We start from the raw sequence: 57,671 nt of genomic DNA, 5'->3' as shown, positions 1-57,671 counted from the left end.
TCTCACCCACACGATTTCGTGTAGTTTTTGAGTTTTTAAATCTGGGGAAGTTAATACGGTACTTGATATAATGGTGGGTCGTGCGGGATTCGAACCTGCGACCAATTGATTAAAAGTCAACTGCTCTACCAACTGAGCTAACGACCCATTATATAGATTTATTCGACATTTTTAACACGAGTCATGCGGGATTACTCATCCTGCGGATTCGCCCTTCGGGTCAACGCTTACGCGTTGCTGTCTCGCTTCGCTCGGCTCGAACCTTTAACCAATTGATTAAAAGTAACTATTCTGCCAACTGAGCTAACGACCCATTATATGGTAATACGAAGTAAAAGAAGTGGTGGGCGATACCAGATTCGAACTGATGACCCCCTCCGTGTAAAGGAGATGCTCTACCAACTGAGCTAATCGCCCACTTCTACTACCTTGAATCTTAATACTTTTAACAATGAGTGATGAGTGGTGGGCGATACCAGATTCGAACTGATGACCCCCTCCGTGTAAAGGAGATGCTCTACCAACTGAGCTAATCGCCCTCATCTATCTCATTTATTGCATAACACGTCGAGTTTGGTGGGCGATACCAGATTCGAACTGATGACCCCCTCCGTGTAAAGGAGATGCTCTACCAACTGAGCTAATCGCCCCGCCGTGTTGTTGGAGTCGCATTATAGGGATAGTTCGAAGTGAGTCAACGGTTTTTAAAACGAAAACAATCGTTCGCCGCAAATTTAAACAGGATGCGATATTTATCGCCGCTATGAACCTTTATTAAATGATCCCCAAAATATTTCAAGGTGCAGGACGGCGGCAAACAAATGAACCCGATGAGCTTACCCAAGGATGTGATTCGGGTGAGTGAGTGCGGCCAACACACCTGCAATTTGAAAGATGACAGGGATATCATCAATTGCATACCGGTAACATCGTTGAGGAATTACTACAGGGTGGTAGAATGTCGCCTACTTTTTCAAATTTCGAGCAACTGTCAGCTTTTGCTGACCGGCGTAGCGTAATAAGGCATCGATTCCAATGAAGATCAAAACCCGTTTTGCACCCAGTCCTACCGGCTATCTCCATGTAGGTGGCGCACGCACCGCATTGTATTCCTGGCTGTTCACCCGTCATTTAGGTGGTGAATTTGTTCTGCGCATTGAAGATACCGATCTTGAGCGCTCAACTCAGGAAGCCATCGACGCTATTATGGACGGTATGAACTGGTTGAATCTGGATTGGGATGAAGGCCCGTATTTTCAAACCAAACGGTTCGATCGCTACAATGCGGTGATTGACCAAATGTTGGAAAAGGGCACCGCTTATCGCTGCTATTGTTCTAAAGAGCGCCTGGAAGAGTTGCGTGAAACCCAAATGGCCAATGGCGAGAAACCTCGCTACGATGGTCGTTGCCGCGATAGCCAGTGCACTCATGGCGCTGATGAGCCATCAGTGGTACGTTTTCGCAACCCGCAGGAAGGTTCAGTCATTTTCGACGACAAAATCCGTGGCCCTATTGAATTCAGCAATCAGGAACTGGATGACTTAATCATCCGCCGTACCGATGGTTCACCAACCTATAACTTCTGTGTCGTCATCGATGACTGGGATATGGAAATCACCCATGTTATCCGTGGTGAAGACCATATCAACAATACACCGCGCCAGATTAATATTCTGAAAGCATTAGGCGCGCCAGTGCCTGAGTATGCTCATGTATCAATGATTCTGGGTGATGACGGTAAAAAACTGTCGAAACGCCACGGGGCTGTTGGTGTTATGCAATACCGCGATGACGGCTATCTGCCAGAGGCACTACTGAACTATTTGGTGCGTTTGGGTTGGTCTCATGGTGATCAGGAGATTTTCTCTGTGGCCGAGATGACCGAGCTGTTTACCCTCGATGCAGTCAGTAAGTCAGCCAGTGCATTCAATACTGAAAAATTACAGTGGTTGAATCATCACTATATCAATAGCCTGCCACCAGAGCATGTTGCTGTTCACCTGTCATGGCATGTTGAACAACTGGGGCTTGATACCCGTAATGGCCCTGAGTTAGTTGAAATCGTAAAACTGCTAGGTGAGCGCTGCAAAACGCTGAAAGAGATGGCCGAGTCCTGCCGTTACTTTTACGAAGAGTTTGACGAGTTCGATGCTGATGCGGCTAAAAAACATTTGCGCCCAGTGGCCCGCCAGCCACTTGAAGCAGTTAAAGCCAAACTCGCCGCCATCAACGCCTGGACCACTGAAAACGTTCACAACGCGATTCAGGGCACGGCTGATGAGTTAGGTGTAGGTATGGGTAAAGTGGGGATGCCGCTGCGTGTCGCAGTCACTGGTGCGGGTCAATCGCCAGGAATGGATGTCACTGTCCATGCTATCGGTCAGGCACGCTCACTGGCACGTATTGATAAAGCATTAGCCTTTATCAGCGAGCGCGAAGCACAACAATAATACGGTTATTGTGCGTTCAATCAGGCGGCTATTCAGGCCGCCTTTTTATTATTATTCGTTAGATAGTGTGAGCGACATTTAATATTTAATGCTATTTACCCGCTGATTTGGCGGCTTTTTCAGCGCTTAACGCGAGAAATCGAATTAGCCGTTGACACTGTTTCAGTGGTTTCATATCATGCGCCCCGTTCACACGATTTATTATGTGCACATTGGGGCTATAGCTCAGCTGGGAGAGCGCTTGCATGGCATGCAAGAGGTCGACGGTTCGATCCCGTCTAGCTCCACCAAATTTTCTTGTTTGATTGCATCATCAGGCCAGAAAAGGGTGGCATCATAGATAAGTCAGTACGAACAACCACATTTGTGGGGCTATAGCTCAGCTGGGAGAGCGCTTGCATGGCATGCAAGAGGTCGACGGTTCGATCCCGTCTAGCTCCACCACTCTTTAAAAAACCGGCTTATGGCCGGTTTTTTGCTTTCTCGCGCAAGCCTCCCTCACTCTTTGTCATTTATCTCTGTTATCCTGCGAACTAATCAAAGGTATTGATTACGGTGGAAATAGGCATGAATCAGCAGCAACAAATCATTCAATGGCTACAGGCTGACCCTCATCGTATGCAGGCTTTGTCGATTGCCCGAGAGCTCGGGTTAAAGCAGTGGTGTCTGGCGGCAGGATTTGTGCGTAATCTGGTGTGGGATCAATTGCACGGGTACCCGTTAGCGACCGCGCTCAATGATATCGATTTAGTCTATTTCGATAAGCAACATGCCCACGAGCAGCATGACTTACAGCGAGAAGCGCAGCTACAGCAAAAGAGTGCGGCTCAGCATCTCTCCTTCCCCTGGTCAGTAAAAAATCAAGCCAGAATGCACCTGTATAGGGGTCGCCAACCTTATACCAGTACCGACGATGCTATTAGCTACTGGGTTGAAGTAGAAACAGCAATCGGTGCCAGGCTCAATGCGAGCGGCGATATTGAGCTGGTGGCTCCACTGGGTTTGGGCGCACTGTTTACCCGAACGATCACCTTGAACCCGAAAAACGGTGAGGTCGATACCTACTACCAACGGGTAAATAGCAAAGGTTGGCTGCAACATTGGCCTGAACTACGTTTGGTAATTTAACGTTTCAGAACCGTGTGGTAGCGTTTAAAAAAACAACCAAGTGATAAGCAAGTGATAAGATTGTGTAAAGCAGCCCTCAAAAGTTAAAGGTTAATATCCTCCCGTCGATAAGCATTACTCCATCCAGGTTTTACTAAGGAATAATGATGTCGAATACTATCTCTGCAGCATCCGTGTCAGTGAGCAGCAGTAGCTCTTCTGACAGCAGTGCGGCGGCACAAATTAAATCCATTAATCAGCAGATCCAAAAACTGACCGAAAAATTAAGTACCTTAAAAGATTCCGGTTTGACTGCAGATGAATTACAAAAGCAGCAGCAACAGATTCAGAGTCAAATTGCAGCGCTGCAAGCTGAGCTTGCCCGTATTCAGGCCAAGGAAGCGGATAAAACCAAAGAAGGTGACAACAATGCGGCAACTGCGCCCGCCGGTGATGGAGTAAACCGCCCTTCCGCACAGAACCAGATTGACGTTTATATTTAATAACATTGATATTCGGTTAAACAGTGATAGGGCGATGGCAACATAACGGCTATCGCCCTGTTTTAGAAAGTAAAATCAACCACGCTTGAGGGGTTTTACCAAACCATCCAATCCCTCGATTTTAATGGTCAGCGTCAGCTCCATCAACATACCTAACTTGCCTGGTGGGAATTCCCCTTTGCGGGCGAACCAGAGCAGGTACTCTTCAGGTAAGTCGATTAATACCCGCCCTTGGTATTTACCAAACGGCATCCGGGTATTGGCAATCTCAATCAAATTCTCTTTTTCCATACAGCCCTCTGGCGTTACCACTATTCACCCAGCAGACGAATCATTTCCGCTTCATCAATGACTGTAATCCCAAGCTCCTGCGCTTTCGCCAGTTTTGAGCCAGCCGCCTCACCAGCAATAACCAGATCCGTTTTTTTGGAAACACTGCCACTCACTTTGGCACCTAAAGCAGCCAGACGATCTTTCGCTTCGTCCCGTGAGAGAATGGTCAGTGAACCCGTCAACACCACTGTTTTCCCAGCAAAGGGGCTATCAATCTCTTCAGCAACAATTTGCTGTGGCTCAGGCCAACTGATCACTTGCTCTAGCGCCTCGATCACTTTCTGATTGTGTTCTTCACCGAGGAAATTCCGCACATGCCTGGCCACCACTTCCCCTACATCCGGCACACTTTTTAATGCTTCGATATCTGCCGCGCGCAGATTCTCCAGATTACAGAAGTGAGCCGCTAAATTAGCCGCAGTCGCCTCGCCGACTTCACGAATACCCAAGGCATAGAGGAAGCGGGCGAAGGTTGTTTGTTTCGCTTTCTCTAACGCCGCAATCAGATTTTGTGCCGACTTTGGCCCCATCCGATCTAAACCGGTCAGTTTGCCAGCGGTCAACTCAAATAAATCAGCCGGGTTCTCGACATACTGTTTCTCTACCAGTTGCTCGATAATCTTGTCACCCATTCCGTCCACATCCAACGCCCGGCGGGAAACAAAATGCTTCAACGCCTCTTTACGCTGCGCTGCGCAGAACAGACCACCGGTGCAGCGGGCAACCGCCTCACCTTCTACCCGCTCGATATCAGAACCACATACCGGGCAGTGCTCCGGGAAAACTATCTCTTTGGCATCCTGCGGGCGTTGTTCCATCACCACACCAACCACTTGCGGGATCACATCTCCAGCGCGGCGAATAATAACGGTATCACCAATGCGTATACCAAGACGCTCAATTTCATCGGCGTTATGCAGTGTCGCATTACTGACAACCACGCCAGCCACCTGCACCGGTTCCAGACGTGCGACCGGGGTGATAGCACCGGTGCGCCCCACCTGAAACTCCACGTCGCGAACTTGAGTTATCTGTTCCTGCGCCTGAAATTTAAACGCCGTAGCCCAACGGGGAGCGCGTGCTACAAACCCCAATCTTTCTTGCAAGTCGAGTGAATCAACCTTGATAACCACGCCATCAATATCAAACCCCAAACTGGCACGGTCCTGTTCTACCTGACGATAGAAGGCAATGACCTCATCACTACCGGTGCATAACTTCACTCGATTACTGACCGGCAGACCCCAGGCTTTAAATTGCATCAGGCGCTGAATATGACTGCGCGCAAGCTCACCGCCATCGAGTAAACCCACACCATAACAGAAGAACATTAATGGCCGTTTGGCGGTGATGCGGGGGTCGAGCTGACGTAACGATCCGGCAGCAGCATTGCGTGGATTGGCAAAAATTTTACCGCCTTTGCGACGCGCCTCTTCGTTAAGTTGCTCAAAACCCGCTTGTGGCATAAAGACTTCACCGCGAACTTCCACCCGCTGTGGGATATTCTCCCCATGCAGGCGCAGTGGAATGGCACGGATGGTACGCACATTCGCGGTAATATTTTCACCCGTGGTACCGTCACCACGGGTAGCAGCTCTAACTAACTCACCATTCTCATACAATAGGCTGACCGCCAGGCCATCGAGCTTCAGCTCACAGCAGAAGGTCAACGGTTCAGCGGTTTTCAGCCGGTCATGCACCCGTTTGTCAAAAGCCAGGTAGCTCTCTTCATCGAAAACGTTATCAAGAGATAACATCGGCACTTCGTGTCTAACCTGTTCAAATGCATCAAGCGGCGCAGCACCAACCCGCTGTGTCGGTGAATCATGAGTAATCAATTCAGGATGTTGTGCTTCCAGGGAACGTAATTGCTGCATCAAACGGTCATATTCAGCATCAGGGATCTCAGGGGCATCCAACACATGATAAAGATGTTCGTGATGGCGCAATGAGGTTCTTAGTTGATTAATTTGCTGAATTATCGATTCCATGGCTCACCATCAAAGATAAAAAACCCCCGGCATGCGGGGGTTCGGGTTAATTCGATTCATTGCGAGGTAACGTTATCAGGCGCTAGCGTTTGCATCCAGCACTTCACGGATACGCGCCTTATACGTTTCCAGCTTCTGCGGGGTCATCATGCGGCGATCATCATCCAACACTACACCACCGACATCATCAGCAATGCGTTGGGCTGATTGCAGCATTAATTTAAAGTTCTGATTGGCATCACCATAAGACGGCACCATCATAAACATTGAGACACCCGGCGTTGAAAAATCAGACATGGTATCAGGGTCGAAAGAACCCGGTTTTACCATATTCGCCAAACTGAATAATACTGGGCCACTGCCTGCCGGGCTAAGATGACGATGGAAAATACCCATCTCACCAAACTGGAAACCAGACTGAAGAACACTCTGTAGCAGCAACTCGCCGCCAAGAGCGCCACCATGATGCGCAGCAACATGCAGCACCAAAACGGTCTCTTTCAGTTTCTGTGGTTTCACCTCTGCTGCCGGAGCGACAGGCTCTGGTTGTGATTCCACATGTTGTGGTGCCACACGAGGTGCAGGTTCTGCCACATGCTGTGGCTCTGCGTGTCGCGGTTGCGAATACGACTCTTCAACCGATCCAAGCAAAGGATCACGCTGTGATGCATGCGGTGGTTGCTCAGCCGATAGCCCACCCAAAAGAGGGTCGTCATAGTCTGTTGGCACTGAAGCAAAAGGCTTGTGACGAGGTTCCGTCTTGACCTGAGCCGGTTTGGTATCAGTATGCTGAATAACCGGCATGTCTTCGTCGTCGTCATCAATATGACTAAACGAAGGCTTCTCCTGTGGATGAGCAGTGCGGACGCGCACTTCTCCTACCCCTTCATCGAGACTCTCGATCGGGGTTTCAACACGTTCTTGTTTCGGACGTTTAACTGGGCGATCGCGAAAAAGTGAAGAGCGTTCTTTACGGCTGGTCCATAAACCATGCAATAACAACGCTATTATGGCGATCGCGCCAACAACGATTAATATCAGACGCAAATCCTGCATCATTACTATCTCTGTTGTTCCAATACATTGCCACCGCGGCAAACATTCACCCTTTAACTCTATTTGCCAACGAACACAAGTGCAAGTCCGTGCTCAATTTTCTTCGAAGAAAGATGATTATGCTAGATGTTTCGCTCGTTTTTTGCACAATATGTGACTATGCAGTGGGAAATCATACCGATATGATACGTGGGTCAATAGACTTACAGAGAACTGAATGGCATGGCGTATACGCAAAAAGCGGTAAAAAAGGTGAGTGGTGTCCATTATTTCGCCCAAGGATGGCAATTAATTTCCCGTCCGGGTATCCGGCGATTTGTTATTTTGCCCTTACTGGTAAATATTCTGCTGATGGGGGGCGCTTTCTGGTGGTTATTCAACCGTATAGGTGATTGGGTTCCACAATTGATGAACCATGTTCCCGACTGGTTACAGTGGCTGAGTTATTTGTTGTGGCCAGTAATGGTTATCTCGGTGCTACTGGTATTCAGTTACCTGTTCAGTACCCTGGCCAATATTATTGCAGCCCCCTTTAGCGGCTTGCTGGCTGAGCAACTGGAGGCCAGTCTGACGGGTAAACCACTGCCAGACACCGGTATATGGGGAATAGTTAAAGATTTGCCGCGCATCATGGCGCGCGAGTGGCAAAAACTGGCTTACTACCTGCCCCGGGCATTAGGGCTACTGCTGCTCTACTTTATCCCTGGCATTGGTCAGACCGTTGCGCCGGTATTGTGGTTCTTATTCAGTGCCTGGATGCTATCAATTCAATATTGCGATTATCCCTTTGATAACCATAAAGTGAGTTTCCAGCAGATGCGCAGTGCATTGCGACAAAATAAAGTCGATAACTTGCAATTTGGTGCACTGGTGAGCTTGTTTACTATGATCCCATTCCTTAATCTGGTGATTCTGCCGGTTGCCGTTTGCGGAGCCACCGCAATGTGGGTAGATCGTTACCGCGACCAGTTTACTCAACCACCTCGTTAATCTCCTTTGGGCGTGCCAGCCACGCCCTTAAAGCTATTGGGATTAAAACTTATTTCCTAATAACATATCGATATACTAATTACTTACTTCCATAGCCATACTGTTAGCGTATGCTTTGAACGTTTCCTACATTTTCATAGAGTTAAAGGACGGGCTATGAGCAAGATATATGAAGACAACTCTTTAACAATCGGCCATACGCCGCTGGTTCGTCTGAACCGTATCGGTAACGGGCGCATTTTGGCGAAGGTTGAATCACGCAATCCAAGTTTCAGCGTTAAATGCCGTATCGGTTCCAATATGATTTGGGATGCCGAAAAGCGCGGCATTCTGACCGCAGGCAAAGAGCTGGTAGAACCTACCAGCGGTAATACCGGCATTGCTTTGGCATTTGTTGCCGCCGCTCGCGGTTATAAATTAACCCTTACCATGCCAGAAACCATGAGCATTGAGCGCCGTAAGCTACTAAAAGCGCTCGGCGCTAATCTGGTCCTGACCGAAGGGGCCAAAGGGATGAAAGGAGCCATTGCTAAAGCGGAAGAGATTCAAGCAACTGACCCTGACCGTTACCTGATTTTGCAGCAATTCAGTAATCCAGCGAATCCGGAAATTCATGAGCAAACCACCGGCCCGGAAATTTGGGAAGATACCGATGGTGAAGTGGACGTCTTTATCGCAGGTGTCGGTACCGGTGGTACCCTGACCGGTGTTAGCCGCTACATTAAAAATACCAAAGGCAAAGCGATTATCACTGTGGCGGTTGAACCGACTGACTCCCCGGTTATCACGCAAGCGTTGGCTGGACAGGAAATCAAACCCGGCCCACATAAAATCCAAGGTATCGGTGCTGGCTTTATTCCCGGCAACCTCGATCTGAGTTTGGTTGACCGCGTAGCGTTGGTAACCAATGATGAAGCTATCTCAATGGCTCGCCGTTTGATGGACGAAGAAGGTATTTTGGCCGGTATTTCTTCCGGTGCAGCAGTTGCGGCAGCAGTCAAACTTTCCGAAGAAGATGGCTTTACTGACAAAACAATTGTGGTTATTCTTCCCTCCTCGGGTGAGCGTTATTTAAGCACAGCATTGTTTGCAGATTTGTTCACTGAGCAAGAGCTGCAACAGTAGTCAGGCTGTCGCACTAAATGCTAAAAAAGCACCCTCATGGGTGCTTTTTTTGTGGCGCACTTCAAAGTTTTTACTACATAAAGATTGATTTTACCCTCTGGGTTTAGTATTTAACCGGTCAATTATTTTGATACGCGAAATTAATCGTATCTTGAGTGAATCTCTGGCTGAATCGATTTAACAATTATGCAATGCGACAAAAAATGTCATCACCGAACGTGGATTGAAGACATAACGCAAAGAGAGCATTATTCTTAGATACGACAGTGTCGATTTTAGACCTGAATTCAGGTTGCATCAGAAACTGTCTTTGTGACTTGCCGGTGGTTGAGGCATAGTCATGCGCAAGTCAGATGGTCTTGTTATACGCGCACCAATACAGGCTAAAGTTTGGGTTCTACACTAAACTTTAGCTCCACAACATAAATCCAATAAGTTGGGGAAATACAATGTTCCAGCAAGAAGTTACTATTACTGCACCAAATGGTCTGCATACCCGCCCGGCTGCCCAGTTCGTAAAAGAAGCAAAAGGCTTTGCGTCTGAAATTACTGTGATCTCTAACGGTAAAAGCGCCAGCGCCAAGAGCCTGTTTAAACTACAAACTCTGGGCCTGACCCAAGGTACTGTTGTTACGATCTCGGCTGTTGGTGAAGATGAGAAGAAAGCTGTTGAGCATCTGGTAAAACTGATGGCTGAGCTTGAGTAATCACGCACGCTTTTTTAGTTAACACCAGTCAAGAGTAAGGTAGGGTTATGATTTCAGGCATTTTAGTATCACCGGGTATCGCTTTTGGTAAAGCACTTTTGCTGAAAGAAGATGAGATTGTCATCAACCGGAAAAAGATCTCTGCTGACCAAGTGGAGCAGGAAGTCGAACGTTTCAAATCTGGGCGGGCCAAAGCGTCTGAGCAGTTAGAAGCGATTAAGACCAAAGCTGAAGCAAGCCTCGGCGAAGAGAAAGCTGCCATCTTCGAAGGGCATATCATGCTGTTGGAAGACGAAGAGCTTGAGCAGGAAATCATAGCCCTCATCAAAGATGAGCATGCCTCTGCTGATGCAGCCGCTTATTCAGTGATTGAGGGGCAGGCAAAAGCCCTGGAAGAACTGGATGACGAATACCTGAAAGAACGTGCGGCTGACGTGCGTGATATCGGTAAACGCCTGCTGAAGAACATTCTCGGTCTGACCATTGTTGATCTGAGTGCCATTCAGGATGAAGTTATTCTGGTTGCCACCGATTTGACGCCATCAGAAACCGCACAGCTTAATCTGGATAAAGTGTTAGGGTTTATCACCGATTTAGGTGGCCGTACCTCTCACACTTCGATTATGGCTCGTTCGTTGGAACTCCCTGCTATCGTCGGCACCTCCGATGTGACCAAACAAGTCCAGAATGGCGACTATTTGATCCTTGATGCAGTAAACAACAAAGTCTATTTAAACCCAACTGCCGATATTATTGAGCAGTTGAAAGCGGTGAATACTCAATACATCACCGAGAAAAATGATCTGGCCAAATTAAAAGACCTGCCTGCTATCACCCTTGATGGCCATCAGGTTGAAGTGGTTGCCAACATCGGTACTGTGCGTGATATCGCCGGTGCTGAACGTAATGGCGCTGAAGGTGTTGGTCTGTATCGTACCGAATTCCTGTTTATGGACCGCGATTCTTTGCCTACAGAAGAAGAGCAGTTCCAGGCATATAAAGCCGTTGCTGAAGCGATGGGCTCTCAGGCTGTTATCGTCCGTACCATGGACATCGGCGGCGATAAAGATTTGCCGTATATGAACCTGCCGAAAGAAGAGAACCCATTCCTGGGCTGGCGCGCTATCCGTATTGCTATGGATCGCAAAGAAATTCTGCACGCACAGCTGCGTGCAATCTTGCGAGCCTCAGCATTTGGCAAATTACGTATTATGTTCCCGATGATTATTTCGGTTGAAGAAGTACGTGAACTGAAAGCAGAACTTGAACTGCTGAAAGGCCAATTACGTGTAGAAAACAAGGCCTTCGATGAAACTATCGAGGTCGGTGTAATGGTTGAAACACCTGCGGCGGCGGTTATCGCTCGCCATTTAGCTAAGGAAGTTGACTTCTTTAGTATTGGGACAAACGATCTAACTCAGTATACTCTGGCAGTAGATCGTGGCAATGAGCTGATTTCTCATCTCTATAATCCAATGTCGCCATCGGTATTGGGCCTGATCAAACAGGTTATTGATGCATCTCACGCTGAAGGTAAGTGGACCGGTATGTGCGGTGAACTTGCTGGTGATGAACGTGCTACACTGTTGCTATTGGGCATGGGGCTGGATGAGTTCAGCATGAGTGCGATTTCGATCCCACGCATCAAGAAAATTATCCGTAATACGAATTTCGAAGATGTGAAGGTGTTGGCAGAGCAGGCATTAGCTCAACCAACAGCGAAGGAATTGATGGATTTGATTACCACATTCATCGAAGAAAAAACACTCTGCTAATTCCACGATACTGGAACGCTGCCCGATATAAATACTTAGGAGAAGATCATGGGTTTGTTCGATAAACTGAAATCACTGGTTTCAGATGACAAAAAAGACAGTGGTACTATTGAAATCGTTGCGCCATTGTCTGGTGAAATCGTCAACATTGAAGATGTTCCTGATGTTGTTTTTGCAGAGAAAATCGTTGGTGATGGTATTGCTATCAAGCCTTCAGGCAATAAAATGGTTGCTCCTGTTGATGGCACCATCGGTAAAATTTTCGAGACTAACCATGCTTTTTCTATCGAATCAGACAGCGGCATTGAGCTGTTCGTCCACTTCGGTATTGACACTGTTGAACTGAAAGGCGAAGGCTTCAAACGCATCGCTGAAGAAGGCCAGCGCGTCAAGAAAGGTGATGTGGTTATTGAGTTCAATCTGGCCCTGCTGGAAGAGAAAGCCAAGTCTACATTGACGCCGGTTGTTATCTCCAACATGGACGAGATCAAAGAACTGATTAAGTTGTCCGGTAGTGTCACCGTTGGTGAAACACCAATTATTCGTATCAAGAAGTAATCTCATACGAATAAAAAAACGGCGCCTAAGGGTGCCGTTTTTGTTTTCTGCTATTACCGTTACTGTCAAACTACTCCACTGCAAGCCAACGTGGAATCCGTAGTGTAATCACCAATCCCCCCTGCTCACCATTGCGTGCTTCAACCTGCCCGCCATGGGCCTGAATCACCTTACGCGTAATGGCCAATCCCAAACCATAACCTTTGCCAGACATCGCCGACTTAACGCGCACAAAGGGGTCAAAAATACTGGATAACTTGCTCTCTTCAACGCCTGGCCCTTGGTCAGCAACCTGAATCTGATAACTCTTATCCACCAATGAAAGTGTCACTTTTACCTGTTGCCCATGAACGGAGAAACGCAGCGCATTGCGGACAATGTTATCAATAGCCCGTCGCATCAATTCAGCATTACCTCTGACGGTGTACTCGATAGGGGGCAACACCTGTAGCAAGATCTCAACGCCCGGCACCTGCGCCTCAAAGCGCGCATCATTTACCACCACTTTGACCAGCTCATGCAAATCGAAATACTCGTCATCGTCAGCAAGATCGTGGTTTTCAGCTCGTGAAAGTGCCAGCAACTCACCAATCATCTTATCCAACCGTTCCGATTCATGCTCAATACGCTGTAATGAGCTTTCAACATTGCCAGGATTCTGGTGCGCTAAGCCAATCGCCAGTTGCAAACGCGCCAGCGGGGAACGCAACTCATGGGACACATCATGCAGTAGTTGTTCCCGCGCACTGACTAGAGCTTCGAGCCGTTCGGCCATTGAGTCAAAGTCACGCGCAACTTCAGTCAGCTCATCATGACGCCGCCGCATTACCGGCAGCAATCGTACCGACAAATCCCCCTGTGCCACCCGTTCAAAACCGGCACGCAACTGGCGCATCGGCCGCGTTAGATTCCAGGCTAATAACGCGCTAAAGAACAAACCGCCTAATACGCCCATCCAAATCATAGGGATAGGAATATTCAGTATTTCATGGCGCTTTTCATCGGGGCCACCCTGCTGATTAACGGGGCGCAAGCCATCGATGTCGTAACTGACACGATAGTTTTGTCCATCAGGGCCTTGGGCCCAAGTGGTAACCTCACGACGATAAAACTCAGGTTCACCGCCTTGGGGAATCGATTTCCCGGTAAGCGCCTCTTCAGTCAGCGGTGGCAGCGCCGCCACCGGTAATACAGAAAAATGGGCTTTATCAGCCTCCGACCAGTTAGCTGTCATGGTACTTAGCGCAGGCAAACCACCGGAATGTAATACCGACGCCGCCGAGGCAACCTGTAATTTGGCAATTTGCCGCACCATTTCACGCTCAGGGGGTTCATGGCGATTGCCATAAAAGGAGAACACCAGCCACAGCATCTGGGTCATTAAAATAAAGGTAAACCAAAAACCCAGCAGGATTTTCCAAAACAACCGTCCGCGCATAAGCAATCTCACTCCACCCAAGGCTATTATCTGATGCGATAACCAATACTACGTACCGTTTCAATATTCAGATTGTTCCCCGGCAGGGCTGCAAGTTTTTGACGTATATTGCTGATATGCACATCAACACTGCGGTCATAGGCTTCCCGTGGTCGGCCTAATCCTTTATCGGATAACTCATCTTTGGTAACCACCCGCTCTGGTGAACGCAACAGCAGTTCCAACAAGTTAAATTCCGATGCAGTCAGATCAAACGGTTTACCCTGCCATTCACTGCTGCGCGTTGACGGGTTGAGTGTGAGGTCGCCATGGCTGATGATACTGTCATCGGCTGACGGCACCTCAGGATGTTCATCAAAGCGGCGCAATACTGCGCGCAAGCGGGCGACTAGCTCGCGGGGATAACAGGGTTTAGGCATATAGTCATCTGCCCCCATTTCCAGACCGATAACCCGGTCAATATTATCCCCTTTAGCGGTTAACATAATGATCGGTAAGCGACTTTTTTTACGCACTTGCCGCAAAACATCAATACCACTCATATCAGGCAACATAATATCGAGGATCAAGGCGGTATAGTCTCCAGATAAGGCTGCGGCAATACCCGCTTTACCGGTTAATACCAATTCGGCATTAAAGCCCTCACCGCTCAGGTATTCTCTCAGCATAGTGCCCAGTTCCACATCATCATCGACTAACAAAATCTTCATTTTTAACTCTCCTGCCTGATTTCGGCTATTTTCATGCCTATTTGACTCGCGCGCAGCCGGTTTTACTCAATCCTTACATATTCTTGAATCTCACTTAACTCACACTCATCGGTGTTGGCGGTAAATTATCCCCCTGCATTTGGTTTCACCGTTCTCTTCATTGTGGTTCAAGGATCTTTGATTGATTATGCAACAGGTTACAAGGTCGAAACGACGCTTTATCGGGCTGGCTGTACTGCTGCTGATAGCGGGCGGCGTGCTGCTATTCAGATTGATTTCACCGGCGGATAAACCCGCTTACATCACCGCCGCCGCCGAAACTCGCACTCTGGAACAAACTGTCTTGGCTGATGGCACCATCAAGGCACAAAAACAAGTCACTGTTGGGGCTCAGGTTTCAGGGCAAATCAAAGCGCTCCATGTCACCCTAGGACAGCAGGTTGAGAAAGGCCAGTTAGTGGCTGAAATTGATGACCTGACTCAGCAAAATACCCTGAAAGATGCCGAAGAAGCGCTGAAAAATGTGCTCGCCCAACGAGCGGCGAAAGTGGCAACACAGAAAAACAACCTATTGACCTACCAACGGCAGCAGCAAATTTTGGCCAAAGGTCTCGGCGTACGCGCTGATTTTGATAGCGCCAAAGCCACATTAGAAAGCACTCAGGCGGAAATTACTGCGCTCGATGCCCAGATTGCACAGGCGGAAATTGCCGTCAGTACCGCCAAACTCAATCTTGGGTACACTAAAATCAGCTCACCCATCACAGGTACAGTGGTGGCAATCCCGGTTGAAGAGGGGCAAACCGTCAACGCAGTACAAAGTGCGCCAACGATTATCAAAGTCGCTCAGCTCGACACCATGACGATAGAAGCACAAATTTCTGAGGCTGACGTGGTGAAAGTTAAAGCCGGTATGCCGGTTTACTTCACTATTTTAGGTGAGCCGGAAGAACGATTCAGTGCCACGCTGCGGGCAATAGAACCGGCGCCTGATTCGATCAACGATGAAACCACCACCACCTCATCCAGCTCAAGTAGCAGCTCCAGCTCCAGTAGCACTGCCATTTATTATAACGGCCTGTTTGATGTTGCTAACCCAAATGGCGCGTTACGAATTTCAATGACCGCGCAGGTCTACATCGTGCTCAACAAAGCCGAGAACGCCATCGTTATCCCCGCAACCGCATTAAACAACGTAAAAGGAAAGTATCAGGTCCAAGTGGTGAGCAACAACGGCAACATCGGTTGGCGTGAAGTGACCGTTGGGCTAAATAACAATGTTGATGCACAGATCCTCTCAGGCCTGCAAGCCGGAGAACAGGTGATCGTCAGCCAAGGCAGCAGTACCACCGCCAACAATAAGGCCCAACGTATGGGGCCACCGATGGGGATGTAACTGATGCCAGACCTCAACCACAGTAAGATCTTACTTCAGCTTGATAATGTCAGCCGTGAATTTATTAATGGCGAACAGACGGTTCAAGTGCTGAAAAATATCAATCTAACTATTTACAGCGGAGAAATGGTGGCGATTGTTGGCGCATCAGGCTCCGGTAAATCAACGCTAATGAATATTCTCGGTTGTCTGGATAAACCCAGCGCAGGCGAATATCTGGTCGCTGGCCGGATCCCACAACATTTGGACCGTGATGCGCTCGCCGAACTGCGCCGTGAACATTTTGGCTTTATCTTTCAGCGCTACCATCTGCTAAATGATTTGAGTGCGCGGGAGAATGTGGAAATTCCGGCAATTTACGCCGGTATCAATCGCGAGGAACGTCAAAAGCGAGCCGCCAGCCTGTTGTCTCGCCTCGGTCTGGCCGAGCGGCTGGATTATCGCCCAAGCCAGCTTTCCGGGGGGCAGCAGCAGCGGGTCAGTATTGCCAGAGCACTAATGAACGGCGGGGAAGTTATTCTGGCCGACGAGCCCACCGGAGCACTTGATACTCACAGTGGTAATGAAGTCTTAAATATCCTGAAAGACTTACACCAGCAAGGCCACACCGTGGTAATTGTCACCCACGATATGTCGATTGCAGAACATGCGCAGCGAATTATTGAATTGAGAGATGGCGAGGTCATTGCTGACCGACAAATGCAGTCGACAAAATCAGTAAGTACAGCAACCGTCGAACAAGAACCAGACATTGCCAGTAAACCACTACTCACCTCGTGGAAAGCGCAGCGCGACCGCCTACAAGAAGCGTTTAAAATGGCAATACTGGCGATGGCCGCACAGCGTTTGCGCACCGTACTGACCATGCTGGGGATTATTATTGGCATTGCCTCGGTGGTATCGGTGGTGGCACTAGGAAAAGGTTCGCAACAACAGGTTTTGGCGAATATCAACGCGATGGGGACCAGCACGCTGGAGATTTTCCCTGGCAAGGATTTTGGTGATATGCGCTCAGCGGCAATCCATACTCTACGGGCGACCGATGCGGATGCCCTGGCACAACAAGGTTATATTCACAGCGTGACACCAACGGTTTCGACCAGCACCACGCTACGTTATGGTAATAAATCGGTCAGTGGCACCGTCAATGGGGTCGGTGAGCAATATTTTCTGGTGCGTGGCTACAATATCAACCAGGGAATGGCCTTTAACCGCGCTAGCGTCGATGGCCTGATGCAAGAGGCAGTCATTGATGAAAACACCCGCGATAAGCTGTTTGCCCAAGGCGAAAACCCCATCGGAAAAGTTATCTTACTTGGCGCTCTGCCCTGCCGCGTGATTGGTGTGGCGGCCAAGAAACAAAGTGGTTTTGGTAGCGACGAGAACCTCAATGTGTGGATCCCCTATACGACGGCGATGAAACGTATGCTCGGCCAATCTTATCTAAAGAGTATTACCGTGCGGGTGAACGATGATATTGACCTGGCGAATGCTGAACAGGGTGTAACAAAATTGCTCACTCAACGTCACGGGACACAGGATTTCTTCGTGATGAATACCGACAGTATCCGTCAAACCATTAAGAAGACCACCTCAACCATGACATTGCTGGTATCAATGATTGCGGTTATTTCCTTGATCGTTGGTGGTATTGGAGTGATGAATATTATGTTGGTATCGGTCACCGAACGTACTAAAGAAATAGGTGTGCGGATGGCGGTTGGTGCCCGTGCCAGCGATATTATGCAGCAGTTTTTGATAGAGGCGGTATTAGTGTGCTTATTGGGCGGTGGCCTTGGCGTAATATTATCGCTAGCAATCGGCCTGATATTCAGTCAGTTCAGTAGTAACTTTTCAATGGTTTATTCAACAACATCCATCATGATGGCCTTTATATGTTCTAGTTTGATTGGGATTATTTTTGGTTTTTTCCCTGCCAAACGGGCAGCCGAGATGGACCCTATCAGGGCTTTAGAGCGGGAGTGAAGATGATTGGGGATATTAGAATCATCATCTATATCCCCTTCAATAGACTAACAATCAATACAATCTCGATATTATTTATCGATAAAATAGAGAAACATAAAAATAACAGCAGCCTATATCAACAACAAAGTAAATCATGACCAACCAGAGCATCAGATATAATTCAATCATAACCGCCATATTATTATAAGACAATTCCCGCAAAACAAGATTGTTCTTAATAATAGCAAATTAACTTTATTAAATTTAAGCTAACAGCCTGAAGAACCTTTACACCTCTAATTACCTACGGTAATGTGTGGCTATACATATTAAAATACCAGACCATGTTTGGCCTAGTATTATCTATTTTTTATAATACACGTATAAATATCTCTATCCTTTTGGCGTAGTTATTTTCGTCATATTGGTATTCCACAATCTATTTTTGCTTTCAGCATACTGGGTGCTGTAAATCAGGGGCGGTAGCGTGGACAAACCAGATTAAATTTTTGGACAACAACAGATGGCTCGTAGTGGTTTCGAAGTACAAAAAGCTGCCGTTAACGCTTTGTTTCTAAGGGAAATTAAAACTAGATTTGGCAAGTATCGGCTGGGTTATCTTTGGGCGGCGCTAGAGCCTATGGCTCACATGCTCATGCTACTAGGCATTTTCGGCTACATTATGCAGCGTACCATGCCAGATATTTCCTTCCCGGTTTTTCTGATTAATGGGATTGTTCCCTACTTCGTATTCATTAATATCAGTAACCGGTCGATTGGTGCTATAGAAGCCAACCAAGGCTTATTTAACTATCGTCCGGTAAGGCCGATAGACACCATCATTGCCCGCGCTGTTTTAGAATCATTAATTTATGCGGTAGTTTACATCTTACTGATGGCGATCGTCGGCCTGCTTGGCGAGGAGTTTGAAGTCATTAACCTTATTTCGCTGGTTCTAGTCTGGTTAATGCTAATCATTTTCTCCTGCGGCGTCGGTCTGAGTTTTATGGTGATAGGAAAAACCTTCCCCGAAACCGAGAAGTTTCTACCCATTCTGTTAAAACCGCTCTACTTTATTTCCTGCATTATGTTTCCGCTCCATTCAATTCCAAAGGATTACTGGCCGTACTTACTGTGGAATCCGTTAGTCCATGTCGTTGAGCTATGCCGTGAAGCCGTCGTTCCGGGTTATGTCAGTGAAGGTGCCAACTTATACTATCTGGCCTTCTGTACGTTGGTCAGTCTGTTTGTTGGGCTTGTGTTGTACCGTAACGGTGAAGAGGCGATGCTAACCTCATGATCAGAATTGAAAATCTAACCAAATCTTATCGTACCCCTGCTGGGCGCCATTATGTTTTTAAAAATCTGCATGTCGAGTTTCCTGCTAATAAAAGTGTGGCCTTAATTGGTCGCAATGGTTCAGGTAAATCAACGTTATTACGTGTCATCGGTGGTATCGACCGGCCTGATAGCGGCAAAGTTATTACCGATAAAACGATCTCCTGGCCAGTAGGACTAGCAGGTGGATTCCAAGGGAGTTTGACCGGGCGTGAAAACGTTAAGTTTGTCGCCCGCCTGTATGCAACAGACCGTGAATTACGAGAGAAAGTAGCCTTTGTTGAAGAGTTCGCCGAACTCGGCAAATACTTTGATATGCCAATCAAAACCTACTCTTCCGGCATGAAATCCCGCCTGGGTTTTGGCCTGAGCATGGCATTTAAGTTTGATTACTATCTGGTGGACGAAGTCACCGCTGTAGGGGATGCGCGCTTTAAACAAAAATGTGCAGACCTGTTCAAATCCCGCCACCAGGAATCAAGCTTTCTTATGGTTTCCCATAGCCTCGGTTCACTGAAAGAGTTCTGCGATGCCGCGCTATTTATTGGCCGAGATAATCAGGTGAAATATTTCGAGTCAGTAGATGAAGCGATTGCGGTTTATAAAGTGGATGAAGGGATATAGTTTTGTTGCTTTAGTTTTAAGCAAATAAGATAAATTAAAACAACCTGTAAATTTAGCCTCAGGGTTTTGACTATACTCCCCATTCAGGATACAACTCATAAATGTCATCCGCATGACAATCACGATTTTTAATCGTAGATAATAAAATGAAAAAAATTAAAAAATTCCTTAAAAGTCCTGGGGTATTCTTTCGTGACTATTTTAATAAAAAATACCCTATAATTAGAAATGAAGTTTTTTGTCCAGAAATTGAAGAAGAAATTCTTATCCGTCATGATCTGTCAATGGAAAAATTAATTCATATCGATTTTCCTATAGATGTCGTTTTTACATGGGTCGATGATTCTGACATCGAGTGGCAACAGCGCTATCAAAAATATAAAAGCCTTACTGACTCAAATACTCTTGGTAAACACGCAACAGATAAGGCCAGATTTAGTAATCATGATGAATTACGATACTCTATTAAAAGTGTAGAACTATACCTACCTTGGGTTCGGCACATTTATATTGTCACAGATAACCAACGCCCTCAATGGCTACAAACTGACGAACGCATAAAAATAGTTGACCATGGCGAAATAATTGAAAGCCACTATCTACCAACCTTTAACTCACATGTCATAGAGGCGTATTTACATAAAATTCCAGGGTTAGCTGAGCATTTTATTTACTTCAACGATGATGTGTTTGTTGCAAGACCATTGCCTGCTGGGCATTTTTTTAAAGGTAATGGTCTTGCCTCATTATTTCTCTCCCAAAAAAGCTTAACCAACATGCAAGCTAGGGGAACTGATACTCCCACACTATCAGCCTCGCATAATGCAGTAGAAATTTTTGACAAAGATTTTCAGATAGCAATTGATACACCGCTAGTTCATACCTATGTCCCACTCAGGAAGAGTATTTTCGAAAAAAGTTGGAAGCTTTATGAATATGAAATAAGAAAATTTTTACCCAATAAATTCAGAACAAATAATGATATGAATCTCGCGACTTTCTTCGTCCCTTGGATGTCCTATATTCAAGGTGAGGCCACTCCAGTACGGGATATTTGCTACTATTTTAATATTAGGTCTACCGCTGCAAGAAGTAGTTTTAAGGCATTGAAGATTGCTAAAAAAGAGGGGTGTATGCCTCATTCATTTTGTGCTAATGATTTTAATACTCAGAAAGCACCGTTTGCAAACTATAAGTCATTATTAAATACCGAACTTAAATATCATTTTGAATCAGAGAAATAAAATGCTTACCAGAAAGTTTAAAAAATTAATACGCAATCCAAAATTATTCTTCTCGGACATGTTAGTAAAGCGAGAAAATAAAATAAAAAAAATAATGCTAAAAAAATATAATGGCACCCATCAATATACTATAATCTCAGCAGTATATAATGTCGGAAGATATCTAGATGAATACTTTAAAAGTATTATTAATCAACACATGGATTTCAAAAAAAGCATTCACATAATTTTAGTCGATGATGGTTCAACTGATAGCTCAGCACAAATAATAAAATCCTGGCAAAAAAAATACCCATTAAATATAACTTATATATATAAGGAAAATGGTGGGCAAGCATCTGCACGAAACCTTGGTTTAGATCATGCTAATACAGAATGGGTAACGTTCATTGACCCTGATGATATAATTGATCAAAATTATTTTTCGTCAATTGATATTTTCATTAATAAAAATATCAATAAAAAATTAGATTTAATAGGTTGTAATCTAATATTTTACTTTGATGCTACAAATCAATATAAAGACACTCACCCATTAAAATATAGATTTGCAAAAGAGGAAACGTTAGTTCCAATAAATAACTTAGGAAAACAAATTCAGTTATCTGCAAGTTCTGCTATTTTTAGACTGTCTAATATCAAGGATAACAATATATCGTTTGATGTAGATATAAAACCTAACTATGAAGATGCTCACTTTATAACAAAATATCTTTTTCCTCTAGATTATGGTAATGCAGCATTTTTAAAGAAAGCCAAATACTATTATCGAAAAAGAAGTGATGGTACATCCACTTTAGATAGCTCATGGGAAAAACCAGGGTTATACGATATAGTTTTACGAAAAGGCTGTATCGAGTCAATGCAGCGCTACCTTCAATCAGGTAGACCTATTCCAGAATCACTACAGCTTCAGGTTTTATATCATATTTTTTGGTATCTAAGAAGATTTATAAACCATGAGTATAAACTTTCATTTTTAGATAATGAAAAAATTGAAGAGTTTGAAAAAAATATATATGATATTTTCTCAATGATCGATGATAAGATCATTATGCAGTTCGGACTTGCAGGGTGTTGGTTCTATCATAAGGTTGGTATGTTATCATGCTTTAAAAAAAGTGAACCTCCATTTCAAATAGTATATATAGAGTCATATGACAAAAATAAAGGTCTTGCTCAATTACGCTATTTTACAGATAAACATGAACTTGAACATGTAACCATCAATGATGTTGATACCATCCCAGTTTTTATAAAAAATATAAAACATAAATTTCTCTCTAACGATTTCGTCAACGAAAGAAGGTTATGGGTTAAATTTGAGTCAAAGTCAGTTATAAAAATAAGTATTTGTGGTAAACCTGCACGAATATCTCTTTCTGGGAAACAGGAGAAAGATGGCGTCCGTGGCGATGCGATTATTAAACATTTTAACGCAATAATACCAAAATATAAAACATCAGAAAAATATAAAAATTCATGGATACTAATGGATCGTGATACCCATGCTGATGATAATGCTGAACACTTATATCGCCATATTAAAATTAATCATCCCGAAATTAAAATGTTCTATGTACTAAGGTCTAGTTCTCATGACTGGACACGCCTAGAACAGGAAAATTTTTCTTTACTTGATTTCGGTAGTGAGGAACATAAATCTGCACTAGAAAGTTGCTCAAAAGTAATTAGTTCTCATGCGGATTATTGTGTGACTAATTTCCTTGGACCAAAAATGTTATCCGGTAGGCACTTTATTTTCTTACAACACGGAGTAACTAAAGATGACCTTTCTGGATGGCTAAATCAAAAAGAGAATATAGACTGTTTTATCACAGCATCGAAACCTGAGTTTGACTCTATTACCTCTAACAACTCGCAGTACAAGTTTGGTAAAAAAGAGGTTGTTCTTACCGGTTTTCCAAGGCATGATAAATTATTAAAATCAGTCTGGAATAGTAATAAGAAAATATTGATCATGCCTACATGGAGATCCTCTATTGTCGGAAAAGCAAATAAAGAAGGCTCAGAGAGGGAGCTTAATCCTCTTTTCATGAGTTCTTGTTATGCAAAGCATTGGTACAACCTACTCCATTCACCTGATTTATATCGGATCTATTTGAAATATGGCTATGAGGTAATTTTCTATCCTCATGTGAATATCTTGCCTTATCTGAGTAAATTTAATATCCCTGAATTTATAAAAGTTGGTAATCAAGACAATAAAGGAATGCAAGAGTTGTTCAATGAGGCTTCATTGTTAGTTACAGACTATTCTTCCGTTGCTTTTGATATGGCTGTGCAATCTAAACCAACAATTTATTATCAGTTTGACGAAGATACTGTTTTCCAAGGCTCCCATACGTATGCCAAAGGATATTATGATTATCGCAAGGATGGATTTGGCCCAGTAGTCACTAACAAGAATGATTTTTTCTTAGAGTTAAATATTCTTCTTAAAAATTCAGCAAAACCCTCGAAACAAATTAAGAAACGTATCAATGATACATTCCAAAATCGCGATGGGAATAACTGCGAGCGTGTTTTCAACGCTATTGAAGCGCTGGATAAGCCTTTGCCAACTGATTTTATAGATGTGGATATATTATTTGAATATGCTACTCATGCAAGTAATAGCAAAAACTGGAATCTTGCGCTTTCTCGCTGGTCATTAGTTTTAAATAGTGGGAATGAGCAGCAAAAAAATGAAGCAACAGTTCAAAAAATAGTTTCACTTAATAACCTTGGAAATATTAATTTAGCGCTGGAAGTAATTAATGAATATTATGGACACGATAAATCCATTTGGCCAGAGCCGGTACTTCGTGAATATGCTTTCATTCAGATGAAACTTCAACAATGGGAACTTTCCGCCGAATGCTGGGCAATGTTACCCAACCGTAGTAATGAAGACACTATTTATTTCCTGCAATCTATTGCAGAGCAATCAAACGCAGCAAAATTTGATCATATTTATAAAAGGCTAAACTTTGGTACTAGCGAAAAACATTCTTTGCTCAGTAAATCTTGGTATTATATCTGTCACGGCGAGTGGTCAAATACTATTGACCTTATAGAAAATAACTCTGTAGATTTTATTAATTGTGATTTTTCAAGATTACAAAGCTATATCATGCTAGCCCGCTGCAATAGAGAAATGGGTAACTATGACATCGCAAGGAAGAAACTTGAGTTAGCATCAAAAATACCAGGTGATAAAATAGCATTAAATTATGAAAATGCGAAAATTTCTTTCTTAGAAGAGAAATGGATTAAAGTAACCCAACAAATTAATAATAAAAATATTGATATAGTCTCTATATCTGATGAACTTATCATCACCTACATAAAAGGATTGCGCTTACAAGGAAATAATTCAGAAGCAGCAGTGGTTCTTGATAAACTCCCAATTAAAACTTTCGATAACCAAGAGTTTTTATTTGAACTAGGAGAAATTAACTACTTATTAAAAAAATGGGATGCTTCTGCTAAAGTCTGGTCAAAATTACTCACTAATTATGATATTGCAAACTACCGTTTAGCACATTCTTATAGAATGTTGGGAATGATAGAAGAAGCAATAACTTTAATCCAAAATTCTAAAAATAGGTTCCCAGACAGTATAGATGAATGGATTTTGAGAGCCGAATTAGCTCAACTTTGTTGCAAATGGGATGAAGCAATTCACTGTTGGTCGTCAATACTTCATTATTACCCTGATAACGCTCCGCAAGACAGTTGGTCAAGGCTTCATAATTCTCAAATGATGCTAATACTCTCAAAAGTTGCTGAGTAAATAAATTTTAGCAGCCCCCCTAGTAGTTAATTTAATGCTTGTGGTATATCCGCTCACTCTATTTTATTTAATATACACCCTGTAGCATTTTAATATGTGAGTTGCAGACAGTATGAAGTACTATATCTGTCTGTATACTCAGTACGCATATAGCAATCATTGTATTATTGAAAAATCTTATCGGTAGTATTTTAAATTCACCCATAAAATAAGTTAGCAAAACCAAAAAGTTTAAACTATTTATTTCATATTCCCCACCCCCTCATCTTTAATATCTACACGAGTGCCAATAAACTTATTCCCTTCCAGCACATTGTTATCGGCGTAGTCAGCAAAGTACTGACCAGAATTATCTTTGGGTTTATCACCACAATCAAAACCAGAGAGATCTCTGCTTTGGCGGGAGGCTAGCCAAATACCGATCTGCTCGTCGGTAAAGGTGTTATTGCGGATAATATTGTGGTCGCTGTGCTGCCAGCGGATAACAGAGTTCCCACTGCTGTAATGCTCGCCACAGTTCTTATACAAAAACACACCACCCGCACCATTGCCTTTAAATAGATTCCCCTCTATCAGATTATTGGCGGATGAATCCACCGCTAATCCTTCTCGCTTGCCCCGCCCCAGACTCTCATGACCATTATTCACTATACGGTTATTAATAATCCGGTTGTTGCGTGATGAGTGTTCCAGATATATTCCCGACATATAAGACTGCTGAACAGTAGAATTACTGAGAGTGGAGTCAGTCACGTAATCATCAAGATAGATGCCCACTCGCCCACTGCCGGTCACCACTACCGCGTCGATAAGAATCCCCATCGGCGTTCGGTGATAATTAATCTGGTGATCGGTGCTAAGTTGATTAGCCGGAATATTAGAGGTAATACGGATACCACTGCGACTAAAGTTGCGGATATGGCAATTTTTGATGCTGACGTTTTTTAGTGGTTTGCCTTTGCTATTGACCATTATGCCAAAGGGTAGATTATTGTCCCCTTCCAACGTCGCCCCTTGACAGTCGAGATGAGTATTGCTGTGCGATATCAGTAGGGATTGACGATAAATACAGTGCGGCTGCAAGCTGATATTCCCCTGTAACGCGGTGGCATCAGGCAAATAGCATGTCAGTTGAGCAGCTTGTAGCGATAATGTGTATGAAGTGGCTGTGGCTAATACTAACCAGAGGTGGCAGCGCAACAATAATCGGAAAATGGTTACAGCAGTATTATCTGTATTATTTATCGGCATCAGCAATAATCATTTCTCCGCCCCATCCTGAAAAGTATCCCCAAAACTCACTAAACCGGGATCCGGTAATATTCGTCTTTATATTCGGTCTTTACCGTAGGTATCAGTTCAAGCTGATTATCACCATAATAAACCGCATTAATCTGGGTGTTTCTCAGTATATATAGCCGGAATTTTTTGAATAACTTCATATCTGGCTTGAAATCAGACTGCCAAAATTGATTGAGGTGCCCCTGAAACGTTAACCCTTTCATGTCATACAGGGCGTTTCCCATCACGATCAACGGTTTATTATGGATCAGTGCTGATAACCCGGCAGTGCTATTAATCGTTACCACCGCCTTGGCGTGAGTCAGCAATTCCGGCATCGGCAAATCGTGTACATATTTTACTCGCTCACTGATGTTGTACTGCTTACCCAGTTTCCGGATTAATGGCCCGTACAGGCGATGCCCCCGGTCCATAGGGTGATGTTTGATAACTAACCACTGGTCACTACAGGCTTTTTTTGAAAATGAATACATTACGTCATTGATGTAATCACGCACGTCGTTGTATGGGCTGTGGTTGCGGATCTGGCTATCATTGTAGACCTGTAAAACCACCAGATGGTAGCGCTGGTCAAGCTCGCCCTGTAGTTGACTCAGCACTTTTCGTTGCAAGAATCGGTACCACTGTTTACGCGCGGCAGCACGTATCCAGCAACGGGCTTCGTACCAAGGTGAAAAGGATTTATGGTGACGATATTGTGGAAATTGGTGGCGGTAAAACCAGCCAGCCAGATAATAACCGATGCAACGGCGTACCCGCAGACTAAAGCATGATGTCAATTTTTTGGCGACCGGTGCTTTAATTTCTGGCAACTTACGGTAGAAATCAGGATTACGTGGCAAGGCGGAAAACGCATTCACCCCGCCCTCTTCGAGGGTAATAAAATGCGGGCGGAGGTAGCCTTCCTCAAACGCCAGAAAACGCACCCCTTTGGTCTGCGCCCAAAGCCTGGCAACTTGGTGTAGCGGGCGGCAATCACCAAAACACAAAATAGTGTCGAAGTGGTAATCTTGCCAGGTATCTTTCAACCAGGTGGGGAACTCTTTCGGCGTCTGCCTGAACACCAAATAGTCACGCTTACGGCAATAAAACTTGTCACCGCCGTTGAATACCACGTTCACCGCTTCGCCCCCCTGAGATTCAAGCCACTCAGCGGTATCACTGAAATAAGGTCCCATCGGGCCTTGTAACAGTAGGTACTTCTTGCCAGCAAGAAGTGTTGTCAGTGCACGGCAATCTGTAAGCATAAACACGTCACCATTATCATTTAACAGACTGATTTATAAGTTCATTGTCACTTTAGTTAGCATGAGCAGTTTTCTATAATTACGCATAATCCTGCCCGATTTTTTTTTGCTAAATTGCATTTCAGCACGTGGCTGAGCCGCCAAAATGTCTAACGCCCGTTCTGCGGTTATTGCTTCACGCCGAAGAGGGTCAACATAGGTCGGATAAGCGATCAACGCCTGATATACCAAGTCATCCAGCGTCAATGTGCGCTGCCGGCGTGGTGCAGAATGTTCGTCCTGTGTCAGCCCCCACCCCGCATAAAAAGGTATGCCGTAGCAAAATACCTGCTTCCCATGCAACAGCGCTTCAAAGCCCGAAAGCGACGTCAAAGTATGCAACTCATCCGCAGCCTGAATGCATTGGATGATGTCGGCATCCTGCGCCTGAGTGTTAGCCCAACGCGCAATATCAGCCGCAGGAATATGCCCTTGCCGGTTGCCAACCAATACGTCTGGGTGCGGCTTATAGATAATGAAAGCGTCCGGGTTACGCTGGCGCACCGTTTTCAGCAGTTCACTATTGGTACGAATACTGATTGTTCCGCTCAAAATGGATGCATCGTCTTCCACCTGGCCGGATACCAGCAAAATGCGTTTGCCACTGGCTTGCGGCGGCAGACTGAATGGCGCGCCAATGTTGTATTTACTGATTTTGCCACTGACCAATCGCTGGCGAAGCTTTGCGGCCCGCACTCGCTGTAGGTCAGTTAACCGGCTGCTGTTGAGTAACGACTCAAGATCACTCGGCCGGGTGGCATCGTAGTAAATGCCGCTTTTATCCAGCACCAGCGACAGCGGCGGATGCAAGTCAGAACCCAGCCCCGATGAGCGTATAAACCCATCTTCCATACGCCATACCGGCACTTTTTGCGCCTGAGCCTTTGCTTGCCAGCGCTGTTCGCCTTTATTGCCCCACACCACACAAGCCGTGTTCGATGTTTTACCGTCTCTGAAAGAGACGTTGTTCAGTGTGGTTTTTAAAAACAGTAAAAAAATGCTGCGTTTCCAAAGTGTTAAACCCGGCGCCCATAACTGACCCTGGCGTTGTAGTTGATGGTTTTTTTGCATCAACAAACCGTCTAACACAGCAAATAATGTCGCCGGCTGGCCACTACAGGGATCGATATAACGGCTGTAGCGCAGATAGGCGGCGCTGAATAAATCCAACAAACTGGCCTGCCCACGTCGTGCCGATAACCCATCAGCCTGCGAGTGGCGATCGTCAGTCAATCCCCAACCGGCATACCAGGGTTGACCAAATACCGTGACAGATTTACCCGCCAGCAACGCTTCAAAACCATATTGCGAAGTCACCACATACACACGACTGACCTGGCGCAATAACGACTGCGGGCTGACATTTTCTGCCAGCAACTTGATGCGTGGATTTTTTGGTATTGCCTTGAAGTAGCCTGCTTTCTTGCCCTGTAAAACATCGGGATGAATTTTCAGCCAAACCTCTGCCTGTGGGTTTTCATTCAGCGCGGCATCTAACATGGCCTCAAAGTCTGCCGCATCGGCATTGCCGTATTTAACCGCCATGTCACCAAAAGTCTGGTCCACGACCAACACCGCATCACCTTGCGCAGGCACGCCGCTGAATGCCGGTGCCAAGTTATATTTCGACAAGTCAGCATCAACAATTAACCGCATTGCCTCTCGGGCATCGGCATAAAGTGGCTGGTTACCGGCCCGGTCAAGAATCAGCCTTTCCAGCGAGCTTGGCCGGCTGGCGTCGTAATAGATACTCTGAGTATCCACCACCATCGACAACGGCGGGCAGCCTGACACGCCCAACCCCAACGAGCGGATAAAACCGTCTTCAAGACGCACAACAGGCAAGCTGGAAGCTCGCGCCAACGCAACCGCTTTATCACCACTTGGACGATGGCCCCACACCGCCACCGCACTTATCTGCGGTGGAATTGAGCGCAACGATGAAAGCTTGCAGCAGGGTTCAGCCAGAAAGTTTTCCAGATGCTCGATACGATAAATCCCTGCCGAAAAGATGCCTATCATCAGAGTGTTAGCACCACTTTAGCGGCAACTGCCAACTGGTAAAGAATGGTCGAAATTCCCCGTGTCACTTCAATGTTCTTCGATTCAAACTTCGGTAATACCATCAGTTCGTCACCCGGTTGTAGCGTTTTGACGTCTTCAGCATTCAGTGCTTCACCATTCTGTTTAATCAGAATGACTTTGGTGTTACTGGCTTTTTGCGTGTAACCGCCAACCTTGGTAATGTAATCATCCGGGCTAAGACCTTTCTGCCAACTCACCGCATTCGGGAACATTACTTCGCCATGGATCATGACCAGCGAGGTCTTTTCAGGGATCTTAATTACGTCACCGTCCTCCAGAATCACCTGATCAAGATTACTTTCGTTGAGCACCACTTCACCCTTAGGTACCACGTTGCGGGCTTTGGTAACAAAGCGACTGATAAGCTGCGCTTCTTGCATTCGCAGACGGGCCTCTTCTGAAGTGGAAGACTGTGCTGATAAAGAGGCTTCTTCAAGTTTTTGCAGTGACAGGTCAAGCATCTCTTTCTGACGCAGCGCGACCGAGCGGCGATACAGTTGGATCGAGTCCATTTGCGACATGCTATTAGGGCGGATTTTTGCCAGCACCTGACGCATAGTCGCACCATAAGGCAGTACCATGGCATGCTCGCCGGAATGCGCCCCTTCGATTCGAACCTGAATGGTTCCTGAGTAGCGATCAGTGCTGATAATCAGCTTATCGCCATCTTGTAATGAACGCCCCGGTGCAGAGCTAAGTGGATAGTATTCACTGCGCTTAATCGTACCCTGCTGGCGGATAATGGTCATATGTGTGGCCCCCGGCTTAGGGCGTGCCCAACTGAGCGCTTCACTCACCGGAATCGTGCTGTTGCGGAATTCAAAGTCATAGCTGTTGAACACTTCGCCTTCGACACTGAAAGTGTGCTGGCGTGGGCCGACTACGATGGTATCGCCGTCAGCAAACTGTGATAGCCCCAAATTGCCGTTAAGGAGAAAGTCGTACAAATTAACCTGTGAGCGCACGCGGTTACCACGTTTGATGCTGATATCCACATAGCTGCCTCTCTGAGTATCGACACCACCGGCTTTACTGAGATAGGAGAGTAACGAGTCAGATGCCACCCCGCCGTACAATCCGGGGTTATTAACGTAACCGGTGACAAACACTTTGACCGGCTGGGCCTGTAATAAAGAGGCGTAGACATTCACATTCGACTGATAGACCTGTTTGACTTTGGCAGTCACCACACTGTTGATCTGGCTATTCGGGATGCCAACTACTTTCAGCGGGCCAACGTTTGGCAAGAAGATATTGCCTTTCGGGTCCACACTCAGCGCACCTTCAAAGTTAAATGCGCCCCATAACCGTATCTGAATCTGATCCCCCAAACTCACTACGTAGTTTGGATTGAAACCGATGCTGGAACCACTATCTGCCGCCGAGACCGAGGTAAAGAGTTGCGCGCCAAACATCCGACTCATCACCACCGGGATCACCGGAGGGGGGGTATCGTCAAACTGGCTATCGCTATAAGGTCTCTGGCTTTGACCTGAAATAATCGACGGTAACGGTGCGGCCCCGGTCATCTTGGGATCGGCATTCAGATCAACGGCCTGAGCGGGTGTTGCCTGTATGGCAATAATCAGAAGAACAGATTTCAATAATTTCATAGCATGCTCTGAGTTACTGCCTGCGGTGTCATTCCGACAAGCTAGAAATAGCGTTAAAACGGCGTCAATCTTTATGATCGTCAATCACCGCCAGCAATAATTTGACAGTACCAAAAAGTAAGCCACAAACCAGTAACCAACTGATAAGCAGATACAAACTGTTGGGGAACTTTGACTCCTGCGGTAGCTGAGGAGAGCTGATCACTGACAACATTTTCAGTTTTCTTGCCGCATCAACACGGGTTTTTTCAATCGATGTCAGGGTCAATTTGTAGATATCAGTATCGAACTGTACCTTGGCTTTAATCTCTTCAAAATCTACCGCCATACGGTTCAATTTGTGACCATCGGGCGCAGTAATTTTGCTTTTTTCATTATCAATCTGGCTGGAGAGCGACTTGAGTGCGTTCTTCGCACTGATGACCTGAGGTGCATCTTCACGGAGAAAAGTCAGTAGGTTACGCAATTCTGCTTCCATCTGAATGCGTTGGCTAACCAAGGTGTTAATCAACGTAGTGGCAGCCAAAGCCTGAGCTTCAGGGTCAAGAATATTATTGCTGTTCTGGTAAGTGAGTAGTTCGGTTTTGCTGCTATTCAAACGAACGCGCGCTTCCTGCATTTCGTTTTCGGCAAACAGCAACTGCTCGCGGGCAATTCGGTGTGAGATCTCATTGATAAATCTTTCGGATTCTTTCAAAACAGCCTGATTGAACCGTTGAGCAAATTCAGGCGAGAATCCTTGGGTACCAATGGTGAGCAAACCTGTTTTGTCATCGTAAGAAACGGAGATACGGTTACGGTAATAATTAAGGAATTGCTCGCGAGTGGCACTATCTGACAAATGATAGAAAAAATCCCAGCCGCTATGACCGAATGCCTGACGAAAATCGAGCTGTTTATCCAAGACCGCCAACATATCAGGAGAATTAATATATTCCTTCAGATATAAGGCATCTTCCGCAGAACTAGGGCTGCCAGCACCCATCAGCAAAGCGACATTCAGATTACTGCCATTGATATCGTTGGAATGTTTGATGGCGACTTTAGATTCACTGAGATAGCGTGGTTGGCTAAAAATTAACAAGTAGAGAATCAGCAGCAACATCGGTATCAGAATCATAACCTTACCTAAATGGCGCTGTAGCTTGGACAGAGTTAAGTGTGACATGCGCACGCGCTTCAACATATCACCTGGCCAAGCCGACTTTATTTTTTCAATAAACATGGGTTTCATCATTTGTTATTTGCGCGGGCATTTCCCCATCACGTCTAATGCAATCATCAACAGAAAATTCGAGTAATAAAATGATCATTACCCAGCTCAGGTAAATTAAGTTCGTCGATCGTCCGTATCATGTTCAATCAACACATGTCGCAACATACGACTAGCCCAGAGGAATAAGCCCACATTGGGCTAAAATACAGACGTTTTGCCAGCAAAACTCTAAATGAAGGGGTAAATCAATAAAAATTGCGGCTACAACACTGTTGATAATTATAATTTACATTTAACGAGTTTTAATAAATATTACAACCCGTTAACTTGCTAAAATCAGTGAAATAAATACTCATACAACTAAAACATCAAATAAAATCTATATGTGATTCCAATAGAAAATATAAGCAAAATACGAACAGCAGCAGTATAGGAAGAATAGACAGCTAACACCAATTGGTTAAATGTTACAGAATGTAACCATTGATAGCCAAATAAATTAGATATAGTTAGTTGATTTATAAGAAATTTCTCAAAATTAAATTAAAATACCCTTATAACTCATACCTGTAAACAACTCACATTCAAATTCACCACGGAATCAATGAAGCTAATTGTACGAATATTCCTACAATATTTATTCTAACAATGTGACGTGAATTAACTATATTAGCAAAGCAGGCTTGTACTAATAGCCACAGTTGATTGCATAAATTTCATTTACCACTAGATAGCCTCTAGCAGACAATTTGCTTACAGGGAAAGGACAGCAACGGGGTTCTGAGGCTTTTAAATATGATTAATTATAAATCAAAATCTCTGGCACCAAAGCTCCGTTCCTTTTTATAATTTATAGGTTCAAAACTATAAAAGTTGAAGTATTGCGAGGAAGGCAAAATATCATATCAACCCCATCTGATAGCGCGATCAGATAGAGTTGATACGTAACGCTCGGCCTACTTAATCAAAAACACCTGTCGACAAGTATCGGTCACCACGGTCACAAATAATCGCCACGATCACCGCTGCGGGGTTCTGTGCCGCCACTCGCAGCGCGCCGGCAACCGCACCGCCAGAACTGACACCACAAAAAATGCCCTCTTCCGTGGCCAGCCTTCGTGTCGTTTTCTCTGCTTCGCTCTGGGTGATATCCAGTACCTGATCAACCAACTCCGGGCGGAAAATCCCCGGCATGTATCCCGGTGACCAACGGCGGATACCAGGAATACTACTTCCTTCTGCCGGTTGCAGGCCGATAATGGTAACTTGCGGGTTTTGGCTTTTCAGATATTGGCTAACGCCGGTAATCGTCCCGGTAGTTCCCATGCTGGACACAAAATGGCTCACTTTACCCGCGGTTTGTTGCCAGATTTCTGGCCCAGTACCGGTGAAATGTGCGTAGGGGTTATCGCTGTTATTGAACTGATCCAACACCTTACCCTGCCCTTCAGCCTGCATCCTTAGCGCTTCATCGCGCGCCCCTTCCATTCCTTGCTCACGACTAACCAGAATTAACTCCGCACCGTAGGCACGCATTGCGGCCTGCCGCTCTTGACTCATATTTTCCGGCATCAGTAGCTTTAGCTTATAGCCCTTCATCGCGGCGATCATCGCCAGCGCAATACCAGTATTGCCGCTGGTCGCCTCGATCAACACATCACCCGGAGCTATTTCTCCACGTAATTCTGCCTGCCGGATCATGGTTAGTGCCGCACGGTCTTTGACCGAGCCTGCCGGATTATTTCCTTCCAATTTGACCCAAATCTGCGCATCCAGCCCTTGGCTTAAACGTTGCAGTTTGACGAGTGGGGTGTTGCCGATGCATTGTTCGAGGGTTGTCACTGTAAATACCTATTAAATACCCTTCCTCCTTGAAGTGGCAGCTATGTTCACTGCTCTCACGAACCCGAATCACTTACTTATGTAAGCTCATCGGGATTCGCTCGTTAGCTGCCTTGCTGCCACTCCAATGACGTTGGGTATAATTCTATGTTTACCAAAAGAAGAAAAACTTATCAGGCGCTTTGGGCTAAAGCAATGGGTTGTAATAATTGGTCGCCAGAATATAAGCGTGCATTTAACCCGCCCACATAATAACGGTTACCGCGCACCGGGGCGTCAATTTCGCCTTCCGGCAGTACCACGCTGATAGGATCCTGATGCCAACCAATAGGTTGCACCGTCAGTTGCCAGAAGTGACCACGCGGGCTGACTTCAAGCACTTGTACTGGCAGTGGGCAACGATCACTGGCGTGTGTATTGACTTCCATCTCCCACGGACGCAAGAATAAATCAACACTGCCCTGATGCATTGGGGCCAAATCCAGCGGCCAGTGGTGCGCGCCAATATAGAGTTGTGAGCCTCGAATCTCCCCACTCAAGCGATTAACTTCGCCCAGGAATTCCAGCACAAAGCGGGTCGCAGGGTAGCGCCACACTTCATCTGGCGTCCCGACCTGCTCGATATTACCCTGACTCATCACCACCACCCGATCAGCAACTTCCATGGCTTCTTCCTGATCATGAGTGACGAAGACGCTGGTAAATTTCAGCTCTTCATGTAACTGACGCAACCAGCGACGTAACTCTTTACGCACCTGTGCATCCAGCGCACCGAATGGCTCATCCAGCAACAGAATTTGTGGCTCGACGGCCAACGCCCGCGCCAGGGCCACACGCTGTTTCTGCCCACCAGAAAGTTGTGATGGGTAACGGCTGGCAAGATGACCTAATTGCACCATCTCCAACAGTTGCTCCACCTTCTGTTTGATAGCTGCCGCATTCGGCCGTTCACGGCGCGGTAACACCGTCAAACCAAATGCAATGTTATCGAATACTGTCATATGGCGGAACAAGGCGTAATGCTGAAAAACGAACCCGACACGTCGATCACGGGCATGCAGGCGGCTAACGTCAGTGCCATGGAAACTTAAACGTCCAGCGTTCTGGTTCTCCAGCCCGGCAATAATGCGCAGAAGGGTCGTTTTCCCCGAACCGGAAGGACCAAGCAAAGCCACCATCTGGCCAGAAGGAATATCAAGCCGGATGTCATTCAGTACCTTGGTGCGACCAAAATACTTGCTGATATTATCAATCTCAATGCTCATGCTTTTGCTCCTGTTCGAGACGAACAACCTGACGCGCTAAGCGCCATTGCAGGCCGCTTTTCAGAAAAAGGGTCAATATTGCCATCAGGGTCAGTAACGCCGCGGCGGTAAATGCCCCGGCAGTATTGTAATCCTGATGCAACAACTCAACTTGCAGTGGCAAGGTGTAGGTTTCGCCACGAATAGAACCGGATACCACCGAGACTGCCCCGAACTCGCCAATGGCGCGGGCATTGGTCAACACCACGCCATACAATAATGCCCAGCGAATGTTCGGTAACGTTACCCGGCGGAACATCTGCCAGCCGGATGCACCCAGTAATACTGCGGCTTCATCTTCCTGGCTGCCCTGACTCATCATCACCGGCACCAGTTCACGCACCACAAATGGGCAGGTGACGAAAATGGTGACCAACACCATACCGGGCCACGAGAACATCAATTGAATGTCGTGAGAATCTAACCAGCCCCCCACCACACCATTTGAACCGTAAAACAGCAGATACATCAGGCCGGCGACTACCGGTGAGACCGCAAACGGAATATCAATTAGGGTCATCAATAGCTGGCGGCCGGGAAATACAAACCGCGTCACCAACCATGCCAGTACCACACCAAACACCAAATTCACCGGCACCGTAATCAGTGCCACCAGCACTGTCAGCCAAATGGCATGCAACATGTCCGGGTCTAATAAATTCTGCCCGACCACCGCTATCCCTTTGGAAAAAGCAGTGATAAAGATCCACACCATCGGGATCACTAACAGTAAAAATGAGAACACCGCGCCGATGGCGATCAGGGTCCATTTACCCCAATTGATGGGTGGGCGAGCTACGCCGTTAAATTCAGTGATATCAGCCATCAGTGCCCGCCTATCCGCCGACCAAAGCGGCTTTGTAACGTGTTAATACCAAACAGCAATACCAATGAAACGGCCAGAATAACGGAAGCAATTGCACTGGCAGCCGGGTAATCAAATTCTTGTAGTCGGATGAAGATCATCAGCGAGGTCACTTCGGTCTTCCAGGCAATGTTACCGGCGATAAAGATAACTGCGCCAAACTCCCCCAGACTGCGGGTAAAGGATAAAGCAGTGCCTGCCAGTAATGCCGGAGCCAGTTCTGGCATCACCACCAGCCGGAAGCTCTGCCAACGGCTGGCGCCGAGAGTTTCCGCGGCTTCTTCATATTCGGGACCCAATTCTTCCAACACCGGTTGTACTGTGCGCACCACAAACGGCAAGCTGGTAAACGCCATCGCCACGGCAATCCCCAACCAGGTAAAGGAGACTTTAATCCCCAGTTCGTTCAACCAGGCACCGTACCAACCGGTGGTCGAAAATAGCGTTGCTAATGTCAGACCCGCCACCGCCGTGGGTAAGGCGAACGGCAAATCCATCAAACCATCCAACAAACTGCGGCCGGGGAACTGATAGCGGGTCAGAATCCACGCCATCAACATACCGAAAACCGCATTAAATACGCTGGCGACGCCTGCGGCCAGTAAGGTCACTTTATAAGCAGCGACCACTTGGGGGTTAGTAATCACCTCCCAGTACTGGGTCCAACTCATCTGTGCAACCTGCATGACTAACGCGCTGAGCGGTAATAATAAGATCAGGCAGGTGTAAAGCAGGCTGCTCCCGAGACTGAGGGTAAATCCGGGCAGAACCCGTTTACTGGATGCCGACAACATTACTGATGCCCTTGCGCTAACAATTTATCCAGCACGCCGCCAGTCACGAAATGGGTACTCATCACCTGCGGCCAGCTACCGAATTGATCTTCAACACGGAATAGTTTGGTTTGTGGGAATTGAGACTTGGCCGCTTCCATTGCCGCTTTGTCGTAAACCCGATAATTAAAGCTGGTGATCACTTGCTGTGCTGGCGGACTGTAGAGATAGTTGAGATAAGCTTTAGCCGCTTTCTCAGTGCCATTCTTCTCGACATTTTTATCCACCCAGGCCACCGGGAATTCAGCCAAAATATCTACCGGCGGGACAATTACTTCGTATTTATCACTGCCATACTCTTTACGGATATTGTTAACTTCCGATTCAAAACTGATCAGTACATCACCCAACCCGCGTTCAACGAAGGTGGTGGTAGCACCACGGCCACCAGTATCAAACACCACTACATTGGTCAGGAAACGCTTCATCCAGTCGCGGGTTTTAGCCTCATCCTTACCATTCGCTTGTTGGGTAGCACCCCATGCCGCCAGATAGGTGTAACGGCCATTACCGGAAGTTTTTGGATTCGGGAACACCAGTTTGACGTCTTCACGCACCAGATCATCCCAGTTGTGGATATTCTTTGGATTACCCTTACGTACTAGGAATGCCATGGTGGAATAAAACGGTGAGCTGTTATTAGGTAACCGCGCCTGCCAGTCGGCCGGGATCAGATTGCCCCGGTCATGTAGGATCTGCACATCGGTGACTTGGTTATAAGTCACCACATCTGCTTTCAAGCCCTGTAAGATAGCCAGTGCCTGTTTAGACGACCCAGCATGAGATTGTTTGATGGTCAGCTTGTCGCCGGGATTTTGCTGCTCCCACTGTTGCTGGAAGCCGGGATTGAGGGCCGTGAATAACTCGCGGGAAACATCATAAGAGCTGTTAAGCAACTCAGTAGCAGAGGCAGTTGCACTGCCGAAAATTAACGCGCTTAATAAGGCAACACGGTGCCATCCTTTACGTGTACCGTTCTTCACTGAAGTCTGTTTCATGCTGCACCTTATTCACTGAGTTCATCCGACAGGCATGTCATTAAATGTGAACAGTGCCTTTAATATCTTCAGTGTATTTATAACTAGGTGCATACCTATAATGCTTTTATATACCGTTTAGTGATGTTCAAGTATCAAATGCTCTAAGCCAGCAACAACGCTGGTCGCAAGCCACTCCCTTTTGCCCATTAAAAAACCCGGCCAACCGGCACCGGGTGATAGAAAAGACTTATTGAGTAAAAATTGTCGGTTGCGAAAAACCGGCCCTTCAGCCTTTCGTCATTACAACGATAATAATTGAGTCAGCGACGGTGCGAAGTAATAACTACCGGTCACTGGCTTACTGAAACCTAATAACAGATCGTGCTTACCGTCTATCGAGCCAAACATACTTAATAATTGTTGTTCGATATTATGTAAGCGTGCGCAATAAGCAATAAAGTACAAACCGTGTTTGCCACTGGCGGTACCGTAAGGCAAGCTTTGACGCAGAATTTTCAATCCTTTGCCATTTTCTTTTAAATCGACCCGGCTAACATGGGAGGTCTCCGGGCGCTTATCTGATGGCAATTCTTCGCTGGCATGCTTGGTACGCCCAACAATTTGCTCTTGCTTATGTTCAGGAATACGCTGCCATTTTTTCAGGTCGTGCTCATAACGCTGTACTAACACATAGCTGCCACCGGCATCTTCTTCACCGTCCGCAATCACCGCCACTTCCGAGCGGCTATCCCCTTGTGGGTTTTCGGTGCCATCAATAAAACCAGTAAAATCACGTTCTTCTACCCAGCGAAAGCCATGTGTCTCTTCTTCAACGGTGATCACATCGCCAAAAGCAGCCATCGCGGCCTGGGCTAAAGTAAAGTTGATATCCTGACGCAATGACTGAATATGAATCAATAAATCGCGTTGTGTTGCGGGGGCAACCATTGGTGCTTTGCCTAATGGCACAAAAGGTTTTAACTCATTAGCCCCTTTACCACCGGATAGGTCATGCCAAATATCAGAACCAAAAGCAATCACAGCACCTAAATACTCGTTAGGAAATTTTTGCTGTAACTCCTGCAATGACTGACAGAATTGTTTGCACCCCTGACGAATAGCATCTAGCTCGCCCTGTACTTTTGCTTCCATAAAAATGGCAAAACGACAATGTTCCATCAGAATGCCACTCTGAACTTGAGTCATGTTTGGTTCCTCACAAAATATCGGTGTTAATTATGGCGAATATAATAGCTGAACCGATTAGGATTACCTTGCGGCAACGCAAAATAAATTTAGGCGGAGGAAATGAGACCAAAGGTGGGAATATTATTAGCTAATTCACAGAAGAGAGCCAAAGTAATGATAAATCTGCCAGAAGCCAATTTGGACGCGGTTTGCAGCGGCCTCACCTTCAGATGCCCAAATAATGGGCCGAGTAATGAGTGCCGCTAACACTGCTATAACGTCAGGAACTAAGGGATGGTTATTCGCCTTTAGCTCGCCAGATAATCTTGCTCACTTTCCAACTTTGCAATGTATCATCGGATGGCATTAAACCTTCAGGACCATGCCAGTCGCCATCAAATAAATAGCTGACGTGCTTGCTGTCCGGTGCCGCACACTCTATTTGCGCACTATCATCACCGCTACCTTTGCGGCAAACACCAAAGGCTTTTTTATATAGTTCACTAAATGGTGTACCAATCGTAACACCCCATTGGCTGGGAATAGACTTATCCAAAACATCAATGCGCTCTACTGTGCCTTTCGGTTGCCCTGAGATAACCAGTTTGATTTGGTTCTCTTTCATCGCCTGATAGAAGGAAATCAATTTACCGTCGTTGGTCGCCATACCGCTACGCAGCCGGAAATCGCCTTTTAACCCCTCTTTGATGTCACTCTCAGTCAACGCAGTAGTGGCGGTAATTCCGCCAACACCCTGATCAGTCACCTGCATACTGCTGCTGCCAAACCAATTCAGTGGTGACAGACTGGACCAGGAAAAACCTGACATGGTTGAGCACCCGGCTAACAACAAAGGGGCACCCAGTAATAACAATCTCACCCCAGATAACCGTGGGCGAATATTCATCTAAAGCTCCTTATAAAACCACCGCATCCGGTAAGCTGTTCTGCATTGTACAAGCTACAGAGGGCATCTACATGCGCAGTTTAAAAATGATAACCAGTGGTTTGAGTCCACACAGCTAAAAAAGTGCCATAACACTACCGGCTTTAATTGTTATAACCAATAAATAGGTCTAATCGGATAGACTCGCGGCCATCGTATTGCAATACTTCAGCACGCCTTAACGCAAATTTGGTCTACTATTGGGTACCACAAAGGCTTGTGTAATTTTTGTTTTCAAACCTAATAATTCATGCATTGAAGGAGCAATAAAATGAAGAAATTAACCTTAGCGGCAGCCTTGGTTATGTTATGCAGCACGCCATTGCTGGCACAGAGTGCCACAGCACAAGGGGGCTTCGATGGCCCGGCAGCAACACAGACACAACCGACGACTCAGGGCGGATTCTCGGGTCCAAGTGCGACCAATACTACGGTAGATAAAGTCAAAACCATGCGTGATGACACCCATGTCACTCTGCAAGGGAATATTGTCGAGCGCCTTGGCCACGATACTTACACCTTCCGCGACAACACCGGTACCATTACCGTTGATATTGATAACAAGCGCTGGAACGGTCAAACCATCTCGCCACAAGATAAAGTCCAAATCGAAGGCGAAGTTGATAAAGACTGGAACTCGGTAGAAGTTGATGTGAAAAGTATTACCAAGATTAAGTAATTAATCTTTACCCTATCCTCTGCGGCTTTATCAGCTTTTGGGGATAGGGTTATTGCCATATTAAGGGTGAGGCCAATAGGGCGACCTCAATATTCCTGATCAACAATCAGCCGTTTGCCCAACATGATGCTGTCTTGGGTTTCATAATCCAGCTTTTCATACATGCCGATCACCGCGTCATTGTCTTCGCGCACCATGATATTCAGCTTCGGGCAGCCACGGGCGATAAGTTTCTTCTCGAGGCGGCTGATCAGCGCATTGGCAAAGCCAATTTAAGCTCTGGTGTAAACTGGGGTTAAGACTATATTTTCAATAAAAATCAAAATATTATATAAACAAAGAATTGCAGAACACGAGGTTGAATTGCAGTATTGTGCGTTGTAAGTGTGGCAAGATTGTGGCGTAGTAACATTAAGATTTAGTGTAAGATTTTCCCTATTCCTCTACCGCGATGTCTTTTAATCACTCTGCAAATATTGCACTCATCTGAAACCCGATGCGATCCAATGCAAGAAGCATGGTCGCAAGATGGAGTGCTTATGCAAGACTTAATGACCGCCGAACAACTTTCTAAAATCATCCATAAAACTGTGGCCAGTATCCGCAGCGATGCCACACGCAATCCTATTTCATTACCACCTATCTGCCGATTACCCAATACTAAGCGCTTATTGTGGCGCTTGGAGGATGTAGAACAATGGTTGGCTTGCCATGTGTGTACTCCACAGCAACCTCCCCTACCCAGCTCAATAAATCTTGTTGTTCCTGCCAAGCGTGGCCGCCCAACAAAAGCGGAGCAAATCGCCCGCAACAAAAAAAGATCGGTATTAGCAACAGCTCTGAATACCAAACGGTAATCTTGTGAGCCATATCAACGCTAAGCCTATAGGTATCGATGCTTATCTTATTCATAAAGATAAAATCGCACGGCTAGATAAAAATAATATAAAACAGAATGATAGAACGCTATCTCTACCAAATATCGGCGAGTCATATCGAATAATGCCGAATCATATCGCTCGTTCAAGCCTGTTTGCGCCAGTTAATTCAAAAAATAATCTAGTGTATGCGGGTACCACACTTGTCAGCCGCGTTGATGCTGTTATTAAATTTTGGGGAGAGCAACTTGATGAATCCCAAGCTGATGTATGGATGCAAGCTATGTATGAAGCCTCAAAGCACTCATTAGGCGAACCCATTGTAATCAGTCGCTCAAAATTCCTACGCGCTATAGGTCGCAATACCAGCGGTGCAAACTATGAATGGTTACACCGAAGCATGCTATGTCTTGAACAAGCAATGTTTTCTATCGAAACCAATAGGTTCGCGACGGGTTCACAATCTCCTTTACATATGATTGATAAATTTGAATACGACAATGAGATTAAATCTCATATATTTCAAATAGATCCACGCTGGATAAGAATGTACTACAACAACGAATTCTCCTTAATTAATTGGAACCAACGCCTTAGCTTTTTCCACAATCAAGATATAGCGAAGGCTTTGCAACGACTCATTTCAACCTCAAATGAACAGCAGCAAAAACACTCACTTGAATGGTTGAAAAGCAAACTAATTTATACTGGGCGGCTCAGAGACTTTAAAAATTCAATTGAGAAGGCTGGTGCTGAACTAAAACGTGTCGGCATCATCTCAGACTTCTGTATTGAAGCCGGTAGCAAGGGAAAACTTCAGGTCAGCATGACTAGATTGAAGCAATCATAACCATCTGAGGCTGTTATCGTAGTCATATCGCTATTTTATCGTAGTCATATCGCTTTTTTCGTAGTCATATCGCGTTTTATCGTAGTCATATCGCGCTTTCTCGTAGTCATATCGCGCCGAATTCTCCGCAGCCCGCATGTAGCCTGCTTTCCAGAGCAGCGAAATGTCCTCTACCTTATTTCTACCAATAACTACCCTGACTTAGAGAAAAATTAGGGATAATAAATGCAGGTTTGGGAGTGAGAGTGGTGACTCAAATCCCGTTTCAAGACGTTTTACGCCAGAGAAAGGCGCTATGATGGAGCTAACGCGAATACCCACATTAGGTTGATCAAGATGAAACAGACGATATCAGTCAAGATCGCCCCAGAAATGAAAGACAGACTGGCGCAGCTTGCTCTCACGAAAGACCGCTCAATACACTGGTTATTGACGCAGGCTATTACGCGCTATGTAGAACAAGAGGAAAGGAGGGAATCGATCAAGGCTGCATCACTAGATGCCTGGATAAACTTTCAAATGACAGGGGTTGGAGTTCCATCAAAGGATGTTTGTGATTGGTTGTCCGATTTAGCACAAGGGAAATATCGAAACCCACCGCTCTGAGATGATAAATAAAGAAGTCCTCTCTAGTTTAGTTATCAACATACTTCGGCGGAAGAAACCAAATTTCGAGAGGACAGGCAGGTATTAACCCACTAACAATTATAGTGCTGAGTTTTTGCAAAGCAATTTCTGTAGCACAGAATGCAATCCAATTTTAAAAGTGAAAATCAAAGGCACCTTATTAAGGGTTTTATTTTGCCATCATAATGCTAAATTTTAGCGGCTAAAATTTAAGTTTTGCTGGCAAAATGAATCAATATTAAAAGATGAGTTATATTTATCATCTTTCCTGCTCTCTAATTCTAATTTATCAATTTCGCTCGTTATAGTGGATAAAAGGTCTAACTCAATAAGTTCTGGAGTTAATAATTCATTGTTTAAAATGTTACGAACATTCTTGAAATAAATATCACAGATATAAATGCCTACACCTTCAAGTTGAGTTTTTCTGTCTGTTATTAAGTGGAATCTATAAGCCGCTACAGCTCTGGCTAAATCTGCAATGGTCAATGTCTCTGTATAACCCAAATTTGCCGATATGGTTATTGCCGTTGAAAACTCTTTTAGTGGTGATGACGCCGATATCATTGGATGCGTTCGCATACAGGCCACCAATTGGCTGGTATGCCCCCACAGAGCCGCCCACAGCCCTCCTGGGCCATATTGGTACACTATCTCTATGTCATCAAAGAACATTTTGAGATCAGCTAAGGTCTTCTTTGTTATCGATTGATCGCCTTTAGCTATCGGATACCACTTCTTCGATGTTGTTGTTTCAGGAATCTCTTTCCCATCGATTCTCATACTCTCAGTACGCAGATCAAACCATTTGGCGAATTGATTTGGATTGGTTGTATTAGTTCTTCGCATTAACTCTTGCATCAGAAAAGTAGTACGAACCTTATCCCTTTCGATTAACTCTTTTTTCGAAAACATATAGTGAGTTCACTCATAAGGTGTAGGAATTTTAAATAATACTACCATGCAAACTAACCAAGTCCAGATAATAATAAATCATTCAATGTTAATTGAGCCAAGTTTATGAAAAGTAATTTCGATATATTGATTGAAACGCATGGAGCAGTGATAACACTGGAGCAACTCGCGGCCATTTTAAGTAGAAAGCCGGAGGGTCTAAGAATGGCGTTATTGCAACCCAAAGAGCCTTGGGCCAAGAAGTTAAATGACAAGAAATTTTATGTCGGCAGAAGAATGTATTTTCCAACAGAAACAGTTTCAGAGGTAATTTCAGGCGATTTTCTATCACCATGAAAAGTTAAATTACGATATATCGTTTGCTCATATTTATATCTTATTTAATTTTCTTGGATATATCTTGGATTAATCTTGATTTCATCTTGGTTCTATCTCGGTTTTATCTTGCTCGAATCTTGGTTTTATCTTGATTGAGAAATATGTCTTGAAAACAAACTGGCAGATACGAGGGCAAGATAGGTGAAGTTAGCTAACCAGCAAGCTGGTTATCAATCTTCACTCTCCCTTATTCGCACCTTCGGCGCTCAACGGGGATCTTGCTCTGCGAGGCAAAAGTATTGGGCCTGTTATCTCCCGACACATGCCCTCATCACAGCGGAGAAAAATATGCATTGCACTAAGTTAGCGATAGCAACCAAGTTCACATTAGTCATCTTCATGGCGTCAACTGCCGTTTTCCCTGTTTCAGAAATTCAAGCGGCAGGGGCGGGTATCCCAGTGATGGATGTCACCAACCTCTCGCAAAACATCATGACCGCGATGGAAAGCGTGGCTCAAACGCTAAAACAAATTGAGCAATATAAAACCCAATTACAGCAGTACGAAAACATGCTGCAAAACACCGCAGCACCTGCGGCATATATCTGGGATCAGGCCAACAGCACCATCAACCAGTTGATGGGCGCAATTGATACTCTGAGTTACTACAAACAGCAGGTCGGCAACATTGATGCTTACTTGGCTAAATACCAGAACATCAATTTTTACCGAACATCCCCCTGCTTCAGCAGCAATAGCTGCACACCCGAACAGATGCAAATCATGCTGAATTCGCAAACCTATGGCTCAGAAGCACAAAAGAGGGCCAATGATGCAGTGCTTCGTGGTGTAGATCAGCAGCAAACCGCCTTACAAAATGATGCACGCCAATTAGTCCACTTACAGCAACAAGCTCAGGGCGCGACTGGACAGATGGCTGCAATCCAGTACGCCAATCAGTTAGCCAGTGCCCAAACTAATCAATTACTGCAAATCAGGGGGCTGTTAGTCGCCCAACAAAATGCTGATGCCACCCGTTCCGCAGTTATTACAGATAGGGAAGCCCAGCAAGCAGCTGCTTCCCTTCATCTACGCAGAGGCTCATTTAAGAAAAGCCCCCCTGGAAGCTGGTGAGGACAACACGATGATCATAAAAATCGGTTTTGCCGTTGCGGTATTAGTCCTTAGCGGATGCGATAACTCAAAAAACAATCAGTCATGCAGTGATGTGCGCCACATGGAGGACTCCCCCCAACGTAGGGAGCTAGCTTCCAAATGTCTTCGTAAGGGCGAATTCAAGAAAAGCCCTTCCCAAAGTTGGTAATGGAGCAAATAAAATGAAAGTGAAAATATGTTCTAAATGGATGTTAGCGTTAGCCAGTTTCCTCATGTGGTATTCCGTTAACGCCACAGCAGCAATTGATAACTCAGGGATAATGAATACGGTATTAGACCGCTTTCAGAGCGCGGCCAGTGGTTGGGGGGCTGTCATGGTTCAATACGCTTCATGGTTATTCTGGGGAATGGCTTTATTAAGCATGGTTTGGACTTTTGGCATGATGGCATTAAGAAAAGCAGATATTCAGGAGTTCTTCGCAGAAGCATTACGTTTTCTGTCCGCCACTGGCTTCTTTTTCTGGATATTGGTTAATGCCCCTTCGATAGCAATGTCGATCATTAAATCGACTCAAATGATCGGAGCTGAAGCCGCTGGCTTAGGTAGCCAACTACAGCCCTACGCTATTGTTGATATGGGGTTTGATATTCTCTTTCGTGCGTTTGATCAGTCAACTTTTTGGGCACCAGTCGATGCAACCTGCGCCATTCTTTTCTCGCTAGCCACATTACTGATTTTAACGCTGATAGGTGTACAAATGCTGCTACTGCTCGTGACCAGTTGGATACTTGCATACGCAGGTATTTTTCTACTGGGTTTCGGTGGTAGTCGGTGGACATCAGATATCGCCATTAACTACTACAAAACAGTCGTGGGAGTCGGGATACAGCTAATGATGATGATTTTACTGGTTGGTATTGGCAAAACATTTCTGGATGAATATTACGTCAAGTTGAGTGATACCATCAGTTTAAAAGAAATGGCCGTAATGCTGGTTGTCACGGTCATTTTATATGCGCTCATCAATAAAATCCCAACGCTACTGGCTGGGATAGTCGGCGCAGGTGCGATACAAAGTGGTATCGGCACTTTTGGGGCCGGGGCTGTAATGGGAGCCGCAAGCATGGCCGCTGCCGCAGTTTCTACAGCTGCATCAGGTGCAATGTCGGCAGCAACCAGTGCCGCAGGTGGCACATCAGCGCTTCAGGCAGCATTTGAATCAGCGCAACAAAGCATTGACGCTGGTAGTAGCCCTAGTGGAGAAGGACGTAGCTCTTCAGGTGGCAGCTTTTCAGAAGCAATGGGAAGAACGGGCAGTTTTGCTAAGTCGATGGGATCAAGCCTTGCCGATGCTGCCCGTGATATTGCTCAAGAAAAAGCTGGAGCTATAAAAGACTCTATTCAGGAAAGAGTCTCTGAAACCACTGGTGGAAAAATGGCTTACTCGATCCGTGAAAGTAGCGGAATGAATAATGGAAATGATAGCAGTCAATTTGATGGTGATGGTCTAGGGGCTGGAAACAATGCGGGAAGTCGCGCTTCTGCACCAGAAACCGACGAAGAAATGATCGATAACTTTGTTAATAAAACGCCAAGGGATGATAGCTAATGAACAACTCACAACCAATCAAGCAGGTTGAAAATTTCATACCCTTTTTAAATGAGTTAATAACAATTATCGCTACACCAGCTGAAAACACTCAGCCAAAAAGCCAAGCCATAGCTTTTGCAGACCTACTGGTTGATATCAGTGTTATGTTGCACTGTCACCTTAGCGGTGGCCCTGCGGTATCAGCACTACAAATTGATGAACTAAGAGCTGATGCCAGGCAAATTATAAGATAGTCGAGTAAAACGATTATTCAGCAAATCCAGTGTAGTAATCAGACGCTGGTTTTTTTATTTCGTAATACCCACCGCTCATGGTTATCCTGAACGTTAAACCAAAACTCGGGATTTGTATCGAAGAATGCTGCTAGTAGAGATATTTCCTTAGCATTTATCCGATCAGTTCCTTCACAGATCGCCCTAACCCGCTCAATAGAAAGTCCAAGCCCTTCAGCAAGCATAAGCTGACTAATATTGGTTGGATTCATAAACTCCTCAACCAGCATGACAGCTACAGTTGTCGGCTCTCGTGAAATAGTATCCATATCGCTCCTATCAGCTTGTATTTATACTAAACAGTGCTAGGTTAGTATCTATTAACCTTCAAGGGAGAACAATATGGCAAAGTCTATTATCGACCTAATTGGCAAAGAAGAAGCCAACAGGCTGATGGCCTCAGCTGTAGCCAAGGCAGCTCAAGCGAATAGAGATCTTGGATTGCCGGAACCAGTGAAGGTTAATGGGGTGTGGTTTAAAAAATTTCCAGATGGAAGCATACAGAAAATATAAAATTCGGCTTAGACTCTATCAACTTATTTGGATTCAAAAAATAAAGAAATGAATAATATTCAAACATCAGATAGCTTAGTTGTTGGCCAGGTCTATACAAGAAATGATCTCAAAAAGCTTTTTAATATTACAGATGCGACAATCAATACTGGGATTTTTCAGCCCAAAAATCATACATCTATATGGTTATTTATCACAGAAGACAAGACAACTGACCGAACCCAGTATCATGATTTATTGGAAGAAGATACTCTTTCCATGCAAGGACAAACTAGTGGGCGTAAAGATGATCTCATCATATCCCATATGAAGAATGGACTCGAAATCATCCTATTCTATCGAAAAAGAAAATATGAGTTCGATAAAGCGGGCTTTCGCTATGAAGGTAATTTCTCCTATAAATCACATTCAGGTGAAAAACCTGCTACATTTTTGCTTAACCGTGTTAACAATAAAAAATTTAAGCATGGAAACAAACGCACCTGGGAATTAGCCCTCGATGCAATCACTTCCCTAGGTGGAAGTACTGCTCAGCAAGATATACTAAAGTGCATTAGTACTCAGCATTCAGATTATATCCCATCCAATCTAGTACCTGATTTAACTATGCTATCAGTCAATCAAAATTCTAGAATAAATTTCTCTCAAAATGTTAATCCTAGACGAACTGATAGCAATAACCAATTTGATAGATTATTTAAATTAGGCTCTGGGGTAAATGCTAAATATGAGCTTTACGACCCCACTGTACAGGGTGTCTGGGAGATTTATCTAGAATCTGAAAACAACAAACTCGCTGTTCGTTCACTTAATGATGCAATGACAGCAAAAGCAATAGAACACGCGCAGAAAGAAGCAGAAGCAAGTCATGTATTTGATGCAACAAGTGTTGAAGATCAAAGAAAAAAAGTCCTCAGCAACATCGTGCGTAGGCAAGGGCAACCCGCATTTAGAAAGGCTCTACTAGAAGCATATGAAGGGAAATGCGCCATTACTGGCTGTGCCCTGACTGAACTTCTTGAGGCAGCCCATATACATCCGTATAAAGGAACACATACGAACGTTGTGTCAAACGGTTTGCTGCTTCGAGCAGATATACATACTCTTTTTGATTTAGGATTGATTAATATTGATCCAGATAGTTTTAATGTGCATATATCTGAAAAACTAGTCGGAACAGATTATGAGTATTTACAAAATGTTCGAATTAGGTCGCCGAATAAAAAGATAGATGCCCCTAGTTATGATGCATTGATATGGCGTTTATATTTAAAAAATCAAATAAGATAATTATAATAATGCACATGACGTTATAATTTCTTGAGTAAACAAAGCCTTCAATAATACATTACATTCTATTGAAAATTAATATTAAATTTAACATTTTAAGTTATCCACCCTAAGTAAAACAGATATAGAATCCCTATAAAACATCAACAAAAGCAATGTAATTTCTAATTAACACTCAAGAAGAAAACTAAAAAATTACCAATGGTACTAAATAAACAGGAGAGTTAAAGTATAGAAAATAGTTAAAAAAATTAATAGACTTCGGCGTTTTTTTTAAATAATACCTATACTAATTAACTCTAACAATAAAGTTTTTAACTTTACCTAAAAGTAAAGAAATAAAATTTAGAATTTCCATTACAATAGAAGTTTCTGCATTATTAACATCTTCCTTAATTTCTTTATCTTTTAGTAAAGGAATCCAATATTTATCCATAAAACCATTTTCAAAAAATGAACTATGTCCACCAACAAAAAACCTATTCATGATTTTATTATGATGTAAACCTTTGAAACCTAGCCTCCCTCCCATACCCGCCCCTGGAACTAAAGCTTCACTGAATAATAAAGGTATATCATTTACAGCACAGTCATTAATGATTTTCACATTAATACTGTTCTGTAAAGAACAAAAATCATTATCTCTGCGGAGAACACTACCAGCAAGAACTATCAGATCTAAATTTTTTAACTTAGTTTTATCTTCGATACTCTCAATGCCTTTAATTAGCACATATGTACCAAAACTATGAGCAAAACAAACTATACGCCTGGTTCTATTCTTATCTAACCATTGTTCAAAATCAAGTTTGAACTTCTCAACTACTTTACGTCGCAAATATGGAACAAAAAATCTAGCTGTATTTGTAAATGCCACTTTAAAACATAAATGGGAAACCTTTTTATCGACATTAATAGTTCTAATCTCATTAGCTAAAGTTTCCTGCCAATTACCAAAAGTTCTAATCCCATGAACTGTAACAATAGCAATATCTATACTATTCCTTTCAAAATTATCGCCATACTCAGAATAATATTCAATAATACCACTTATTTCACCTAGCCAAGAATAATCAGAATTAGTAGCATAACAAAACTTAAAACCACGATTATCAAACTCTTCTTCTAACTCTTTAACATTCTCTTCCAGAGCAGTAAAACCAACTACATAGCTTGGTTTTCTATATCGATTACCTCTCAATGTAGTAAGTAGATCAACCCCAGAATTATGTTTTGGTTTTTCATCTTTATTTTCTGGCAGAGACATATCAATAAAGGCAATGGAATAATTTGTATTTCTAAAAAGAGTTCTAGCCTCTTTGGTACAACAAGCTAGATCTATATTATCTTCAGGTATTTTATATTTTGAAATTAAAATTTCTTTAATTTTACTTCTGCGGAAATAGTCATCATCAACGATTAGATACATATTCATAATGCTTCAATCACCATTCGTAGTTCATCTTTCCATGAATAACCAGCGTGCTCGTAATAAATACATCCAGCATATGTTTCCGGGTACTTATCTCGTACAGTTTGATCAACATCTTTCAAATCAATGCTCTTATTATCATATGAAAATGAGGTGTATTGAGTTAAGAATATAAACTTCAAAGAAATATTTCTCCTTTTAATTTTTCTGGCGATATCTATTCCGCCATACACTCTAAATTCCCCTCGTAAAGAACCTGAATCATCATCGAATGTTGGTAAACTCATATCGAGAATAGCTAAATTATAGAAGCCGTCAACAATAGCCTTTAATCCAGAAGAATATGATCTAAATATATCGATAGTAATATTATTATTTATACTTAGTAAAAACTCTTTAACCCGGTCACTTTTATATTCGTTATCTTCTACAATGATTATTTTCATTATTTAATCCAGAGTAAAACCTATTGATTGCACAAATGAAAGGTTTTCTTGGGCGATACTAAATTCGGCAACGCCAAACCCATCCTTAATATTTCTATAAACTTTATATAGACCGGTCCCACCTTCAGTTATAAGTTTTTCGGTATAGTGCTCGCTATCATAATTTTCAACCTCTTTAATAATACCATTATTAACTATTCTTTTCTTTGTTTCCTCATTAATCTCATTTTTTATGATAATACTATAACAATAATCATCCTCGATAACCTTTAAAAAAACATCTGTTTTTGCTCTATTAGCCCCATGTTTAAAGCAATTTATATAAGATGTAACTAGTGCCCTAGTTAAATATAAAGACTGCTTATTACTCAACTCATTGTTATTTACAATTTCATCAATAGATAAATGTATGGTTAATACCTGCGGATCATATATCCCTTTAACACAATCAATTGATGCATTTACCACATCGATAACTCGGTATTTTTCATCCATTATTCCTTGTGGTCTTTTAAACCAACCTTCAATGTTAGCTACCTTTTCAATAATTTCATACTGTGCGGTTTTTATATTATCAATTAATTTTTGTGGCTTTGAGCTTATAGGTAAAACAGCCAACTTCTCTATAAAGTCAGTACATAGTTTGTTAAAACCATCCTTGAGATTTAAATTAAACCTCTCTTTTATATTTGCAAAACATTGATCTAATTGTATCCATATGAAATTTTCGCAAGCATTAAACATTCTATTTATATCATCATCTGAAGTTGCCTCATGGCTTTTGTAATCTATTGTTTCTTTAATAGCCAAATAAAACTCATACGTTTTATCATCATCAATAATGAAGTAAAAAGATGATTTGTCATCTTTATTACCTAGGGCTACTTCACTCCAAACAGTTACTGGTTTAGTCCAAGAGTTTGCTTTGTTTATTAATTCATCAACTCCACCACAGAACCAATCTAATTGGTTCTGTATATACTCAATATCAAGAGTTGGAAGTTTATCTAAATATGTCTTAGCCCAATATTCATTTGGTGAATATTTTCCTGATATACCTTTTTCGGTAACTAAACTCAACGATTCGAAAACACTACGCATCTGATTAGGCATGACACCATGTCTAATTTCAGAGCTTAGGTATCTAATTAAACCATAATCATGATCCATTATAAAATCATTAATAACCTTAGAATAAAAATTACCATAAAAATATAAAATAGATATTTCAGAATTTACATCTTCATCTTCTATTAAGATGGAATCATTTATTTCCTGATCAATAGTCGAACTATCATTAATTTCTTCCTCATCATTTTCCTCATCAGGAAAATACTTGGTTAATAGATTTGTATTAAATAATGTCACTTCAGATAAATTTTCATAAAATGATTTATACTCTAAATATTTAGCCCCCTTAAGCCCCTCAGAATCAATCATTATCTTATTACTTTCATGATGCTCTTTTATATTATTAACAAGAAGGAAATTGAATATTTCGTTTTCCTCACTTTCGAGTGATTCGGATGTATAGTCAAACTTTTCATGAAGTAATGAAATTATCTTAAGTCTTTCCAACATAGTCAGCTTTGATGAATTCAATTCCAAAATACTACCTAAAATTTGTTGATTACATACTTTGTCAAAAAACATCTCATGTTCATAAAGATTAGGAAGATTTGCAATTAACTCGCTAGGAACCTTAACATTATTTACTAGTAAATAATCCTCTAAGTAGTCGGCAGTCGTTTCTTTATAGCTTTTATCAATATTTATGTAATACAAATATGAAAATATTGCCGCATTTAATTTATTTGATATATTCTCAGACTGAGAATTTATTACTTCTGCAATATAATGCGCCGGAAACAACATCATATCATTGATGTTTTTATTACATACTTTATTTATTTCTTTGATTAAAAGATCAAATTGACATAATTTAATATAAGCTATAGCTTTTATTTGATTTAATTCAGCTATGGTCACGTCATGCATATTTTCAAGTTTACTCAATAAGTTATCTATTTTTATACTATCAGGTGAGTCTGACTTTATTTCACTCTCTATATATAATCTAATTTTTCTACTATCTGACAATTCAATTGCATCAGTATTATCATGTTCAAAAGAGTTCAACTCTCTATCACTGAGCATTAGTTTCGCATTATACTTTGGAGTTATAAATGTGTAGCCGCAACTCAGTAATCTACAGTATCGTCTTAATTCAATCTCATTGATAAATGGATACGCTGCATAAAACATCGCACATATACTATGTGTAAAGTTTAAATTTGAGAATTTAAAGGACAATAAATCTATATTTTCTTTAACTTTTTCATAATTATTTGTACTAACATATAGCATAAATTGGCTATGAATCAATGTTTCAACTAACGTTTTTCTTTCATTTTTATTTACTTTATCAACCGCTGAGTTAGACAGATAAAACAATGCCTTAGAGTATATATCTATCACTGACAATTCTGTAGGATATCTATTTATAAAAGCATCGCATAAATTAACAGTAGTTAAGTAGTCACCTTTGGAATAAACATTAATTATACTTTTTATTTCTTCATTAATTCTTATAGTTGGTTCTGAGTTAATCAGTTTTTTTATATTAATCCATGATTGATCTTTTGAAACTTTAGACATGAAATGAATGAAATCATGATAAACACTGTCATTTAGATCACTTTTCCTACTGGATGAGATATAAGATGATATCGCTTTTTTTATTATAAATAACTTATCTATCGGATATAACTTCTGAGAAAAAATAATTACATCATCTATTTTAACTCGATTGTTTAAATTATAAGGTAACAAAATCAACAATAAAAACTCAGAGAATGAATTAAAGTTTTTGCTTTTTAATTCACTAACTGTATGATTTAATATCTGTTGCTGAAATGCTAGTGCGCCTCTGGATAAATGCTTCTGCTGTAATAATGATGATATATGGGCTAATCTATGTTTTCCTTTTATATTTATTTTTTTAACATCCTCACTAGTTTTATATTTTCCTGTAATAGCCATCCTAGCATCTAGTGACCAGATACTTCCACCATACTTTAGATCTATGAAGTCCAATAATTTTATAGCATCATCAAATTTTTCTAGAATGACTAATTTTTCTAGTTCCTCCATATTTTTTTCAATAACATTAAAAATATCGATATTACTTGAATAAAATCCATAAAATGAAGATAGAATAAAGTCTATTGGTACTTTCCTTTCAGGTAAAAGATCTATAAATATATCTCTTTTAAAGAAACCAAGATTTATTATCTCTCTTATCTGAACGTTTTTACTGCATGCGATAGAGAAACCTCGAACATACCGTGGTTCTATATTATCTAATGCTCGCCTCAATCGAATAAAAGCATTCCTTTTATTTTTATATTTAGGGTAGTTCCCAACAATTTTTTTAATATCTGTTAGATATTTGATTTGATTAAACATACTTCACCTAATGAGAGTGATAATTATTATCATAAATGCGTATATTGTAAATTCAGAATTTTCCTTTTAACTAAAAATAGCTACCGCACAATCTTGTATGAATTGCAACAAGAAGGATCTAAATATAATTGTTTGATTACTAGTCATTTAACTTATTTTTATGTTTTTAGTCTTTTCTATTCAATCTAAAAAATTAGCAGAATACCACTATAACCAATACAATTATGTCCGCTAAACCAACTTCTTAGCCAAGTCCTCTGCCCTAGGATGATAGTATCTCATCAGCATTCTAGGATCTTTATGACCCGTTATTTTTGTGAGTTCGTGCATGGGAAAGATTTCAGCTAGGCGTGATGTGGCTTCATGGCGTAAATCGTGGAACCGTAAATCCAGCAAATAATCTGAGTTGGCTTTCTTTCCTAAAGCAGCACATTCTTGCTCATACAACTTACGAGCGCGCTTTCTGGCCCTATCGAATGCACAGCTTATTGCGTCAACTCGGGCTTTAAATACCCGATCATCAGTTGAATTCTCGTCCTCTTCCCTGGCCTCCGCGATAACCTTTAACTTTTCTAATGCTGCCACCGCCTTTGAAGAAAGCGGCACATCACGCGAATCACCATTTTTTGTTTTGGGCAGATGAGCAACACGCAGCTTTAAATCGACATATTTCCAGCGTAACCCAACAATTTCACCACGTCGCATAGCCGTTTCCAACGCCAGGCAAACCGCTGATGGCAATATCGGAGATTGAGTATTGGTAATAATTCGCTCGATTTCGTCCTGAGCGGTATTTCTTGGCGTTTTAACCTCATTACCAGATTCATCTACGGCTTGAATAGCTTCAACAGCTATACGCCGTGTACGTGCATTATCGGGTTGGGGTTTGCGGATCAGATCAACAGGATTAATCAGGCTTTCCATTCCCCACTCTTTGCGGGAAATATTAAATAAGTGGGAAAGCAGAGATAAGCGACGTAGCACCGTAGCCGGCGCATAGTCTTTTAGCCATTCGTCTCTTAATTTGGCGACATCGGCACTACGAATACTGGCCATATAACATCTGGCTAATGGTTGCCGTTTAAAGATACGGATAATAGACCTATCTTGCACCGCACCCTTTTTGTTGGCGACAATTTCATTTTCATAACGCACAAGCGAGTCATATAGCGTTGTCGATTCCGATTCGCTACGACTAAGCCACACGCCGCGAGCCATTTCCGACTCAACCATTTTTGCCCAGGCATCAGCCTCGGCTTTGGTATTAAACGTTTTAGTTTGTGACGGGAAGCCACGTTTACGGATTTGAGTTTCCCATTGATAGGCACCACGCTTGCGGATCGTCGCCATTCTGCACTCTTTTATTTCTAACTGTGGCAAGAGTGTGGCAAAAAAGATTTTATTTATCTATGCGCATAGATAAGTTATGGCAAATAAGGTCGATTTGAGGAGAGAAAAACAGCTGGAAACAGAAAAATTGGTGGCTGAAATTTTTTAGATAAAGGCTGAAATCACCTTATCTGTTGCTCGGTCATTTCAGCCAGTGGCGCTATCGAATCAAAAGTGAATTTAAAATCAACATCCTTTAAATTCAACTAACTAAACTCTCAATACTCCTGATCCACAATCAGCCGCTTGCCCAGCATGATGCTGTCTTGGGTTTCGTAATCGAGCTTTTCATACATGCCGATCACCGCATCATTGTCTTCGCGCACCATGATATTCAGCTTCGGGCAGCCACGGGCGATAAGTTTCTTCTCGAGGCGGCTGATCAGCGCATTGGCAAAGCCACGGCCACGGAAGTCAGGATGGACCCCCAGATAATAAGCCGAGCCACGGTGGCCATCGTAACCGCCCATGATTGACCCTACAATCGCCCCACTCACTTCCGCTACTAAAAACAGTTCGGGCGAGTGATTCAACTTACGCTCAATATCCATTTCTGGATCATTCCAAGGCCGCAGTAAGTCGCAATGCTCCCACAGCAGAATCACTTCTTCAAAATCGTCTTGCTGGAATACGCGGATTTCCATGGATGTTCGCACCCTTGAGTAATATGGATATTCTGATTATCGTGGCAATATTATATCACGCAATATTAAAGTGATATTTCCCACCGTGATAGTGAGTAATGATATTTGAGAAGAAGCAGATAAATCTTGCCGATCTTGTAGCTTAATAGCCGCTAATCCACACAGAAAGTACAATAATGGCGGCGAATCGGGGTATACTTGGCCCCTAAATATTTGCAAGCTAATAGAACCCTCGCTGATGAATTCACCCGATATCACCCAAATCAAAACCTACCTGCTAGCTTTGCAGGATAAAATCTGTGCCGCACTGACACATGCCGATGGCGGTGCAAGCTTCACAGAAGAGAGCTGGACCCGCGAAGAAGGCGGCGGCGGGCGCAGTCGGGTATTGGTTAATGGGGTGGTATTTGAACAGGCGGGGGTTAATTTCTCTCAGGTATCTGGTGCAGCATTACCCGCATCCGCTACTGCGCATCGCCCCGAATTGGCCGGTCGTAGTTTTCAGGCACTTGGGGTGTCGCTGGTGATTCATCCACTAAGCCCTTATCTGCCCACCAGCCATGCCAATGTGCGTTTCTTTATTGCTGAGAAACCTGGCGAAGATCCAGTGTGGTGGTTTGGTGGCGGTTTCGATTTAACCCCTTACTA

50 protein-coding genes, 6 tRNA genes, 2 other RNA genes and 1 pseudogene (2 of these 59 cut by a window edge) are annotated in these 57,671 nt (G+C 43.7%); 27 read left to right on the top strand and 32 right to left on the bottom strand.

Annotation, left to right across the window (positions count from 1 at the left end; all coding sequences use genetic code 11):
* The 6 genes from A6J66_023365 to A6J66_023340 all read right to left on the bottom strand — a co-directional run.
* Positions 1-26, bottom strand: a non-coding RNA gene (locus tag A6J66_023365) — RtT sRNA; it reaches 100 nt to the left of the window's first position.
* 45 nt (positions 27-71) lie between these two features.
* Positions 72-147, bottom strand: a tRNA-Lys gene (locus tag A6J66_023360).
* Positions 148-190: 43 nt separating this feature from the next.
* Positions 191-282: non-coding RNA, RtT sRNA (locus A6J66_023355), on the bottom strand.
* Positions 283-341: 59 nt separating this feature from the next.
* Positions 342-417, bottom strand: a tRNA-Val gene (locus tag A6J66_023350).
* A 46-nt stretch (positions 418-463) separates the two neighbouring features.
* Positions 464-539, bottom strand: a tRNA-Val gene (locus A6J66_023345).
* Positions 540-574: 35 nt separating this feature from the next.
* Positions 575-650: transfer RNA gene (locus tag A6J66_023340), tRNA-Val, on the bottom strand.
* Between the two features lie 385 nt (positions 651-1,035).
* On the opposite strand from A6J66_023340, the gene A6J66_023335 reads away from it, so the two are divergent.
* Positions 1,036-2,451: a glutamate--tRNA ligase gene (locus tag A6J66_023335; GenBank protein PNM26823.1), complete on the top strand. Its 1,416-nt coding sequence runs from the start codon at positions 1,036-1,038 to the stop codon at positions 2,449-2,451.
* A 91-nt stretch (positions 2,452-2,542) separates the two neighbouring features.
* Here the strand turns inward: A6J66_023335 and A6J66_023330 are convergent, their stop codons facing one another.
* Positions 2,543-2,626: a Fur family transcriptional regulator gene (locus tag A6J66_023330; GenBank protein ID PNM27142.1), complete on the bottom strand. Its 84-nt coding sequence runs from the start codon at positions 2,624-2,626 to the stop codon at positions 2,543-2,545.
* Between the two features lie 39 nt (positions 2,627-2,665).
* Here A6J66_023330 and A6J66_023325 point away from each other — a divergent pair.
* From A6J66_023325 to A6J66_023310, 4 genes are all read left to right on the top strand, one after another.
* A tRNA-Ala gene (locus tag A6J66_023325) sits at positions 2,666-2,741 on the top strand.
* Between the two features lie 78 nt (positions 2,742-2,819).
* Positions 2,820-2,895: transfer RNA gene (locus A6J66_023320), tRNA-Ala, on the top strand.
* Between the two features lie 123 nt (positions 2,896-3,018).
* Positions 3,019-3,579 (top strand): nitrate reductase, encoded by a 561-nt coding sequence (locus A6J66_023315; protein PNM26822.1) that lies wholly within the window; start codon positions 3,019-3,021, stop codon positions 3,577-3,579.
* A 146-nt stretch (positions 3,580-3,725) separates the two neighbouring features.
* Positions 3,726-4,061 (top strand): hypothetical protein, encoded by a 336-nt coding sequence (locus A6J66_023310; protein ID PNM26821.1) that lies wholly within the window; start codon positions 3,726-3,728, stop codon positions 4,059-4,061.
* Between the two features lie 75 nt (positions 4,062-4,136).
* Here A6J66_023310 and A6J66_023305 read toward each other — a convergent pair whose 3' ends face one another.
* From A6J66_023305 to A6J66_023295, 3 genes are all read right to left on the bottom strand, one after another.
* Positions 4,137-4,352, bottom strand: coding sequence for a cytoplasmic protein (locus A6J66_023305; GenBank protein ID PNM26820.1), 216 nt, complete (start codon positions 4,350-4,352; stop codon positions 4,137-4,139).
* Between the two features lie 20 nt (positions 4,353-4,372).
* Positions 4,373-6,385, bottom strand: a complete 2,013-nt coding sequence (gene ligA, locus A6J66_023300; protein PNM26819.1) for an NAD-dependent DNA ligase LigA — start codon at positions 6,383-6,385, stop codon at positions 4,373-4,375.
* A 75-nt stretch (positions 6,386-6,460) separates the two neighbouring features.
* Positions 6,461-7,444 carry a cell division protein ZipA gene (locus tag A6J66_023295; GenBank protein ID PNM26818.1) on the bottom strand — a complete coding sequence of 328 codons (984 nt, stop codon included), beginning with the start codon at positions 7,442-7,444 and terminating at the stop codon, positions 6,461-6,463.
* Between the two features lie 219 nt (positions 7,445-7,663).
* Between A6J66_023295 and A6J66_023290 the strand changes: the two genes are divergently transcribed.
* From A6J66_023290 to A6J66_023270, 5 genes are all read left to right on the top strand, one after another.
* Positions 7,664-8,431 (top strand): sulfate transporter CysZ, encoded by a 768-nt coding sequence (locus tag A6J66_023290; protein ID PNM26817.1) that lies wholly within the window; start codon positions 7,664-7,666, stop codon positions 8,429-8,431.
* A gap of 156 nt (positions 8,432-8,587) precedes the next feature.
* Positions 8,588-9,556 carry a cysteine synthase A gene (cysK, locus tag A6J66_023285; GenBank protein PNM26816.1) on the top strand — a complete coding sequence of 323 codons (969 nt, stop codon included), beginning with the start codon at positions 8,588-8,590 and terminating at the stop codon, positions 9,554-9,556.
* 449 nt (positions 9,557-10,005) lie between these two features.
* The gene (locus tag A6J66_023280; protein ID PNM26815.1) at positions 10,006-10,263 is read left to right on the top strand and encodes a phosphocarrier protein Hpr; all 258 of its coding nucleotides are present in this window, start codon (positions 10,006-10,008) and stop codon (positions 10,261-10,263) included.
* A 47-nt stretch (positions 10,264-10,310) separates the two neighbouring features.
* Positions 10,311-12,038: a phosphoenolpyruvate-protein phosphotransferase PtsI gene (locus A6J66_023275; GenBank protein ID PNM26814.1), complete on the top strand. Its 1,728-nt coding sequence runs from the start codon at positions 10,311-10,313 to the stop codon at positions 12,036-12,038.
* A gap of 48 nt (positions 12,039-12,086) precedes the next feature.
* On the top strand, positions 12,087-12,596 hold the full coding sequence (locus tag A6J66_023270; GenBank protein ID PNM26813.1) for a PTS glucose transporter subunit IIA: 510 nt from the start codon (positions 12,087-12,089) through the stop codon (positions 12,594-12,596).
* A 70-nt stretch (positions 12,597-12,666) separates the two neighbouring features.
* Here A6J66_023270 and A6J66_023265 read toward each other — a convergent pair whose 3' ends face one another.
* Together A6J66_023265 and A6J66_023260 are read right to left on the bottom strand one after the other, a co-directional pair.
* Positions 12,667-14,034 carry a HAMP domain-containing protein gene (locus A6J66_023265; GenBank protein PNM26812.1) on the bottom strand — a complete coding sequence of 456 codons (1,368 nt, stop codon included), beginning with the start codon at positions 14,032-14,034 and terminating at the stop codon, positions 12,667-12,669.
* 26 nt (positions 14,035-14,060) lie between these two features.
* The gene (locus tag A6J66_023260) at positions 14,061-14,744 is read right to left on the bottom strand and encodes a DNA-binding response regulator (GenBank protein PNM26811.1); all 684 of its coding nucleotides are present in this window, start codon (positions 14,742-14,744) and stop codon (positions 14,061-14,063) included.
* A gap of 187 nt (positions 14,745-14,931) precedes the next feature.
* On the opposite strand from A6J66_023260, the gene A6J66_023255 reads away from it, so the two are divergent.
* The 6 genes from A6J66_023255 (at position 14,932) to A6J66_023230 (ending at position 25,113) form a co-directional block, all read left to right on the top strand.
* Positions 14,932-16,140 carry an efflux RND transporter periplasmic adaptor subunit gene (locus tag A6J66_023255; GenBank protein ID PNM26810.1) on the top strand — a complete coding sequence of 403 codons (1,209 nt, stop codon included), beginning with the start codon at positions 14,932-14,934 and terminating at the stop codon, positions 16,138-16,140.
* Positions 16,141-16,143: 3 nt separating this feature from the next.
* The gene (locus tag A6J66_023250; GenBank protein ID PNM26809.1) at positions 16,144-18,126 is read left to right on the top strand and encodes a MacB family efflux pump subunit; all 1,983 of its coding nucleotides are present in this window, start codon (positions 16,144-16,146) and stop codon (positions 18,124-18,126) included.
* 505 nt (positions 18,127-18,631) lie between these two features.
* The gene (locus tag A6J66_023245) at positions 18,632-19,408 is read left to right on the top strand and encodes an ABC transporter permease (protein PNM26808.1); all 777 of its coding nucleotides are present in this window, start codon (positions 18,632-18,634) and stop codon (positions 19,406-19,408) included.
* Entirely contained in the window at positions 19,405-20,070 is a 666-nt protein-coding gene (locus A6J66_023240) for an ABC transporter ATP-binding protein (GenBank protein PNM26807.1), read from the top strand. Before A6J66_023245 ends, A6J66_023240 begins: the two co-directional genes overlap by 4 nt.
* Positions 20,071-20,216: 146 nt before the next feature.
* Positions 20,217-21,314, top strand: a complete 1,098-nt coding sequence (locus tag A6J66_023235; protein PNM26806.1) for a capsule biosynthesis protein CapC — start codon at positions 20,217-20,219, stop codon at positions 21,312-21,314.
* Between the two features lies 1 nt (position 21,315).
* A complete protein-coding gene (locus A6J66_023230; GenBank protein ID PNM26805.1) occupies positions 21,316-25,113 on the top strand; it encodes a beta-1,3-glucosyltransferase in 3,798 nt (1,265 codons plus the stop codon).
* 240 nt (positions 25,114-25,353) lie between these two features.
* Here the strand turns inward: A6J66_023230 and A6J66_023225 are convergent, their stop codons facing one another.
* The 12 genes from A6J66_023225 to A6J66_023170 form a co-directional block, all read right to left on the bottom strand.
* Positions 25,354-26,364, bottom strand: a complete 1,011-nt coding sequence (locus A6J66_023225) for a right-handed parallel beta-helix repeat-containing protein (GenBank protein PNM26804.1) — start codon at positions 26,362-26,364, stop codon at positions 25,354-25,356.
* Between the two features lie 50 nt (positions 26,365-26,414).
* Complete coding sequence (locus A6J66_023220) at positions 26,415-27,662, bottom strand: capsular biosynthesis protein (protein ID PNM26803.1); 1,248 nt, start codon at positions 27,660-27,662, stop codon at positions 26,415-26,417.
* A gap of 33 nt (positions 27,663-27,695) precedes the next feature.
* The gene (locus tag A6J66_023215) at positions 27,696-29,723 is read right to left on the bottom strand and encodes a capsular polysaccharide biosynthesis protein (GenBank protein ID PNM26802.1); all 2,028 of its coding nucleotides are present in this window, start codon (positions 29,721-29,723) and stop codon (positions 27,696-27,698) included.
* A complete protein-coding gene (locus A6J66_023210; protein PNM26801.1) occupies positions 29,723-31,399 on the bottom strand; it encodes a polysialic acid transporter in 1,677 nt (558 codons plus the stop codon). The genes A6J66_023215 and A6J66_023210 overlap by 1 nt, the downstream gene beginning before the upstream one ends.
* Before the next feature lie 64 nt (positions 31,400-31,463).
* Positions 31,464-32,636, bottom strand: coding sequence for a capsule biosynthesis protein (locus A6J66_023205; protein PNM26800.1), 1,173 nt, complete (start codon positions 32,634-32,636; stop codon positions 31,464-31,466).
* A gap of 939 nt (positions 32,637-33,575) precedes the next feature.
* Positions 33,576-34,457 carry a cysteine synthase CysM gene (cysM, locus tag A6J66_023200; protein PNM26799.1) on the bottom strand — a complete coding sequence of 294 codons (882 nt, stop codon included), beginning with the start codon at positions 34,455-34,457 and terminating at the stop codon, positions 33,576-33,578.
* A 173-nt stretch (positions 34,458-34,630) separates the two neighbouring features.
* The gene (locus tag A6J66_023195) at positions 34,631-35,722 is read right to left on the bottom strand and encodes a sulfate/thiosulfate ABC transporter ATP-binding protein CysA (GenBank protein PNM26798.1); all 1,092 of its coding nucleotides are present in this window, start codon (positions 35,720-35,722) and stop codon (positions 34,631-34,633) included.
* Positions 35,712-36,587 carry a sulfate ABC transporter permease subunit CysW gene (gene cysW, locus A6J66_023190; protein PNM26797.1) on the bottom strand — a complete coding sequence of 292 codons (876 nt, stop codon included), beginning with the start codon at positions 36,585-36,587 and terminating at the stop codon, positions 35,712-35,714. Before cysW ends, A6J66_023195 begins: the two co-directional genes overlap by 11 nt.
* On the bottom strand, positions 36,587-37,420 hold the full coding sequence (locus tag A6J66_023185) for a sulfate/thiosulfate ABC transporter permease CysT (protein ID PNM26796.1): 834 nt from the start codon (positions 37,418-37,420) through the stop codon (positions 36,587-36,589). The genes cysW and A6J66_023185 overlap by 1 nt, the downstream gene beginning before the upstream one ends.
* On the bottom strand, positions 37,420-38,457 hold the full coding sequence (locus A6J66_023180; protein ID PNM26795.1) for a sulfate ABC transporter substrate-binding protein: 1,038 nt from the start codon (positions 38,455-38,457) through the stop codon (positions 37,420-37,422). Before A6J66_023180 ends, A6J66_023185 begins: the two co-directional genes overlap by 1 nt.
* A 282-nt stretch (positions 38,458-38,739) precedes the next feature.
* Complete coding sequence (locus A6J66_023175) at positions 38,740-39,645, bottom strand: peroxidase (protein ID PNM26794.1); 906 nt, start codon at positions 39,643-39,645, stop codon at positions 38,740-38,742.
* A gap of 280 nt (positions 39,646-39,925) precedes the next feature.
* Positions 39,926-40,534 carry an RpoE-regulated lipoprotein gene (locus tag A6J66_023170; protein ID PNM26793.1) on the bottom strand — a complete coding sequence of 203 codons (609 nt, stop codon included), beginning with the start codon at positions 40,532-40,534 and terminating at the stop codon, positions 39,926-39,928.
* Between the two features lie 310 nt (positions 40,535-40,844).
* On the opposite strand from A6J66_023170, the gene A6J66_023165 reads away from it, so the two are divergent.
* Positions 40,845-41,252 carry a TIGR00156 family protein gene (locus A6J66_023165; GenBank protein ID PNM26792.1) on the top strand — a complete coding sequence of 136 codons (408 nt, stop codon included), beginning with the start codon at positions 40,845-40,847 and terminating at the stop codon, positions 41,250-41,252.
* An 86-nt stretch (positions 41,253-41,338) separates the two neighbouring features.
* Here the strand turns inward: A6J66_023165 and A6J66_023160 are convergent.
* Positions 41,339-41,521: pseudogene (locus tag A6J66_023160) on the bottom strand (GNAT family N-acetyltransferase).
* A gap of 207 nt (positions 41,522-41,728) precedes the next feature.
* Between A6J66_023160 and A6J66_023155 the strand changes: the two are divergent.
* The 3 genes from A6J66_023155 (at position 41,729) to A6J66_023145 (ending at position 43,586) form a co-directional block, all read left to right on the top strand.
* Complete coding sequence (locus A6J66_023155; protein PNM26791.1) at positions 41,729-42,109, top strand: hypothetical protein; 381 nt, start codon at positions 41,729-41,731, stop codon at positions 42,107-42,109.
* Between the two features lie 4 nt (positions 42,110-42,113).
* The gene (locus tag A6J66_023150) at positions 42,114-42,980 is read left to right on the top strand and encodes a plasmid stabilization protein (protein PNM26790.1); all 867 of its coding nucleotides are present in this window, start codon (positions 42,114-42,116) and stop codon (positions 42,978-42,980) included.
* 336 nt (positions 42,981-43,316) lie between these two features.
* Positions 43,317-43,586: a ribbon-helix-helix protein, CopG family gene (locus A6J66_023145; GenBank protein ID PNM26789.1), complete on the top strand. Its 270-nt coding sequence runs from the start codon at positions 43,317-43,319 to the stop codon at positions 43,584-43,586.
* 216 nt (positions 43,587-43,802) lie between these two features.
* On the opposite strand, the gene A6J66_023140 is transcribed toward A6J66_023145, so the two are convergent.
* Positions 43,803-44,468, bottom strand: coding sequence for a hypothetical protein (locus tag A6J66_023140; GenBank protein ID PNM27141.1), 666 nt, complete (start codon positions 44,466-44,468; stop codon positions 43,803-43,805).
* Between the two features lie 159 nt (positions 44,469-44,627).
* On the opposite strand from A6J66_023140, the gene A6J66_023135 reads away from it, so the two are divergent.
* The 5 genes from A6J66_023135 to A6J66_023115 all read left to right on the top strand — a co-directional run bounded on the left by A6J66_023135 (position 44,628) and on the right by A6J66_023115 (position 47,802).
* A complete protein-coding gene (locus tag A6J66_023135) occupies positions 44,628-44,858 on the top strand; it encodes a hypothetical protein (protein PNM26788.1) in 231 nt (76 codons plus the stop codon).
* 330 nt (positions 44,859-45,188) lie between these two features.
* The gene (trbJ, locus tag A6J66_023130) at positions 45,189-45,974 is read left to right on the top strand and encodes a P-type conjugative transfer protein TrbJ (GenBank protein ID PNM26787.1); all 786 of its coding nucleotides are present in this window, start codon (positions 45,189-45,191) and stop codon (positions 45,972-45,974) included.
* Complete coding sequence (trbK, locus tag A6J66_023125; protein PNM26786.1) at positions 45,862-46,164, top strand: entry exclusion lipoprotein TrbK; 303 nt, start codon at positions 45,862-45,864, stop codon at positions 46,162-46,164. The genes trbJ and trbK overlap by 113 nt, the downstream gene beginning before the upstream one ends.
* Before the next feature lie 13 nt (positions 46,165-46,177).
* A complete protein-coding gene (trbL, locus tag A6J66_023120) occupies positions 46,178-47,566 on the top strand; it encodes a P-type conjugative transfer protein TrbL (protein ID PNM26785.1) in 1,389 nt (462 codons plus the stop codon).
* Positions 47,566-47,802: a hypothetical protein gene (locus tag A6J66_023115; protein PNM26784.1), complete on the top strand. Its 237-nt coding sequence runs from the start codon at positions 47,566-47,568 to the stop codon at positions 47,800-47,802. Before trbL ends, A6J66_023115 begins: the two co-directional genes overlap by 1 nt.
* 38 nt (positions 47,803-47,840) lie before the next feature.
* Here A6J66_023115 and A6J66_023110 read toward each other — a convergent pair whose 3' ends face one another.
* Complete coding sequence (locus A6J66_023110) at positions 47,841-48,110, bottom strand: transcriptional regulator (protein ID PNM26783.1); 270 nt, start codon at positions 48,108-48,110, stop codon at positions 47,841-47,843.
* Positions 48,111-48,402: 292 nt separating this feature from the next.
* Between A6J66_023110 and A6J66_023105 the strand changes: the two genes are divergently transcribed.
* Positions 48,403-49,644, top strand: a complete 1,242-nt coding sequence (locus A6J66_023105) for a DUF3427 domain-containing protein (GenBank protein ID PNM26782.1) — start codon at positions 48,403-48,405, stop codon at positions 49,642-49,644.
* A gap of 289 nt (positions 49,645-49,933) precedes the next feature.
* On the opposite strand, the gene A6J66_023100 is transcribed toward A6J66_023105, so the two are convergent.
* The 5 genes from A6J66_023100 to A6J66_023080 form a co-directional block, all read right to left on the bottom strand.
* Entirely contained in the window at positions 49,934-51,079 is a 1,146-nt protein-coding gene (locus tag A6J66_023100) for a hypothetical protein (protein PNM26781.1), read from the bottom strand.
* Positions 51,076-51,522: a response regulator gene (locus A6J66_023095; protein ID PNM26780.1), complete on the bottom strand. Its 447-nt coding sequence runs from the start codon at positions 51,520-51,522 to the stop codon at positions 51,076-51,078. Before A6J66_023095 ends, A6J66_023100 begins: the two co-directional genes overlap by 4 nt.
* Positions 51,523-51,525: 3 nt before the next feature.
* Positions 51,526-54,990, bottom strand: coding sequence for a hypothetical protein (locus tag A6J66_023090; protein PNM26779.1), 3,465 nt, complete (start codon positions 54,988-54,990; stop codon positions 51,526-51,528).
* A 231-nt stretch (positions 54,991-55,221) separates the two neighbouring features.
* Positions 55,222-56,340 carry a site-specific integrase gene (locus A6J66_023085; protein ID PNM26778.1) on the bottom strand — a complete coding sequence of 373 codons (1,119 nt, stop codon included), beginning with the start codon at positions 56,338-56,340 and terminating at the stop codon, positions 55,222-55,224.
* A gap of 257 nt (positions 56,341-56,597) precedes the next feature.
* A complete protein-coding gene (locus A6J66_023080; protein ID PNM26777.1) occupies positions 56,598-57,023 on the bottom strand; it encodes a GNAT family acetyltransferase in 426 nt (141 codons plus the stop codon).
* A gap of 238 nt (positions 57,024-57,261) precedes the next feature.
* Between A6J66_023080 and A6J66_023075 the strand changes: the two genes are divergently transcribed.
* Positions 57,262-57,671: the beginning of an oxygen-dependent coproporphyrinogen oxidase gene (locus A6J66_023075; protein ID PNM26776.1), read on the top strand. 517 nt of this gene lie beyond the right edge of the window; the window shows 410 of its 927 coding nt (coding positions 1-410); its start codon is at positions 57,262-57,264; the stop codon falls past the right edge of the window.

Origin of the sequence: Yersinia enterocolitica, from assembly GCA_002082245.2 — a bacterium.
Classification (GTDB): Bacteria; Pseudomonadota; Gammaproteobacteria; order Enterobacterales; family Enterobacteriaceae; genus Yersinia; species Yersinia enterocolitica_E.
The sequence above is the reverse complement of the archived record's forward strand: the minus strand, read 5'-3'. Positions and strand labels throughout refer to the sequence as shown.

What these genes read in the sequence shown, in the direction of transcription:
- A6J66_023175 (PNM26794.1), bottom strand. Translation starts at nt 39,645, where the DNA reads ATGACTCAAGTTCAGAGTGGCATTCTGATGGAACATTGTCGTTTTGCC.
- A6J66_023165 (PNM26792.1), top strand. Translation starts at nt 40,845, where the DNA reads ATGAAGAAATTAACCTTAGCGGCAGCCTTGGTTATGTTATGCAGCACG.
- A6J66_023135 (PNM26788.1), top strand. Translation starts at nt 44,628, where the DNA reads ATGAAAAGTAATTTCGATATATTGATTGAAACGCATGGAGCAGTGATA.
- A6J66_023110 (PNM26783.1), bottom strand. Translation starts at nt 48,110, where the DNA reads ATGGATACTATTTCACGAGAGCCGACAACTGTAGCTGTCATGCTGGTT.
- A6J66_023100 (PNM26781.1), bottom strand. Translation starts at nt 51,079, where the DNA reads ATGAATATGTATCTAATCGTTGATGATGACTATTTCCGCAGAAGTAAA.
- A6J66_023265 (PNM26812.1), bottom strand. Translation starts at nt 14,034, where the DNA reads ATGCGCGGACGGTTGTTTTGGAAAATCCTGCTGGGTTTTTGGTTTACC.
- A6J66_023270 (PNM26813.1), top strand. Translation starts at nt 12,087, where the DNA reads ATGGGTTTGTTCGATAAACTGAAATCACTGGTTTCAGATGACAAAAAA.
- A6J66_023230 (PNM26805.1), top strand. Translation starts at nt 21,316, where the DNA reads ATGCTTACCAGAAAGTTTAAAAAATTAATACGCAATCCAAAATTATTC.
- trbJ (PNM26787.1), top strand. Translation starts at nt 45,189, where the DNA reads ATGCATTGCACTAAGTTAGCGATAGCAACCAAGTTCACATTAGTCATC.
- A6J66_023185 (PNM26796.1), bottom strand. Translation starts at nt 37,420, where the DNA reads ATGTTGTCGGCATCCAGTAAACGGGTTCTGCCCGGATTTACCCTCAGT.
- A6J66_023290 (PNM26817.1), top strand. Translation starts at nt 7,664, where the DNA reads ATGGCGTATACGCAAAAAGCGGTAAAAAAGGTGAGTGGTGTCCATTAT.
- A6J66_023225 (PNM26804.1), bottom strand. Translation starts at nt 26,364, where the DNA reads ATGCCGATAAATAATACAGATAATACTGCTGTAACCATTTTCCGATTA.
- A6J66_023335 (PNM26823.1), top strand. Translation starts at nt 1,036, where the DNA reads ATGAAGATCAAAACCCGTTTTGCACCCAGTCCTACCGGCTATCTCCAT.
- trbL (PNM26785.1), top strand. Translation starts at nt 46,178, where the DNA reads ATGAAAGTGAAAATATGTTCTAAATGGATGTTAGCGTTAGCCAGTTTC.
- A6J66_023315 (PNM26822.1), top strand. Translation starts at nt 3,019, where the DNA reads ATGAATCAGCAGCAACAAATCATTCAATGGCTACAGGCTGACCCTCAT.
- A6J66_023205 (PNM26800.1), bottom strand. Translation starts at nt 32,636, where the DNA reads ATGATGAAACCCATGTTTATTGAAAAAATAAAGTCGGCTTGGCCAGGT.
- A6J66_023210 (PNM26801.1), bottom strand. Translation starts at nt 31,399, where the DNA reads ATGAAATTATTGAAATCTGTTCTTCTGATTATTGCCATACAGGCAACA.
- A6J66_023255 (PNM26810.1), top strand. Translation starts at nt 14,932, where the DNA reads ATGCAACAGGTTACAAGGTCGAAACGACGCTTTATCGGGCTGGCTGTA.
- A6J66_023170 (PNM26793.1), bottom strand. Translation starts at nt 40,534, where the DNA reads ATGAATATTCGCCCACGGTTATCTGGGGTGAGATTGTTATTACTGGGT.
- A6J66_023330 (PNM27142.1), bottom strand. Translation starts at nt 2,626, where the DNA reads ATGAAACCACTGAAACAGTGTCAACGGCTAATTCGATTTCTCGCGTTA.
- A6J66_023180 (PNM26795.1), bottom strand. Translation starts at nt 38,457, where the DNA reads ATGAAACAGACTTCAGTGAAGAACGGTACACGTAAAGGATGGCACCGT.
- trbK (PNM26786.1), top strand. Translation starts at nt 45,862, where the DNA reads ATGCTGATGCCACCCGTTCCGCAGTTATTACAGATAGGGAAGCCCAGC.
- A6J66_023090 (PNM26779.1), bottom strand. Translation starts at nt 54,990, where the DNA reads ATGTTTAATCAAATCAAATATCTAACAGATATTAAAAAAATTGTTGGG.
- A6J66_023260 (PNM26811.1), bottom strand. Translation starts at nt 14,744, where the DNA reads ATGAAGATTTTGTTAGTCGATGATGATGTGGAACTGGGCACTATGCTG.
- A6J66_023115 (PNM26784.1), top strand. Translation starts at nt 47,566, where the DNA reads ATGAACAACTCACAACCAATCAAGCAGGTTGAAAATTTCATACCCTTT.
- A6J66_023235 (PNM26806.1), top strand. Translation starts at nt 20,217, where the DNA reads ATGAAAAAAATTAAAAAATTCCTTAAAAGTCCTGGGGTATTCTTTCGT.
- A6J66_023140 (PNM27141.1), bottom strand. Translation starts at nt 44,468, where the DNA reads ATGCAAGAGTTAATGCGAAGAACTAATACAACCAATCCAAATCAATTC.
- A6J66_023305 (PNM26820.1), bottom strand. Translation starts at nt 4,352, where the DNA reads ATGGAAAAAGAGAATTTGATTGAGATTGCCAATACCCGGATGCCGTTT.
- A6J66_023105 (PNM26782.1), top strand. Translation starts at nt 48,403, where the DNA reads ATGAATAATATTCAAACATCAGATAGCTTAGTTGTTGGCCAGGTCTAT.
- cysW (PNM26797.1), bottom strand. Translation starts at nt 36,587, where the DNA reads ATGGCTGATATCACTGAATTTAACGGCGTAGCTCGCCCACCCATCAAT.
- cysK (PNM26816.1), top strand. Translation starts at nt 8,588, where the DNA reads ATGAGCAAGATATATGAAGACAACTCTTTAACAATCGGCCATACGCCG.
- A6J66_023280 (PNM26815.1), top strand. Translation starts at nt 10,006, where the DNA reads ATGTTCCAGCAAGAAGTTACTATTACTGCACCAAATGGTCTGCATACC.
- A6J66_023240 (PNM26807.1), top strand. Translation starts at nt 19,405, where the DNA reads ATGATCAGAATTGAAAATCTAACCAAATCTTATCGTACCCCTGCTGGG.
- A6J66_023250 (PNM26809.1), top strand. Translation starts at nt 16,144, where the DNA reads ATGCCAGACCTCAACCACAGTAAGATCTTACTTCAGCTTGATAATGTC.
- A6J66_023080 (PNM26777.1), bottom strand. Translation starts at nt 57,023, where the DNA reads ATGGAAATCCGCGTATTCCAGCAAGACGATTTTGAAGAAGTGATTCTG.
- A6J66_023295 (PNM26818.1), bottom strand. Translation starts at nt 7,444, where the DNA reads ATGATGCAGGATTTGCGTCTGATATTAATCGTTGTTGGCGCGATCGCC.
- A6J66_023220 (PNM26803.1), bottom strand. Translation starts at nt 27,662, where the DNA reads ATGCTTACAGATTGCCGTGCACTGACAACACTTCTTGCTGGCAAGAAG.
- A6J66_023310 (PNM26821.1), top strand. Translation starts at nt 3,726, where the DNA reads ATGTCGAATACTATCTCTGCAGCATCCGTGTCAGTGAGCAGCAGTAGC.
- A6J66_023245 (PNM26808.1), top strand. Translation starts at nt 18,632, where the DNA reads ATGGCTCGTAGTGGTTTCGAAGTACAAAAAGCTGCCGTTAACGCTTTG.
- A6J66_023145 (PNM26789.1), top strand. Translation starts at nt 43,317, where the DNA reads ATGAAACAGACGATATCAGTCAAGATCGCCCCAGAAATGAAAGACAGA.
- ligA (PNM26819.1), bottom strand. Translation starts at nt 6,385, where the DNA reads ATGGAATCGATAATTCAGCAAATTAATCAACTAAGAACCTCATTGCGC.
- A6J66_023195 (PNM26798.1), bottom strand. Translation starts at nt 35,722, where the DNA reads ATGAGCATTGAGATTGATAATATCAGCAAGTATTTTGGTCGCACCAAG.
- A6J66_023095 (PNM26780.1), bottom strand. Translation starts at nt 51,522, where the DNA reads ATGAAAATAATCATTGTAGAAGATAACGAATATAAAAGTGACCGGGTT.
- A6J66_023085 (PNM26778.1), bottom strand. Translation starts at nt 56,340, where the DNA reads ATGGCGACGATCCGCAAGCGTGGTGCCTATCAATGGGAAACTCAAATC.
- A6J66_023215 (PNM26802.1), bottom strand. Translation starts at nt 29,723, where the DNA reads ATGATAGGCATCTTTTCGGCAGGGATTTATCGTATCGAGCATCTGGAA.
- A6J66_023275 (PNM26814.1), top strand. Translation starts at nt 10,311, where the DNA reads ATGATTTCAGGCATTTTAGTATCACCGGGTATCGCTTTTGGTAAAGCA.